A 57,671-nucleotide genomic window follows, 5' to 3' on the forward strand; every position below is an offset into this window, starting at 1 on the left:
GCCGCGCGGCGGGGCTGGCCGGTGGTCGCGGAGCCGTCGAGCGGCGCGTGGGACGCCGCGGCGCGCGGGGGAGCGCTGCTGCTCGGTGCGCCGGTGTGGCTGGCCGCGCACCGGCCCGACCGGGTGCTCGTCGTCGGCCGACCCACGCTGTCCCGGCCGGTGTCGGCGCTGCTGGCCGACCCGGACGTCCGGGTGGAGACGGTCGCCGCCGCGCCGCGCTGGGCCGACGCCGGGCGGTCGACGGCGGCCGTGGGGGTGCTGCCGGCAGGGGAGGCCGCAGCCGCCCCGGCCTGGCGGGCCGCCTGGTCGGCCGCGGCCGCGCGGGTCGGGACCGCCGTGGACGGGCTGCTCGACGCGGCCGAGGGGCTGACCGCGGGCCGGCTGGCCCGCGACCTGGTGGCCGGCCTGCCCGACGGCGCGCTGCTGGTGCTGGGGTCGTCGACCCCGGTCCGCGACGTCGACCGGCTGGCCGTCCCCCGGGCGGGGCTGACCGTGCTGGCCAACCGCGGCGTCGCCGGCATCGACGGCACCGTCTCCACCGCCGTCGGCGCCGCGCTCGCGCACCGGCGGGCCGGGGGCGGCCCGGCGGTGGCGCTCCTGGGCGACCTCACGTTCCTCCACGACCTGCAGGGCCTGCTGGGCGGCGACGGCGAGCCCCGGCCCGACCTCACGCTGGTCGTGCCCGACAACGACGGGGGCGGCATCTTCGCCCAGCTCGAGCCGGGGCAGCCGCAGTACGTGGCCGGCTACCGCCGGGTCTTCGGCACCCCGCACGGGCGGGACCTGGTCGCGGTCGCCGAGGCGCTGGGCTGGCCCGCCGTCCGGGTCGAGCGGCCCGGCGACCTGCGCGCCGCCGTCGCCGCAGGCGGGCCGCGGGTCGTCGTCGTCCGCACCGACCAGCGGGTCGAGGCCGAACTGGCCGGCCGGCTCCGCACCGCGGCGATCGAGGCCCTGGGAGGCCCGGGATGACGACGACGCCGGCCACCGTCGACGAGTACCTGGCCGCACTGCCCGAGCAGGTCCGCGATCGGGTGGCCGCCATCCGCTCGGCGATCCACGAGGCGGTGCCCGGCACCGAGGAGCGGATGAGCTACGCGATGCCGACGTTCGTCCTCGACGGCCGGCCGCTGGTGCACGTCGCCGCCTGGAGCCGGCACATCGCGCTCTACCCGCTGCCCCGGGCGATCGCCGACGCCGACCTCGAGCGGGCGGTCGCGCCGTACCGGGGCGCCAAGGACGCGATGCACCTGCCGCACCGGCAGGACCTGCCGCTGGACCTCGTGGTCCGCGTGGTGTCCGAGCTGGTCCGGTCCCGAACGGGGCCGACCGGTACCGGTTGAGCCGGTGATCCTCGGGGCACCGTCAGGCCACGGTGCACGGGGCCGCCGGCAGTTCCGCGCACCCAGGCCCGGTGGTCGAAACCCTGGCTGCCGGGCCGCCCCGGCCCGTTCGACGCCACACCAGCAGAGGAGTGCGCGATGGTCAGCCCCGAGCCCGAGACCGGTCGCGAGTTCTGGCGAGACATCAAGCCGATCGAGAACGTCTTCCGCAAGGACGCCGCCCCCGAGATCTTCCTGCCCAACACCCTGGACGACGACGAGCGGTACTTCATCCCGCTGTCGGACACCGTGGGATCCCGGCCGCTGTGGATCTCGCTCTCGCAGAACCGGTGGGCCGACGTGCTGTGGGCCAAGGAGGCCGGGCTGGTGAACCGGCACTACCACCCGCACCAGGTCTTCGGCTACACGCTGTCGGGGAAGTGGAGCTACCTGGAGCACGACTGGGTGGCCACCCGGGGCACCTTCGTCTACGAGACGCCCGGCGAGGCGCACACCCTGGTCGCGCACGAGTCGGACGAGCCGATGCGGGTGCACTTCAACGTGACCGGCCCGCTGATCTGGCTGGACGAGGACGGCCAGCCCAACGGCACCTTCGACGCCTACGACTACCTCGAGCTGGCCCGCGACCACTACGAGAAGGTGGGCATCGGCGCCGCCTACGTGGAGACGCTCCTGCGCTAGCCCTCGAGGGCGGCCTGGAAGGCGGCGAACTTCGCCTGCGTCTCGGCGAGCTCGGCAGCGGGGTCGGAGCCGGCGACGATCCCGCAGCCGGCGAACAGCCGGGCCGTGGCGGGTTCGTCGTCGCTCAGCTGGGCGCAGCGCAGGGCGAGGCCGAACTCGCCGTCGCCGCGGGCGTCCAGCCAGCCCACCGGGCCGGCGTAGCGGCCGCGGTCCATGCCCTCCAGCTCGCCGATCAGCCCGGCGGCGGCGGCGGTGGGGGTGCCGCAGACCGCGGCGGTCGGGTGCACGGCGCCGACCAGCTCCAGCAGCCCGGCCCGGCCGCGGGCCCCGCCGGGCCGCTGGACGCCGGTGACGTCGGTGGCCAGGTGCCGCACGTTGGCCAGCGTCAGCAGCTCCGGCTCCGCCGGCGCGGTCAGCGAGCTGCAGTGGGGCTCGAGCGCGCGCACCAGCGAGTCGACGGCGAGCGCGTGCTCGGCGCGGTCCTTGCCCGAGGTCAGCAGCGCCGCGGCCAGCCGGTCGTCGTCGGCGCCGGCGCCGCGCGGCGCCGTCCCGGCCAGCACGCGCGAGGAGAGCTCCCGGCCGGTGCGGCGCAGCAGCAGCTCCGGGGTGGCGCCGAGCAGGCCGTCGACGGCGAACGTCCAGCAGCCGGGGAACCGGGCGGCCAGCCGGGCCAGCAGCGCGCGGGGGTCCAGCGGGGCGTCGGCGGTGACCAGCAGGTCGCGGGCGAGCACGACCTTCTCCAGCTCGCCGGCGGTGATGCGCTGCACCGCGGCGGTCACGGTCGCGCACCACGACGCGGGGTCGAGCGCACCGTCGGCGTAGCGCAGCCGGCCCAGGGGCGCGGGCTCCGGCGCGGCGGTGGGGAGCACGTCGGCCGGGTCGGCGTCGCCGGTGGTGGTCACCCACGCGACGCCGTCGCGCCGTCCGACGACGACCTCGGGGACGACGAACACCGACGTCCCGGCGGCCGGGTCGAAGGCGATGCTGGCGAACACGACCGGCCCCGAGCCGGGGACGCCGAGAGGGTCGTCGACGACCAGGCCGGCGCTGTGCTCCTGCCACCACGCGGCCGCCTCGGCCAGCGCCCGCGGGCCGGACACCTCCAGCCGCGCGGCCTCACCCCAGCCGACCAGCCCCTCGCCGCGGCGGACCCAGGAGAGGGCGCCGCTCGCCGGGAGCAGGTCGAGCAGGCGCGGGGTGTCCTCGAGCGGCGTCGTCGTGACGGCGGGCGTGACCGACCGGGGGGAGGTCACGGCGGCCGCTGTCACGGACCCAGCGTAGGCAGCCCGGTAGCGTCCCCGCCGTGGGAGACCGGGGAGAGGACGCACACACCGCCGGCCTGCGGGCCGGTCTGGACAAGCGCCCCGCCGACGTCGCCGCGATGTTCGACCAGGTCGCCGCGCGCTACGACCTCACCAACACGGTGCTCTCCGCCGGACTCGACGCCTCCTGGCGGCGGGCCACCCGCGAGGCCCTGGGCGCGTGCCCTGGGCAGACGGTGCTCGACGTCGCCGCCGGGACGGCGGTCTCCACGGTGGAGCTGGCCGCCGGCGGGGTGACCGCGATCGCGTGCGACTTCTCGCAGGGGATGCTGCGGGCCGGCGCCGCCCGGGCGGTGCCCAAGGTGGCCGGCGACGCGATGGCCCTGCCGCTGGCCGACGAGAGCGTCGACGGCGTCGTCATCTCCTTCGGCCTGCGCAACGTCGCCGACCCCGACGCCGCGCTGCGCGAGTTCTCCCGGGTGACCCGGCCCGGCGGCACGCTGGTGGTCTGCGAGTTCTCCAGTCCCACCTGGACGCCGTTCCGCACCGTCTACACCGAGTACCTGATGCGCGCGCTGCCGCGGATCGCCCGCGCGGTGAGCAGCAACCCCGACGCCTACGTCTACCTGGCCGAGTCGATCCGGGCCTGGCCCGACCAGCCGGCGCTCGCCGCCCGGCTGGCGGCGGCCGGGTGGGCCGACGTCGGCTGGCGCAACCTCACCGGCGGGATCGTCGCGCTGCACCGCGGCCGCAAGCCCCGCGCCTGACCCCCGGCCCCGCTGCAGGGGCCCTCGGCGAGCTCGCGAGCGGTGGGGTAGCGCGTGTTTCTGGGCGCCGCTCGGAAGCCGACTTGTCACCCGTGTCACAGCCGGGCCTAGAGTAGTGACCGACAGACTTTGTGAAGCAATTCACAAAGTCGGGCGCGGAACTCCGGGGAGGGGTCGAGGTGGACGGCGGCGACCGGCGGGCCGACGTGGTCGTCGTCGGCGCCGGCCCGGCGGGGTCGTCGGCCGCCTGGCACCTCGCCCGGGCCGGCCTCGACGTCGTCGTCCTGGAGAAGTCCCGGTTCCCCCGCGAGAAGGTCTGCGGCGACGGGCTCACCCCGCGGGGGGTCAAGGCGCTCGCCGACCTGGGCGTGGACACCACCGGCTGGGTGCGGCACAAGGGGCTGCGGGTCACCGGCGGCGGCCGGGTGGTCGAGGTCGACTGGCCGCGGCTGGACCACTGGCCCGCGTACAGCCTGGTGCGCAACCGCCGCGACCTCGACGCCGGCCTGGCCGCGCACGCCGAGACCGCCGGCGCCCGGCTGGTGCAGGACGTCACGGTCACCGACCCCCTCCTCGACGACGCCGGCCGGGTCGCCGGCGTGCACGCCACCGAGGGCCCCGACCGGGTGCCGGTCACCTGGCGGGCCCGGCTGGTCGTCTCCGCCGAGGGGCTCTCCGGCCGGCTGGGCAAGGCCCTCGGCCTGGTCCGCCGCGAGGACCGGCCGATGGGCGTCGCCGTCCGTCGGTACGTGTCCTCCCCGCGCGCCGACGACGACTACCTCGACATCTCCTTCGACCTGTCGGCGTCCGGGCCCAGCGCGGACGGCATGCCCGGGTACGGCTGGGCCTTCGGCATGGGCGACGGCACGAGCAACGTCGGTTTCGGCCTGCTCGACACCCGCCGCGGCTCCGGCGCCGAGCCCCGGACGGTGCTCCGCGAGTGGCTGGCCACCCTCCCACCCGAGTGGCAGTACGACGAGGAGCACGCGGTCACGCCGCTGCGGGGCGCGGGCCTGCCCATGGCACTGCACCGGCGCCCGGCGTACACCCGCGGGCTGCTGCTCGCCGGGGACGCCGCGGGCACGGTGAACCCGTTCAACGGCGAGGGCATCAGCTACGCGCTGGAGACCGGCGCCATGGCCGCCGAGGCCGCGGCCGAGGCGCTGGCCCGCCCCGAGGGCCCGGCCCGGGAGGCCGCGCTGCGCCGCTACCCGGCCCGGCTGCGCGAGGAGTACGGCCGGCACCACCGGCTGGGCACGGCGTTCCTCGCCCTGCTCGCCCGGCCGGGCCTGGTCCGCTTCGCCACCGCGCACGGGCTGACGCGGCCGGCGATGGTCACGGCCGCGCTGAAGCTCATGGGGAACCTCTCCGACGGGCGCGACGGCGATCGGTTCGACCGCGTCGTCGCCGTCCTCACCCGGCTGGCACCGGCGGTCTGAGCCATGCGCGCCGTCACGTCCAGCCGCCATGTCGACACGCTGTGTCGAAGGTCACCTGCTGCCCTGTCCGTGATCTCCGCCGCCGTAGGGTGCCGCTGATGCTCTCGACCTACGTCCCGATCGTCGGGCTGTTCGCGCTGGCCGCGGCGTTCGCGCTGTTCTCGGTCACCGTCGCCCCGTTCGTCGGGCCCCGCCGGTACAACCAGGCCAAGCTCGCCGCCTACGAGTGCGGCATCGAGCCGGTCGACCAGCCGCTCACCGGCGGTCGGTTCCCGGTCAAGTACTACCTGGTCGCGATGCTCTTCATCGTCTTCGACATCGAGATCGTCTTCCTCTACCCGTGGGCCGTGGCCAACGACGCGCTCGGCGTCTTCGGCCTGGTCGAGATGGTCGTGTTCATCGGCACCGTCTTCATCGCGTACGCCTACGTCTGGCGTCGCGGCGGGCTCGACTGGGACTGACAGGAGCGCACCCATGGGACTCGAGGAGAAGCTGCCGAGCGGCGTCCTGCTGACCACCGTCGAGAAGCTGGTCAACTGGACCCGCAAGTCCTCGCTGTGGCCGGCGACGTTCGGGCTGGCCTGCTGCGCGATCGAGATGATGGCCACCGGCGCCGGGCGCTACGACCTGGCCCGCTTCGGCATGGAGGTCTTCCGCGCCTCCCCGCGGCAGGCCGACCTGATGATCGTGGCCGGCCGGGTGAGCCAGAAGATGGCGCCGGTGCTGCGGCAGATCTACGACCAGATGCCCGAGCCGCGCTGGGTGCTGGCGATGGGCGTCTGCGCCAGCTCCGGCGGGATGTTCAACAACTACGCGATCGTGCAGGGCGTCGACCACATCGTGCCGGTGGACATGTACCTGCCCGGCTGCCCGCCGCGCCCGGAGATGCTCACCGACGCGATCCTCAAGCTGCACCACAAGATCATGAACGAGCCGCTGGGGCCGAAGCGGGCCCGCGAGCTCGAGCGCGCCCGCGAGGAGGGACGCGCCGAGGACCTGCTCGTCGAGATGCCCTCGACGGTGCGGGTGGACAAGACGGCGCGGGCGGCCTACGAGCGGGCGGCCGCGGAGCGGCGCACCGGCCAGTTCGCGATCGAGCAGCGGGGCGGGAACGCCGTCCTGCTGCCGGAGCCCCATGTGCGGAGCACGTCATGAGCAACGACGGCGGGTTCCCGACCCCGGGACCGGACGGCGGCCAGCAGGGGATCGGCGGTGGCGGACCGGACGGTGGCTTCCGGCGCGGCGCGTTCGGCGTCTCCGGCAGCGGCGACACCTCCGGGTTCGGCGGCCTGGTCCGCGTGGAGCCCGGCGGCGCGGTCGCCCTGCACTCCACCGACCGGCCCTACGGCGGCTACTTCGACGAGGTCACCGACGCCCTGGTCGATGCGGTCGGCGAGGCCACCTACGCCGCCGCGGTGCAGCGGGTGGTCGTCGACCGCGGCGAGATCACCTACTTCGTCGCCCGGGAGCACCTGCTCACGCTGGTCCAGGCCCTGCGCGACGACGAGGCGCTGCGCTTCGAGCTGTGCAGCAGCGTCTCGGGCGTCGACTACCTCGACAGCGGCGGCCCGGCGGCGACGTCGAACCGGCCCCGGCTGCACGTCGTGCTCCACCTGACCTCGATGACCTACCGCCGGCGCATCCGCCTGGAGGTCGCGGTCACCGCCGAGGACCCGCACGTCCCCTCGGTCACCGGCATCTACCCGACGGCGGACTGGCACGAGCGGGAGACCTGGGACATGTTCGGGATCGTCTTCGACGGCCACCCGGCGCTGACCCGGATCCTCATGCCCGACGACTGGGACGGCCACCCCCAGCGCAAGGACTACCCGCTCGGCGGGGTGCCGGTCGAGTACCACGACGCCACCATCCCGCCGCCGGACACCCGCCGGAGTTACAGGTGAGGACGACGGGCGAGCGAGCATCGCAGGGAGCGCCAGCGACCGAGGAGCGGAACGAGTCCGGAGTCGAACGGGAGGCATTGTGAGCACCACCTACGACCCCTACGCCGGCTCGCGGGAGACCACCGAGGGCCGGGTCTACACCGTCACCGGCGGCGACTGGGACCAGACGCTCGGCACCGAGGCGTACGGCGAGGAGCGGCTCGTCGTCAACATGGGGCCGCAGCACCCCTCCACCCACGGCGTGCTCCGCCTGGTGCTCGACCTCGAGGGCGAGACGGTCACCAAGGCGCGGGTGGTCATCGGCTACCTGCACACCGGCATCGAGAAGAACACCGAGTACCGGAACTGGACGCAGGGCACGACGTTCGTGACGCGGATGGACTACCTGTCCCCGCTGTACAACGAGGCCGGCTACTGCATGGCCGTCGAGAAGCTGCTCGGCATCGAGGTGCCGCAGCGGGCGCAGACGATCCGCGTGCTGGTGATGGAGCTCAACCGGATCGCCTCGCACCTGGTCGCCCTGGCCACCTTCGGCATGGAGATGGGCGCGCTGACCGGCATGACCAACGGCTTCCGGGAGCGGGAGCTCGTCCTCGACCTGCTCGAGGAGATCACCGGCCTGCGGATGAACCACGCCTACATCCGCCCCGGCGGCCTGGCGCAGGACCTCCCGGTCGGCTCGGTCGAGCACATCCGGGAGTTCCTCGAGCTCATGCCGGCCCGGGTCACCGACTTCCACAAGCTGCTCACCGGCCAGCCGATCTGGCAGGCCCGCCTCAAGGACGCCGGCTACCTCGACGTCACCGGCTGCATCGCGCTCGGCGTCACCGGTCCGGTGCTGCGCGCCGCGGGCCTGCCGTGGGACCTCCGCAAGGTCGAGCCGTACCTGGGCTACGAGACCTACGACTTCGAGGTGCCGACCGCCGACACCTGCGACGCGTGGGGCCGCTACCTCGTGCGCATGGCCGAGGTGAACGAGTCGCTGAAGATCATCGAGCAGGCGCTGGACCGGCTCGAGCCGGGGCCGGTCATGGTGCAGGACCGGAAGATCGCCTGGCCCGCGCAGCTCTCCCTCGGTCCCGACGGCATGGGCAACTCCCTCGAGCACGTCCAGCACATCATGGGCCAGTCGATGGAGGCCCTGATCCACCACTTCAAGCTGGTCACCGAGGGCTTCCGGGTGCCGGCCGGGCAGGTCTACGTGCCGATCGAGTCCCCCCGCGGCGAGCTCGGCTACCACGTGGTCAGCGACGGCGGCACCAGGCCGTGGCGAGTCCACGTGCGCGACCCCAGCTTCGTCAACCTGCAGGCGACGGCGGCGATGAGCGAGGGCGGCATGATCGCCGACGTCATCGCGGCGATCGCCTCGCTCGACCCGGTGATGGGAGGTGTCGACCGGTGAGCGCGCTCCCCGGATCGGCCGAGGGGACGGCGGTCACCGGGCTGGACTCCAGCCCGGTGGAGCCCGCGGCCGCCGACCTGCCGCCGCTGACCGAGCAGACCCGGCTCGAGGCGCGCGAGATCATCGCCCGCTACCCGCAGCCGCGCTCGGCCCTGCTGCCGATGCTGCACCTGGTGCAGAGCTACCAGGGCTACGTCTCGCCCGAGGGCGTGGCGCTGTGCGCCGAGGAGCTCGGCCTCTCCAAGGCCGAGGTCGGCGCGGTGGCGACCTTCTACACGATGTACAAGCGCCGTCCCACCGGCCGGCACCTGGTCAGCGTCTGCACCAACACGCTGTGCAGCGTCCTGGGCGGGCAGCGGATCTTCGACGCGCTCGCGGCCGACCTCGCCGTCCACCACGACGAGACCGCCGCGGACGGCTCGATCACCCTCGAGCACGCCGAGTGCCTCGCGGCCTGCGACTACGCGCCGGTGGTCACCGTCGACTACGAGTTCTACGACCAGCAGGACGTCGACGGCGCCCGCGCCCTGGTCGCCGCGCTGCGCCGCGGCGAGAAGCCGCACCCCACCCGCGGCGCACCGCTCACCGACTTCCGCGGGATCTCCCGGCAGCTGGCGGGGTTCTCCCAGTACGAGGACCCCTACGACATGGCCGCCGCCATCGACGCCGAGGGGCGCATCGAGCCCACGCTCGCCGGGCTGCGGCTGGCCGTGGAGCGTGGCGAGTCCGCCCCGCCGATGCCCGGTCCCGAGCAGCCACCGGCCGACGCCGGCGAGCCCCGGGAGACGGTGCAGCCCACGGGTCGCACCGGACAGACCCCGGGGGAGGAGGCGGCCGACGCGCGTGTGGCCGCCGCCGACACCCCGGCGGAGAAGGCGGGCGCCGCCGGAGCGCACCCCGACGCCCCGGAGCCGGCCGGACGGCGGCTGCCGGACGGGGAGACCGGCACCGAGACCCCGCCCGCGGCCCAACCCGCGACCGGGACCAAGCCCCGCACCTCGCCCCGCCCGAATCCACGCCGAGCCAAGAGCAAGGAGGCCTGACCCGTGCCTCTCGCACCCGTGCTGACCTCCCGCTGGGGGGCCGAGCGGTCCTGGCGGCTGTCGACGTACGAGTCCCTCGACGGCTACACCGCGCTGCGCACCGCCCTGGGGATGAGCCCCGACGAGCTGGTGGCGCTGGTCAAGGACTCCGGCCTGCGCGGCCGCGGCGGCGCCGGCTTCCCGACCGGCATGAAGTGGAGCTTCATCCCGCAGCCGAAGCCGGGGGAGACGCCGACCGGCCCGGCCGCGATGCCCAAGTACCTGGTGGTCAACGCCGACGAGGGCGAGCCGGGCACCTGCAAGGACCTCCCGCTGATGATGGCCGACCCGCACTCGCTCATCGAGGGCGTGGTCATCGCGGCGTACGCGATCCGGTCGCACCTGGCGGTCATCTACGTCCGGGGCGAGGCGGTGCACGCCCACCGGCGGCTGCAGTCCGCCGTCGAGGAGGCCTACGCCGCCGGCTACCTCGGCCGCGACGTCCTCGGCTCGGGCTACGACCTGGAGCTGATCGTCCACGCCGGCGCCGGTGCCTACATCTGCGGCGAGGAGACCGCGCTGCTGGACTCGCTGGAGGGCTACCGGGGCCAGCCGCGCCTGAAGCCGCCGTTCCCCGCCGTCGCCGGGCTGTACGGCGCCCCGACGGTGATCAACAACGTGGAGACGCTGGCCAGCGTGCCGTTCGTCGTCCGCGGCGGGTCGGACTGGTTCAAGGAGTTCGGGCCGGAGAAGTCGCCCGGGCCGAAGATCTACTCGCTGTCGGGCCGCGTCGTCCGGCCGGGGCAGTACGAGGCCCCCATGGGGACGACGATGCGCGAGCTGCTGGAGATGGCCGGCGGCGTCCGCCCCGGCCACGAGCTGAAGTTCTGGACGCCGGGTGGCTCCTCGACGCCGTACTTCACCGCGGAGCACCTCGACGTCCCGCTCGACTTCGACTCCGTCGCCGCCGCGGGCTCGATGCTCGGCACCACCGCGCTGATGGTGTTCGACGAGACCGACTCGATCGTCGAGGCGACCCTGCGGTTCACCGAGTTCTACGCGCACGAGAGCTGCGGCAAGTGCACCCCGTGCCGGGAGGGCACCTACTGGCTGGTCCAGATCCTCGACCGGCTCGTGCACGGGCGGGGCACGGCGGCCGACCTCGACCTGCTGACCGACACCTGCGACAACATCCTGGGCCGGTCCTTCTGCGCCCTCGGTGACGGCGCGACCAGCTGCATCGCCAGCTCGCTGAAGTACTTCCGCGACGACTACGTCGCGCTGCTGCCGCCCGAGGAGCAGGCGCGGCTCGGCCGCAGCCTGCCGATCGAGCCCGTCACGGTCGGAGCCGCATAGTGACCGAGCTTGCGAGGGCACCCAGGGACCGAGCGACGCTCGTCACCGGTCCGACGAGCGCGCGCGAGGAGGACCAGTGACGACTCCCCAGCCCGCACCGGCCGCGGTGCCGGCGGTGCCCGGCCCGCACACGCCGCCGGACGCCGTCCACTGCGTCATCGACGGCTTCGACGTCGCCGTGCCCAAGGGGACGCTGATCATCCGGGCCGCAGAGCAGGTCGGGATCCAGATCCCCCGGTTCTGCGACCACCCGCTGCTCGAGCCGGTCGGCGCCTGCCGGCAGTGCCTGGTCGAGGTGGAGGGCCAGCGCAAGCCGGTGGCCTCGTGCACCATGCCGGTGACCGACGGGATGGTGGTGAAGACCCAGCTCACCAGCCCGGTCGCGGACAAGGCGCAGCAGGGGACGATGGAGCTGCTGCTCATCAACCACCCGCTGGACTGCCCGGTCTGCGACAAGGGCGGCGAGTGCCCCCTGCAGAACCAGGCGATGAGCAACGGCCGCACCGAGAGCCGGTTCGTCGACGTCAAGCGGACCTATCCCAAGCCACTGCCGATCAGCAGCGAGGTCCTGCTCGACCGCGAGCGCTGCGTGCTGTGCGCCCGCTGCACCCGCTTCTCCCAGCAGGTGGCCGGCGACCCGTTCATCGAGCTGTTCGAGCGCGGTGCCCTGGAGCAGGTCGCCATCTACGAGGACGAGCCGTTCTCCTCCTACTTCTCCGGCAACACCACCCAGATCTGCCCGGTCGGCGCGCTCACCAGCGCCCAGTACCGGTTCCGCTCCCGCCCCTTCGACCTGCGCAGCGAGCCCAGCGTCTGCGAGCACTGCGCGTCCGGCTGCGCCCAGCGCACCGACTACCGCCGCGGCAAGGTCCTGCGCCGGCTGGCCGGTGAGGACCCGGCGGTCAACGAGGAGTGGAACTGCGACAAGGGCCGCTTCGCCTTCCGCTACGCCGCCGCCAACGACCGGCTGACCACGCCCCTGGTGCGGCGGGACGGCGTGCTGGAGTCCGCGTCATGGCCCGAGGCCTGGGCCGCGGCGGCCGAGGGGCTGCGCGCCGCGCGGGCGGCCGGCGGCGTCGGCGTCCTGCCCGGCGGCCGGCTGACGGTCGAGGACGCCTACGCCTACGCGAAGTTCGCACGGGTCGCGCTCGGCACCAACGACGTCGACGCCCGCGCCCGCGCCCACTCGGCCGAGGAGCTGGCCTTCCTCGCCGCGCACGTCGCCGGCACCGGGCCGTTCAACGGCGCGGTCACCTACGCCGACCTCGGGGACGCCCCGGCGGTGCTGCTCGCCGGCTTCGAGCCGGAGGAGGAGTCGCCGATCGTCTTCCTGCGGCTGCGCCGCGCCGTCCGCACCCGCAAGCTGCCGGTCTTCGACCTCGCCCCCTTCGTCACCCGGGCCGCCGAGAAGCTGCAGGCCACGGTGCTCACCACCCTGCCCGGCACCGAGTCCCGCTCGCTGGCCGCGCTCGCCGAGGGCACGTGGGGCGGGCCTGCGGTCGACGCGCTGCGCACGCCCGGCGCGGTCGTGCTGGCCGGGGAGCGGCTGGCCGAGGTGCCCGGTGCCTTCTCCGCGCTGGCCGCACTCGTGCGCGCCACCGGTGTCCGCGTGGCCTGGGTGCCGCGCCGCGCCGGCGAGCGCGGCGCCGTCGAGGCCGGCGCGCTGCCCATGCTGCTGCCGGGCGGCCGCCCGGTCAGCGACGCCGGGGCGCGAGCCCAGGTCGCCGCCGCCTGGGGCGTCGCCGAGCTGCCGGTCACCCCCGGCCGCGACACCACCGGCATCCTCACCGCCGCCCGCGACGGGCTCCTCGGCGGCCTGCTCGTCGGCGGGGTGGACCCGGCCGACCTGCCCGACCCGCGGCTGGCCGAGGCGGCATTGGCCGCCGCGGGGTTCGTGGTCAGCCTGGAGCTGTTCCCGAGCGCCGTCACCGAGCACGCGGACGTCGTCCTCCCGGTGGCCGCGGCCCCGGAGAAGGCCGGGGCCTACCTGGACTGGGAGGGCCGGCTGCGTCCGTTCGACGCCACGCTGCACGGCACCGGCCAGCTGCCCGACGGCCGCGTGCTCCAGGGCCTGGCCGACGAGCTGGACGTCGACCTGCGGCTGCCGGCGCCCGAGGTGGCCCGCGCGGAGCTCGCCGCGCTCGGGGTCGTCGCGGAGCGTCCTGATGTCCACGGTCTGGACGTCGCGCCGGCGGCCGACCCCGCCCTGGCCGACGACGAGGCGGTGCTCGCCTCGTGGCGGCAGCTGCTCGACGTCGGGACGCTGCAGCGCGACGAGCCCGAGCTGGCCGGCACCGCCCGCCTCCCGGTCGCCCGCCTCGGCAAGGACCTCGCCCGCCGCCTGGACCTGGCCGACGGGGACCGGGTCACCGTCTGCGGCGCGATGGGGGAGGTCAGCCTGCCCGTGCTGGTCACCGAGATGCCCGACCAGGTGGTCTGGCTGCCGATGCGCGCTCCCGGCAGCGAGATCAGGACCCAGTTGGGCACCCCGCCCGGCGGCGTCGTCCGCCTCGTCGCCGGAGGTGCCGCATGAGCGTCCTGGCCGCCGCCGACCAGCCCACCCTCGAGGACTTCGGCACCGACGTCTGGTGGATCGTCCTCATCAAGATCGTTGGCGTCTTCGTCGTCCTGGTTCTTCTGACGCTGTTCGCCATCGTGTTCGAGCGCAAGGTCGTCGCCCGCATGCAGCAGCGGATCGGCCCCAACCGGGTCGGCCCGCGCGGCTACCTGCAGAGCCTCGCCGACGGGCTGAAGCTGGCGTTCAAGGAAGACATCGTGCCGGCGCTCGCGGACAAGCCGGTCTACTTCCTGGCCCCGGTGATCGCGACCATCCCGGCGTTCCTCGCGTTCTCGGTCATCCCGCTGGGCCCGACGGTCAGCATCTTCGGCCAGCGCACCCCGCTCCAGCTGACCGACGCCCCCATCGGCGTGCTCGTCGTCCTGGCCTGCTCGGCGATGGGCGTCTACGGCATCGTGCTGGCCGGCTGGGCGTCGGGCTCGACCTACCCGCTGCTGGGCAGCCTGCGCAGCGCCGCGCAGATGGTCAGCTACGAGATCGCGATGGGGCTGTCGATCGTCGCGGTCTTCCTCTACGCCGGCTCGATGTCGACCTCGGAGATCGTCGCGGCGCAGGCCGACGGCAACCGGGTGTCGTTCTTCGGCCTGGAGTTCACCGGACCCAGCTGGTACGCGATCCTGCTGCCGATCTCCTTCGTCATCTACGCCATCGCGGTCGTCGGGGAGACCAACCGGGCCCCGTTCGACCTGCCGGAGGCCGAGAGCGAGCTGGTCGGCGGCTTCCACACCGAGTACTCGTCGCTGAAGTTCGCGCTGTTCTTCCTCGCCGAGTACATCAACATGGTCACCGTCTCGGCGCTGGCCGCGACGCTGTTCCTCGGCGGGTGGCGGGCTCCGTGGCCGCTGTCGATCTGGGACGGCGCCAACGCCGGCTGGTGGCCCCTGCTGTGGTTCTTCCTCAAGGTCGTCGTCGCGCTGTTCGTCTTCATCTGGCTGCGCGGCACCCTGCCCCGGCTCCGCTACGACCAGTTCATGCGGTTCGGCTGGAAGGTGCTCGTCCCGACGGCGCTGGTCTGGATCCTCGCCGTCGCCACGATGCGCACCGTCGCCCGGGAGGCCGACCTGTCCACCGGGCAGGTGGCGTTGTTCGTCGGCGTGCCGATGGCCCTGCTCGTGCTCGCCGGGCTGCTCATCGCTAGCCGGGCCAGCTACCGGGAGACCCGGATCGCGGCGACCAAGGCCGCGGCCGGCTCCATCCACCCGACCGACGCCGAGCCGGAGGTGCTGCCCCCGGCCGGGCCGCGCCGGCGCCCGGCCCAGCCCGCCGGCCCGAGCCGGGCCGAGGGCGGTTTCCCGATCCCGCCCATGGACCTCAAGGTCCCGCCGTCGCCGCGGCTGCGCCGGCGGGAGCCGGTGGCACCCGACGGCGCCGTGGTCGGCACCGGACGGCGGTCCGCCGCCACCAGCCAGGAGGACGGCGATGCCTGAGTGGAACCCGTCGGACGAGAAGGGGCTGGCGCCGACCTCGCGGGGCGAACTGGCCCGCCGGGACCCCGACGCCGGCCCGGTCAAGCGGACGAGCTGGCTGCCCGGCCCGGGCCAGGGCTTCGGCGTCACCTTCGCCCAGATCTTCCGCAAGGTGACCACGGAGGAGTACCCCGAGGTCCCGAAGGTGACCAAGCCGCGCTACCACGGGCGGCACGTGCTCAACCGGCACCCGGACGGGCTGGAGAAGTGCGTCGGGTGCGAGCTGTGCGCGTGGGCCTGCCCGGCCGACGCCATCTACGTCGAGGGTGGCGACAACACCGAGGACGAGCGCTACTCGCCGGGTGAGCGGTACGGCCGCATCTACCAGATCAACTACCTGCGCTGCATCTTCTGCGGGCTGTGCATCGAGGCCTGCCCGACCCGCTCGCTGACCATGAGCAACGACTTCGAGCTGGCCGACGACAACCGGCGGGACCTCATCTACACCAAGGAGCAGCTGATGGCCCCGCTGCTGCCCGGCATGGAGGCCCCGCCGCACCCGATGCGGCTGGGCGACGACGAGAAGGACTACTACGTGCGCGACCGGCAGGCCGCGCCGCCCCGTGACCCCGCGGCCGGGGCGCGGGAGGACCAGCCCGTGGCCGAGGGGGCGGCGGGGCGGGCGGAAGGCGCGGTGCAGGCGTGAACGACGTCGTCATCGGCGCCGGCGAGGCCGTCGTCTTCTGGGTGCTGGGCCCGATCGCCCTGGCCGGCGCGCTGGGCATGGTGCTCTCGCGCAACGCCGTCCACTCGGCGCTGTGGCTGGTCAACACGATGCTGGCGCTGGGCGTCTTCTACGTCGTCCAGGAGGCGCCGTTCCTCGGCGCGGTGCAGATCATCGTCTACACCGGCGCGATCATGATCCTCTTCCTGTTCGTGCTCATGCTGGTCGGCCGTGACTCCTCCGACTCGGTGGTGGAGACCCTCCGCGGGCAGCGGGTGGCCGCCATCGTGCTGGGCATCGGCTTCGCCGGGCTGGTCGGCGCGGGCATCGCCCGGGCCACCCAGGACCTCCCGCTGACCGGCCTGGCGGCGGTGCAGGGCGGGGCGACCAGCAACATCGAGGCGATCGCCGAGCTGATCTTCACCCGTTACCTGCTGGCGTTCGAGGTGACCAGCGCGCTGCTGATCACCGCCGCCGTCGGCGCGATGGTGCTCGCCCACATCGAGCGCGAGCCCGGCACCCGGCGCACCCAGAAGGAGCTCTCCCGCGCCCGGTTCCTCACCGACCGGCCGCAGACCTTCCCCGGCCCCGGCGTGTTCGCCCGGGCCAACTCCGTGGCCGCGCCGGCGCTGCTGCCCGACGGCCGGCTGTCCGAGGACAGCTTCGCCACCGGGATCGATCCCCAGGAGGTCGACCAGATGCCGCGTCCCACCGGCCGGGCCGAGCTCGGCAGCCCCGACGCGGCGCTGGGGTCGCTCGACCCCACGGTCAGCGACACCCCCGGCGGCCGCGACGGAGGGCAGCACAGGTGAGCGGGCTCGCGAGCTCACCCGGGAGCAGAGCAGCCCGGCGAGCGGGGACGACGAGCGCCGGCGAGGAGAAGCCGTGAGCCTCACGCACTACCTGGTGCTGGCGGCGATGCTGTTCACCATCGGCGCGGTCGGCGTGCTCGTGCGGCGCAACGCGATCGTCGTCTTCATGTGCATCGAGCTGATGCTCAACTCGGTGAACCTCACGCTGGTCACCTTCGCCCGGTCCAGCGGGACCGTCGACGGCCAGATCATGGCGTTCTTCGTCATGGTCGTCGCCGCGGCGGAGGTCGTCGTCGGCCTCGCGATCATCATGTCCATCTACCGGACCCGCCGGTCGGCGTCGGTCGACGACGCCAACCTGCTCAAGTACTGACGAGACGGGGACTCCGGGAATGGACACCGTGCCCGCCGACGGGCTGCTCGCTGCCTCCTGGCTGCTGATCGCGCTGCCGCTGGCCGGCGCCGCCGTGCTGCTGCTCGGCGGCCGCCGCACCGACCGCTGGGGCCACCTGCTCGGCACCGGGACGGTGGTCGCCGCGTTCGTGCTCGGCCTGCTCTGCACGTTCGCCGTGGACGGCCGGCAGGTCGACGTCGACCTGTTCACCTTCATCTCCAGCGGGTCGCTGGACGTGCAGGCCGGCCTGCTGGTCGACCCGCTCTCGGTGGCGTTCGTCCTGCTGATCACCGGGGTGGGCGCGCTCATCCACATCTACTCGATCGGCTACATGGCGCACGACCCGCGGCGCCGGCGGTTCTTCGCCTACCTCAACCTCTTCGTCGCCGCGATGCTGCTGCTCGTCCTCGGCGACAACTACGTGGCCCTCTACGTCGGCTGGGAGGGCGTGGGCCTGGCCTCCTACCTGCTCATCGCCTTCTGGCACGAGCGCCCGGAGGCGGCCACCGCCGCGAAGAAGGCGTTCGTCATGAACCGGGTCGGCGACGTCGGGCTGGCGCTGGCGATCTTCCTGATGTTCGCCCAGCTCGGCACCGTCACCTACGAGGGTGTCTTCGGCTCCGTCGGCGCGGTGGCCGGCGGCACGGTCACCGCGATCGGCCTGCTGCTCCTGCTCGGCGCCTGCGGCAAGTCCGGCCAGTTCCCGCTCCAGGCGTGGCTGCCCGACGCGATGGAGGGCCCGACCCCGGTCTCCGCTCTCATCCACGCCGCGACCATGGTCACCGCCGGCGTGTACCTGATCTCCCGGAGCGCGCCGGTCTTCGACGAGACGCCGACCGCGCGGGCCGTGGTCCTCGCCGTCGGTGCGATCACGCTGATGATCGGGGCGATCGCCGGCTGCGCGCAGGACGACATCAAGAAGGTGCTGGCCTACTCCACGGTCAGCCAGATCGGCTACATGTTCCTCGCCGTCGGTCTCGGCCCGGTCGGGTACGTGGCCGGCCTGACCCACCTCTTCACGCACGGCTTCTTCAAGGCCGGGCTCTTCCTCGGCGCCGGCTCGGTCATGCACGCGATGAACGACTCGGTCGACATGCGCCGCTACGGCGGGCTGGCCTCGACGATGCGCATCACGTTCGTGACCTTCGGCCTGGGCTACCTGGCGCTGATCGGCTTCCCGTTCCTGTCCGGCTTCTTCAGCAAGGACGCGATCATCGAGGCCGCGCTCGACCGCGGCGACGGCTGGGGCTACGTGCTCGGCGGGCTGGCCATCCTGGCGGCCGGCCTGACCGCGTTCTACATGACCCGGCTGATGCTCATGACCTTCTTCGGCCGGCCGCGCTGGGAGGACGGCGTCCACCCGCACGAGTCCCCGCCGGTCATGACCGTGCCGATGATCGTGCTCGCCGTGGGCTCGGTGTTCGCCGGCTTCCTGCTGGTCGTCGTCTTCCCGCTCGAGGAGTGGATGGCCCCGGTGTTCGGCGAGCCGGAGGAGGCCGAGCACGTGGTCGCGCCGCTGGTCGTGAGCGTGCTGGTCACCGTGGTGATGGCGCTCGGCGTGCTCGTCGCCTGGCTGTTCGTCGGACGGCGCGAGGTGCCGGTGGCCGCGCCGGCGCGGGTGTCCCCGGTGGTGCGGGCCGCCCGCCGCGCGCTCTACGCCGACACGGTCAACGAGTCGCTGTTCATGCGCCCCGGCCAGTGGCTGACCCGCGCGCTGGTGTTCGTGGACAACCGCGGGGTGGACGGCGCGGTGAACGGGATGGCGGCCGCGCTGGGCGGGTCGTCGTCCCGGCTGGGTCGCACCCAGACCGGCTTCGTCCGCTCGTACGCCCTGTCGATGCTCGGCGGCGCGGTCATCGTGGCCGGGGCGCTGCTGGCGGTGACGGCCGGGTGAGCGGGCTGCTTTCCGATCGAGAGGCGACGTCGTGAGTGACTTCCCGTTCCTGCTCGCCATGATCGCCGTCCCGGCGGTGGGGGCCGCGGTGGTCGCGGCGCTGCCCAAGGGCCGGGACGAGGCGGCCAAGCGGCTCGCCCTCGGCGTCAGCGGGCTGGTCCTCCTGCTCGCCGTCCTCGCGACGATCGCCTTCGACTCCGGCGGCGACCGGTTCCAGCTGACGACGTCGGTCTCCTGGATCCCCGACTTCGGCGTCGACTTCGCCCTCGGCGTCGACGGCATCGCCCTGGTCATGCTGCTGCTGGTCGGCGTGCTGGTGCCGGTCGTCGTGGTCGCCTCCTGGCGGGACACCCCGCCCGGCGGCCGGTCGATGCAGACCTTCTTCGCCTGGCTGCTGCTGCTCGAGGCGATGATGGTCGGCGTCTTCGCGGCGACCGACGTCTTCCTGTTCTACGTCTTCTTCGAGGCGATGCTCGTCCCGATGTACTTCCTGATCGGCAGCTACGGCGGGCCGCGACGGCAGTACGCCGCGGTGAAGTTCTTCCTCTACAGCCTGGTCGGCGGCCTGGTCATGCTGGCGGCGGTGATCGGGCTGTACGTGGTGAGCCGGAGCGAGCTGGGCGAGGGCACCTTCGCATTCGACGCGCTCCGGCAGCTCGAGATCGACCCGGGTGTGCAGAAGCTGCTGTTCCTCGGCTTCTTCATCGCCTTCGCGATCAAGGCGCCGCTGGTGCCCTTCCACACCTGGCTGCCCGACTCCGGTGCCGAGGCGCCGATCGGGGGCGCGGTGCTGCTGGTCGGCGTCCTGGACAAGGTGGGCACCTTCGGGTTCATCCGCTACTGCCTGCCGCTGTTCCCCGACGCATCCCGCGACCTCGCACCGTTCGTGCTGGTGCTCGCCGTGGCCGGCATCCTCTACGCCGCGCTGCTGGCGATGGGGCAGAACGACATGAAGCGGCTGGTCTCCTACACCTCGATCGCGCACTTCGGCTTCATCGCGCTGGGCATCTTCGCCTTCACGACCGAGGCGACCACCGGCGCGGTGCTCTACATGGTCAACCACGGCATCGCGACCGGCCTGCTGTTCCTGGTCGTCGGCATGCTCATCGCCCGGGGCGGCTCCCGGCTGATCGGCGACTACGGCGGCGTCGCCCGCCAGGCGCCGCGGCTGGCCGGCGTCTTCCTCATCGCCGGGCTCGCCTCGCTGGCACTGCCGGGCACCAACAGCTTCGTCAGCGAGTTCCTCGTGCTGGTCGGCTCGTTCCCGTCGCGGCCGGTGTTCACCATCGTGGCGACCGTCGGCATCATCCTGGCCGCGCTCTACGTGCTGCTCATGTACCAGCGCACGATGCACGGCCCGCCGCGCGGCGTGCTCCTGGAGACCGGCGAGGGGACGCCCGCCGGCACCGGCACCGGCACCGGCACGGGCGCCACCGGCACCGGCACCGGCAGTACCGCCGCCGGCAGCACCGCGACCCTGACCGCCCCGACCGCCCCGACCGCCGCGCCTGCCCGGCTGCGGGTGCGCGACCTCGGCCGCCGCGAGATGGCCGTCGCCGCCCCGATGGTCGCGCTGGTCATCGTGCTCGGCTTCTACCCGCAGCCGCTCATCGACCTCATCGAGCCGGCCGTCGCCGCCACCATGAGCGACGTCGGCGCCGACCCCGCCGGCGTCGAGCCGGCCACCACCGACGCCGGGGAGACCGACTGATGCTCAGCGCGGCGGACGCGATCGAGGCCCCGAGCCTGTCGCTGGGCGCCCTCGCCCCGTTCCTCCTCGTCTTCGGCGCGGCCTGCATCGGGGTCCTCGTCGAGGCGTTCCTGCCCCGCGAGCACCGGCACCCGGTCCAGGTGGCCGTGGCGCTCGCCGGCACGCTCGGCGGGCTGGTCACCAGCCTGCTGCTCGCGGGGGAGCGGGAGGTCACCGCCGGCGGCGCGCTCGCCGTCGACGGCGCCGCGGTGTTCCTGCAGGCCACCATCGCCGGGCTCGGCGCGCTGTCGCTGCTGCTGTTCGCCGAGCGCTCGCTGGACCCGGCGCGGTCGGCCTTCGTCGCCGCCGCGGCGGTGCCCGCCGGCAGCCCGCGCGACCGGGAGCTGATGACGGCGTCGCGGGTGCAGACCGAGGTCTACCCGCTGGCCACCTTCGCCATCGGCGGCATGATGCTGTTCGTCGCCTCCAACGACCTGCTCATCATGTTCGTCGCGCTCGAGGTGCTCAGCCTGCCGCTGTACCTGATCAGCGGGCTGGCCCGCCGCCGGAGGCTGCTCTCGCAGGAGGCGGCGGTCAAGTACTTCCTGCTGGGCGCGTTCGCCTCCGCCTTCTTCCTCTACGGCCTGGCGCTGGTCTACGGCGCCACCGGCAGCGTCCGGCTGGCCGACATCCGCTCCGCCTCGGCCGCCGGCGGCACCGACGTCCTGCTGGTCCTCGGGCTGGCGCTGCTGATCGTCGGGCTGATGTTCAAGGCCAGCGTCGCGCCGTTCCACTCCTGGACGCCGGACGTCTACCAGGGCGCCCCGACGCCGGTCACCGCGTTCATGGCCGCCTGCACCAAGGTCGCTGCGTTCGGGGCGATCTTGCGGCTGCTCTACGTCGCCTTCGGCACCAGCGAGTGGACCTGGCGACCGCTGCTCTACGGCATCGCGATCGTCTCGATGGTCGTGGGCGCCGTCCTCGGCCTCACCCAGACCGACCTCAAGCGGATGCTCGCCTACTCCTCGATCGCGCACGCGGGCTTCCTGCTCACCGGCGTCATCGGCCTCGGTGGCGGTGCGGAGGGCGACGGCTCGGGGCTGGGCCCGACGATGTTCTACCTGCTGGCCTACGGCCTGACCACGATCGGCACCTTCGCCGTCCTGACCCTGGTCCGCGACGGCGACGGCGAGGCCACGCACCTGGCCAAGTGGGCCGGCCTGGCGCGTCGGTCCCCGCTCACGGCGGCGGTCATGGGCCTGTTCCTGCTCGCGCTCGCCGGCCTCCCGCTCACCAGCGGCTTCACCGGGAAGTTCGCCGTCTTCCGGGCGGCGATCGACGACGGCGCGTGGCCGCTGGTCGTGATCGCGCTGCTGGCCAGCGCGGTGGCGGCGTTCTTCTACCTGCGGGTGCTCGTGCTCATGTACTTCAGCGAGCCGGCGGCCGACGGCCCGACGGTCGGCGTCCCCGGTCTACCGACCACGATCGTGCTGGCCGTGACCGTCACCGCGACCGTCGTCCTGGGGGTCGTGCCCGGGGCGGTGCTGGACCTGGCCGAGCAGGCGGCTATCTTCGTCGGTTGATGACCGGAGCCAGCGCCGCCCTCGACGGGGACACCCCGGCCGACACCTGGCAGCGGGTCTCGACCCCCGCCTCGACGATCGGGCCGTGGCTGCCCGAGGGAGACCTCGGCGCGCGGCTCGCCGAGGGGCTGGCCCGGGTCGAGGACGCGCTGCTGACCGCCGTGCAGAGCGAGCACGCCTTCATCCAGGAGGCCGCCGGTCACCTCGTCGCCGCCGGCGGCAAGCGGTTCCGCCCGCTGCTGGCGCTGCTCGCCGCCGAGCTCGGCGACCCGCGCGCGCCGGGAGTGACCGAGGCGGCGGTGGTGTGCGAGCTCACCCACCTCGCCACGCTGTACCACGACGACGTCATGGACGAGGCCGCCGTGCGCCGCGGTGCGCCCAGTGCGAACAGCCGGTGGTCCAACAGCATCGCCATCCTCACCGGCGACTTCCTCTTCGCGCGGGCCTCCGACCTGCTCGCCGACCTCGGCCCGGACGCGGTGCGCATCCAGGCACGCACCTTCGAGCGGCTGGTGACCGGGCAGATCCGGGAGACCGTCGGCGCCCGCCCCGGCGACGACCCGGTCGCGCACTACCTCGAGGTGCTGGCCGACAAGACCGGCTCCCTGGTGGCCACCTCGGCCCGGTTCGGCGCCTCGTTCGCCGGGGTGGACCCCGTGCTCGTCACCGCGCTGACCGCCTTCGCCGAGGAGGTCGGGGTCGCCTTCCAGATGTCCGACGACCTGCTCGACATCGTCAGCGAGGGCGGCGCCTCCGGGAAGTCGCCCGGCACCGACCTGCGGGAGGGCGTGGCGACGCTGCCCGCGCTGATCGCCCTCGCCGGCGACGACCCGGCCGAGGCGCGGCTGCGCCAGCTGGTCTCCGGCCCGATCACCGACGACGGCGAGCACGCGGAGGCGCTGGACCTGCTGCGCTCGTCGGCGGCGCTGGCGCGAGCGACCGAGGTGCTGGGGGAGTACGCCGACCGGGCCCGGGTGCGGCTGGCCGCGGTGCCGGCCGGGTCGGTCCGTGAGGCGCTCTCGGCGCTGTGCGACTACGTGGTCACGCGCACCAGTTGACCATCCGGGGCATCCTGTGCGGGTGTCCAGCCGCCTGACCTGCCTGGTTGCCGCTGTCCTGCTGCTCGCCGCCTGCAGCGGGACGGCGGAACCCGCTGGCCCGGGCACGCCGACCGCCGCCTCGTCACTCCCACCGGCCAGCCCGTCCGGCTCACCCACGTCGGCGCCGACGTCGCCGGCGCTCGACGTCGCGGTGGTCGTCGACGGGCTGGACCACCCCTGGGACGTCGCCCAGGCGCCCGACGGCACCCTGCTCGTCGACGAGCGCGGGGGCGGCCTCACCGCGGTGCTGCCGGACGGCGCGGTGCAGGAGGTGGCGGCCGACTTCGACGACCTGTTCGCCGACGGGGAGACCGGCCTCATGGGGCTGGTGCTCGACCCCGCGTTCGACCGGAGCCGGCGCTTCTACACCTGCCAGGGCCAGGAGGACGGCGGCGAGCGGTCGATCGCGGTCGTCGCCTGGACCGTCGACCCGGCCTGGCGCAGCGCGACCCGGGTCGCCGACCCGCTGCTGGGCGGCATCCCGGTCAACGAGCGGTCCGGCCGGCACGGCGGGTGCCGCCTGCGCTTCGACCCGACGGGCGCGCTGCTGGTGGGCACCGGCGACAACGCCGTCGGGACCAACCCGCAGGACCTCGGCACCCTCGCCGGCAAGGTGCTGCGGATCGACGCGGCCACCGGCGCCCCGGCGCCGGACAACCCGTTCGCCGGCCGCGGCGGCGCGGCGGCGTACGTCTGGACGTACGGGCAGCGCAACGTGCAGGGGTTGGCGGTCCGGCCCGGCAGCGGCCAGGTCTACGCCGCTGAGCAGGGCACCGACCGGGACGACGAGGTGACGCTGCTGCGCGCCGGCGGCAACGGAGGCTACGACCCGGACGGCCGCGGCAGCTACGACGAGAGCGTGCCGATGACCGACCCGGCGCTGCCCGACGTCCTGCCGGCCACCTGGGCCTCCGGGGACCCCACGATCGCGACCTGCGGGGCCACCTTCCTCGACGGGGACCAGTGGCAGGGCTACGAGGGGCTGCTGCTGGTCGGCGTCCTCAAGGACCGTGGCGTGCTGGCGCTGCTCATCGCCGACGACGGGCGGCTGCTCGAGCAGTTCCGGTTGCCCGAGCTGGAGGGGTCGTACGGCCGCATCCGCACGGTGCAGCAAGGGGGTGACGGCGCACTCTACGTGACCACCGACAACGGGGGTGGTGAGGATCAGCTACTGCGGGTGACGCCGCGCTCCTGACCCGCTACCGGCGGCCGAGGTTTTCTCCCAGCGGGTTGTGACCGAACTCACAGGTTCGACAGGGTCGCCGGGTCAGGTTCCACGGTCGCATCCCGCGGCCGAGTGACAAGGGGAAAACCATGCACCGCTCACGTCTTCTCGTCGTCGTCCCCGCCGCCACGGCGCTGGTTCTCACCGGCCTGTCGCCCGCCTGGGCCGATGACGGGCATCCCGACCGCCACGGGCACGACGATGCCTGGGCCAAGGTCCTCCGGATCGACGACGAGGCCGAGCTGGACGATCGCGGCCGCGTGCTCGAGGTCAGCTTCGAGTACAAGTGCGAGGAAGACGACAGGAACAGCGTCACGGCCGACGTGACGGCCGTGAACAGGCACGAGGACCTCCGCTACGAGGCGGACGACGCCGATCTCAACTGCGACGGCCGCGCCCACTGGATCACCGTCCGGCTGGCCAAGGAAGAGGACAGGGCCCGGGAGGGCGACAGGGTCGACGTGACGGTGGAGATCAACGAGGACGGCGACGAACTCGACTCGGAGACCCGGCGTGACGTCGAGGTCGTGGACGAGGAGAACGGTGACCGCGACGGTGACCACCACCACGACGACAAGGACCACGACGACCCCCACTGAGCCAACGGCTCTGAGGGACTGACCTCCGACACGAGAAGGGGCGCCCGGACCTGGTGGTCCGGGCGCCCCTTCTCTGGTGTCTGTCAGGCGCTGACGGTCCAGGTGTCGCTGCCGGTGAGGATGGCGTCGAGGTCGGCCGGGGTGGTGGCGGTGGCCTGGTCGAGCTGATCGGCCATCATCCGGTCGTAGGTGGGCTTCTGCACGGCCCGGAAGACGCCCATCGGGGTGTAGCGGAGGTCCTGGGAGGACAGCCGGGACAGCGCGAAGGCGTAGGAGGGGTCGGCGCGGTGGGCGTCGTGGACGACGATGTCGGCCTCGTCGGTCTGGGTGGTCTCGGCGATGGCCAGCCCGCCGAACGGGTCGCGGACCACGCAGGAGGCGCCGTCCGGGCCGAACACCAGCGGCCGGCCGTGCTCGAGCGGGATGGTCCACTGCGGTCCGGTGGCCGGGTCCTTGAGCAGGTCGAAGGCGCCGTCGTTGAAGATGTTGCAGTTCTGGTAGATCTCCACCAGCGCGGTGCCCTGGTGTTCGGCGGCCTGCCGCAGCACGTCGGTCAGCCCCTTGCGGTCGGAGTCCATCGCCCGCCCGACGAAGGTGGCGTCGGCGCCCAGCGCCAGGGAGACCGGGTTGAACGGGTGGTCCAGGGAGCCCATCGGGGTGGACTTGGTGACCTTGCCGACCTCGCTGGTGGGGGAGTACTGGCCCTTGGTGAGCCCGTAGATCCGGTTGTTGAACAGCAGGATGGTCAGGTTCACGTTGCGGCGCAGGGTGTGGATGAGGTGGTTGCCGCCGATGGACAGCGCGTCGCCGTCGCCGGTGACCACCCACACCGACAGGTCCGGGCGGGAGGCGGCCAGGCCGGTGGCGATCGCCGGGGCGCGGCCGTGGATGGAGTGCATCCCGTAGGTGTTCATGTAGTACGGGAACCGGGAGGAGCAGCCGATCCCGGAGACGATGACCATGTCCTCGCGGGCGATGCCGAGGGAGGGCAGGAAGCTCTGCACGGCGTTGAGGATCACGTAGTCCCCGCAGCCGGGGCACCAGCGCACCTCCTGGTCGGTCTTCATGTCCTTGGCCTTGAGCGCCGTCTGCTTGTCGCCCTGGGTGGCGACCGACGCGGAGATGGCGTCGGCGATCGGGCCTCCGGGTGCGTCGGGCATGCCGAGGTCGTGCACGTGGTCGGTGGTGGTCATTCCGCCCCTCCGATGGGGTCGGCGGCGAGGGGGGCGCCGCTGGTGGAGTCGATGACGTCCTGCAGCACCGCGGCCAGTTCGGCGGCGCGGAAGGGCAGCCCGCGGACCTGGGTGTGGGACTGGACGTCGATCAGGTACTTGGCGCGCAGCAGCAGCGCGAGCTGACCGAGGTTCATCTCCGGGCAGACCACCCGCTCGTAGCGGGCCAGCAGCTCGCCCAGATCGGCGGGCAGCGGGTTGAGGTGCCGCAGGTGCAACTGCGCGACCGACCGCCCCGAGCGGCGGATCCGCCGGCAGGCCGCGCCGATCGGCCCGTAGGTGGAGCCCCAGCCGATCACCGCCACGGTCGCGTCGCCGTCGGGGTCGTCGACCTCGGTGGGCGGCAGCGTGGCCGCGATCCCGTCGACCTTGGCCTGGCGCAGCCGGGTCATCAGGTCGTGGTTGACCGGGTCGTAGGAGATGTTGCCGGTCTTGTCGGCCTTCTCCAGGCCGCCGATGCGGTGCTGCATGCCGGCGGTGCCGGGGATCGCCCACGGCCGGGCCAGCGTGTCCTCGTCGCGCAGGTAGGGCAGGAACTCGCCGTCGGCGCCGTTGGGCTCGGTGGCGAAGCCGACCGCCGGCGTCAGGTCGGGCAGGTCGTCGACGTCGGGGATCGGCCAGGGCTCGGCGCCGTTGGCCAGATAGCCGTCGGACAGCAGGATCACCGGCGTCCGGTAGGCCAGCGCGATCCGGGCGGCCTCCAGCGCGGCGTCGAAGCAGTCCCCCGGCGAGCGCGGGGCGATCACCGGCAGCGGCGCCTCGCCGTTGCGGCCGAACATGGCCTGCAGCAGATCCGACTGCTCGGTCTTGGTCGGCAGCCCGGTCGACGGGCCGCCGCGCTGCACGTCGATGACCAGCAGCGGCAGCTCGGTCATCACCGCCAGCCCGATCGCCTCGCTCTTCAGCGAGATGCCGGGACCGGAGGTGGTGGTCACGCCCAGCGCACCGCCGAAGGACGCGCCGATCGCCGACGCCACCCCGGCGATCTCGTCCTCGGCCTGGAAGGTCCGCACACCGAAGGACTTGTGCTTGGACAGCTCGTGCAGGATGTCGGAGGCGGGGGTGATCGGATAGGCGCCGAGGAACACCGGCAGCCCGGACCGCTGCCCGGCCGCCACGATGCCCAGCGCCAGCGCCTGGTTGCCGGAGATGTTGCGGTACCGGCCCGGCGCCATCGGGGCGGGCTTGATCTCGTAGGAGACGGCGAACGCCTCGGTGGTCTCGCCGTAGTTGTAGCCGGCCCGGAAGGCGGCGATGTTGGCCGCGGCGATCTCGGGCTTGCGGCGGAACTGCCGCTCCAGGAACCGCACCGTGCCCTCGGTGGGCCGGTGGTACATCCAGGACAGCAGGCCGAGGGTGAACATGTTCTTGCTCCGCTCGGCCTCCTTCTTGCCCAGCCCGGAGTCGGCCAGCGCGTCCAGGGTCATCGAGGTCAGCGGCACGGCCACGGTCTGCCAGCCTTCCAGCGACCCGTCCTCGAGCGGGTTGGTGGCGTAGCCGACCTTCGCCAGGTTGCGGGGGGTGAACTCGTCGGAGTCCACGATCAGCAGCCCGCCGCCGGGTAGGTCGGACAGGTTCGCCTTCAGCGCCGCCGGGTTCATCGCCACCAGCACGTCCGGGGCGTCGCCGGGGGTCATGATGTCGTGGTCGGCGAAGTGCAGCTGGAACGACGACACCCCGGGCAGGGTCCCCGTCGGCGCCCGGATCTCGGCCGGGAAGTTCGGCAGCGTGGACAGGTCGTTCCCGAAGGACGCCGTCTCGCTGGTGAACCGGTTCCCGGTCAGCTGCATCCCGTCACCGGAGTCACCGGCCAGCCGGATAACCACCCGGTCCAGCTCGACGACGCTCTTGACGAAGGGCGCGGAGCCCTCGCCGGCGTCGGCGGTGACGGGCGTGTTGGTCGCAGTCATCAGTGGTGTACCTCCACCGGCCGAGATTACGTGGCTCACCCGTCACGGTTCCCGTGACGGGGGTCACAAGTGCAGAACGTCCGGGGTTCCCGGCACCGCCACGGTGCAACCGGACCGGCATCGGCCGCATTCCGTGACCGTGCTCGCAGCCGCCGGGCCGGCCCTCAGGGGAACGGCGCCCCCGGGGCCGCCGTTGACCCGGGCGTGCAGCGCTGGAGCAACGGGCTGAAGACCGCGGTCCTCCTCGGTCTCATGGGGGCGCTGATCCTCGCCGCCGGCGCGCTGATCGGCGGACGGGGCGGACTCTTGATCGCACTCGTCGTCGCCCTCGCGGTCAACGGCTACGCGTACGTCAACAGCGACACGCTCGCCCTGCGGGCGATGCGTGCCTTCCCGGTGACCGAGACGCAGGCCCCGGCGCTCTACGCGATGGTCCGGGAGCTGGCCACCGGGGCCCGGCAGCCGATGCCCCGGCTCTACGTGAGCCCGACCGACCAGCCCAACGCGTTCGCCACCGGCCGCAACCCGCGCAGGGCGGCCGTCTGCGTCACCCAGGGCATCCTGGAACTGCTCGACCGCCGGGAGCTGCGCGGCGTCCTCGCCCACGAGCTGTCGCACGTCTACAACCGCGACATCCTCATCAGCTCGGTCGCCGGCGCGATGGCGACGGTGGTCACCTATCTCGCGCACATGGCGATGTTCGCCTCGCTGTTCGGCGGCCGGTCCGACGAGCGGGGCGGCGGCAACGCCCTCGGCAGCCTGCTGCTGGTCTTCCTGGGCCCGGTCGCGGCGGGGGTGGTGCGGATGGCGGTCAGCCGCAGCCGCGAGTACCAGGCCGACGCCTCGGGGGCCGCGCTCTCGCACGACCCACTCGCGCTGGCCGCGGCGCTGCGCAAGATCGAGCGCGGCGCCACCGCCCGGCCTCTGCCGCAGGAGGACCGGCTGGTGACCCAGAGCCACCTGATGATCGCCAACCCGTTCCGCGGTCAGGGGCTCGCGTCGCTGTTCACCACCCACCCGCCGATGGCTCAGCGGATCGCCCGGCTGGAGCAGATGGCCCGGGAGCCCGACCAGCGCTGAGAGGGCGGGGCCTTCGTCAGCGGTAGTTGTCGAACTGCAGGGCGACGTCGAGGTCCTTGCCGCGCAGCAGCTGCTGGACCGCCTGCAGGTCGTCGCGCTTCTTCCCGCTGACCCGCAGCTGGTCACCCTGGATCTGGGCCTGGACGCCCTTGGGCCCCTCGTCACGGATGATCTTGGCGATCTGCTTGGCCTTGTCCGACTCGATGCCCTGCTTGATCCGCGCGGAGATCTTGTAGGACCGCCCCGAGGACTGTGGCTCGTCGGCGTCCAACGACTTGAGCGAGATGCCACGCTTGATCAGCTTCTCCTTGAAGACGTCGAGCGCGGCGGCGACCCGCTCCTCGGTGTCGGCGCTGAGAGTCACGCCCTCCTCGCCGGCCCAGGCGATCGTGGCGTTGGTGCCGCGGAAGTCGAAGCGCTGGGAGAGCTCCTTGGCCGCCTGGTTGAGGGCGTTGTCGACCTCCTGGCGGTCGACCTTGCTCACCACGTCGAACGATGCGTCGGCCATCGGGTGCTCCTCTCGGTCCGCCGCGCGCCGTCCGGAGCCCCGGTGGGACACCGGCGAGGCCGGGCGACGTCGTCTTGTACGCTTCCCGGGTACCACCACGGCGGGTTGCCCGAGTGGCCAATGGGAGCGGACTGTAAATCCGTCGGCTTAGCCTACGAAGGTTCGAATCCTTCACCCGCCACGGGTACGACCAGGGCCCCCGACCTCCGCTGAGGTCGGGGGCCCTGTGCTGTCTCAGGGGGCCGTGGGGGCCCGGGCGCTCGCGACGGCGGTCCGCTCGAGCGGCTCCCCGCCGAGGAACAGCCAGCCGAAGGCGATCTGCACGCTGCGCGTGCACGTCACCGTGACCTCCGCCCCGTCGGTGTCCGTCGACCACGCGTCGAGCCCGCCGCCGCCGTCGGCGAGCTGGTCGGCGACGGCGGCCTGCGTGCTGGCCCGGGTGAGCGGCAGCGTCGCCCCGACCCCCGTCGCGTAGAGCGCCGCCTCGTCGGTCGCGTTCGCGGCCGCGAGGGCCGCCCCGTCGCACACCGACTGCACCTCCTGCTGCTCGAGGAAGGCGTCCGAGGCCGCGATCGCGCCGAACGCCATGAGCGCCGCGACCAGCCAGCACACGAGGACCAGCGGCAGTGTCGAGCCACGCTCGGCGGCGTCCCCGGTCTGTCGCACGCGGGGCAGCGTAGGGGGCGTCCTCGATCTCTCCACGGCCTGTGGACGCCGCTGTGGACGCGTGTGGACGGTCGGGGGACGCCCCCGGTCCGCCGCGGCCGCCCCTGTGGACCGCCCCCGACACGCCGACGGCACGACACGCGAGACCCCGCCGGCACCAGCCGTCCCACCGCCCCCTCGTGTCATGCGTTCGGGTGACACAGTGCCATTTTCGACCACGGACAGTGACGACATAGCGAGGCGTCACCCCGTCGTGATCTTCCGTGCTTGTCCCGATCGGGTGACGGGCAGCAATCTTCCCGGCGCGGTCCGTACCGAACGACGCTCTGCCCCCGCGCCTGGGTGACTGCCGCGCTCTTGGAGCAGTCCTTCATGCCTGAGGAGGCGTCATGCGCACGAACACGTCCGACCGTGGCACCCGCTGGAACCGTGGCACCCGGTGGAACCGTGGCACCCGGTGGAACCGCGGGACCCGCTGGAACAGCTGACCGGCCTCTGACGAAGGGTGGCCGGCCCGTTTGCCGGCTGCCCCTTTCGGGGTGCACGCTCGAACCGGAGCCGCCTGCAACCCGACTGGCGCTGTTAGCCTCTCGGCCGCACTTCTCCCTCACTTCTTCGCTGGGAACGGGTGACCGTGGCCGAACTCGATCCGAGCGCGCCCGCGCGGTGGTCGGCGTTCCGCCAACCGTCCGTGGTGGCGTTCGGCAGCATCGCTCTGGCGCTGCCGTTCGTCGTCTACCTGCTGGGCACGGCCACCGCGCCGGTGGACCTGTGGGTGGTGCCGGCGTTCTTCGCCGCCTTCCTCGTCGCCGAACGGCTGACGCTGGCCGTCGAGGTGCGCTCGCACACCTTCACCTGCTCCGTCGGTGAGGTCGTGCTGGTCGTCGCCCTCGTCGAGATGGGCGGCACCTGGACGGCGGTCGCGTGGGCGGCCGCGATCTGGGTGATCAGCGTCCGCGACCCGATCGCCATCTCCAAGACCCTCACCAACGTCGCGGCGACCGTCATCCAGGTCGGCGTCGTGGTCCTGGTCCTGGACAACCTGCCGGTCGGTCCGCTCACCGACCCGCTCACCTGGCTCTGCTACATCCTCGCGGTCGCCACGGCCACCGCCGTCGGCACGCTCATCGTCATCGCGGCCATCGCCATCACCCAGGGCAACCCGGGCCGGGTGATGCTGGCCCGGCTGTTCGTCCCCGTGCTGGTCGTCTACCCGCTCTCGGTGGTCATCGGCCTGGTCGCCTCGCTGCTGGTCGACCGGACCGCGTGGGCCTGGCTGCTGCTCCTGCCGGTGCTCGTGGCCCTGGCGCTGCTGTACCAGCGCTTCGCCCGGGTGGCCCGGGAGAGCGAGCGGCTGGAGCGGGTCTACGAGTTCGCCCGGCGGGTGGAGCAGGTCAGCTCCGACGAGGACGGCACCCGGCTGATCGTCGAGGCGGTCAAGGAACTGCTCAACGCCGAGCGCGTGGCGCTGTGGCTGCCGCCCTACCTGGACGAGGGGCCGCGCCTGGTCGTCGCGACCGAGGACGGCCGCAGCTGGTACGACGGCCCGAGCGACCCCGACGACCTCATCCGCCGGCGGGCCACCGACGGCTCGGTGGACGGCCCCGTCCTCGTCTCCCTGGCGCGGGCGACCGACGCCGAGGCCGCCGCCCTCGCCCGCCGCGGCGCCGAGGACCTGCTCGCCGCTCCCGTGGCCACCGCGGCCGGGGAGCCGGGTTACCTGGAGATCTGCGACCGGCGCAGCGACGTCGTCTCCTTCGTCGACGGCGACCGCGCCGCGCTGGACTCGATGCTGACCCACGTCAACGCGGCGATCCGGCAGCAGCAGCTGCTCACCCAGATCCGCTACGACGCCGACCACGACCGGCTCACCGGGCTGCCCAACCGGCAGCGCCTCGCGGTGGAGATCGACCAGCTGCTCGCCGCCGACCCGGTGGCCGGCCGCGCCGGGCTGATCCTCGCCGCCCTGGACAACTGCACCGAGGTCACCGACACCCTCGGGCACGCGGCCAGCGACGAGCTGCTGCTGGTCACCGCCGGCCTGCTCCGGGAGCACGCGCCCCCGCAGGCCCTCGTGGCCCGCATGGAGGGTGAGCAGTTCGCCGTCCTGCTGCCCGGGCTGTCCCTCGCCGCCACCGAGCGGGCCGCCCGGCGGCTGCGGGAGGCCACCTCCACGCGGGCGCGGGTGGCCGGCCTGGACCTCGAGGTGACGCTGTCCATCGGCGTGGCCGCGGCCCCGGTCCACGGCACCGACGCCGGCACGCTCATGCAGCGGGCCGACGTCGCGCTGCTGGCCGGGTCCGGCTCCAGCGGCGTGGCGAGCTACCACCCGGTGCTCGACCAGCAGAGCCTGCGCCGGCTGCAGCTGGGCACCGAGCTCGAGCAGGCGATGGCCGAGGGCCAGATCAGCGTCGTCTTCCAGCCGATCATCGACGCGCGGTCCTCCGACATCGTGTCGGTCGAGACGCTGGTCCGCTGGGCGCACCCGCGGTACGGCGCGATCGCGCCGGACGACTTCATCCACCTGGCCGAGCAGATCGGCCGGATCGGGCTGCTCACCGACCACGTGCTCGACCTGGCGCTGGCCCGCTGCCGCAAGTGGCTGGACCAGGACATCGCCCTGTCGGTGGCGGTCAACCTGTCCGCGCGCTGCCTGGCCGAGCCGGACCTCGTCGATCGGGTGCGGCGCGCGCTGCGGCGGCACGGGGTCCCGGGGGAGCTGCTGACGCTGGAGCTCACCGAGGGCAGCGTCGTCGACGACTCGGTGCGCAGCAGCACCGTCCTGGCCGACCTGCACGCCCTGGGCCTGCGGCTGTCGATGGACGACTTCGGCACCGGCTACTCGTCGCTGTCCCAGCTGCGCCAGCTGCCGATCGACGAGGTGAAGATCGACAAGTCCTTCGTGCTGGGGATGTCCACCAGCCAGGGCGAGTCGTTCATCGCCCGGTCGATCATCGAGCTGGCGCACAACCTGGGCCTGCGGGTCGTCGCCGAGGGCGTCGAGGACGAGCTGACCCGCAACCTGCTGGCCGAGATGGGCTGCGACAAGCTGCAGGGCTTCCTGGTCAGCCGGCCGCTGCCCGACGAGCGGCTGGAGAGCTGGATCCTGGCCCGCACCGGCGTCCGCTCGGCGGCTCCGGGTGCGCCGCACCGGCGGCTGTTCGTCCGCACCTGACGGCGCGCCGGAAACCCCGGCGACGGACGGCCGACGGCGTCGGGTACAGTTCTCGACGGCTCCGGCCACCGCCCCTTTAGCTCAGTCGGCAGAGCGTCTCCATGGTAAGGAGAAGGTCTACGGTTCGATTCCGTAAAGGGGCTCCGACCGACCGGTCCTGTCGCGAGACCGGGCCGCACGGTCTCCCGGCGGTGTAGCTCAGCCAGGCAGAGCAAGCGGCTCATAATCGCTGTGTCACCGGTTCAAATCCGGTCACCGCTACTCTCGACGGACCCCGCACCTCGGGGTCCGTCGGCGTGTTGCACCACCGCGCGGGCACCCGTCCGCGCGCACCGGGTCCGGCAGGCCCGTTCCGACAAGGCGAGGAGCCTCCATGGCAGCCACCGACGTCCGTCCGAAGATCACCCTGGCGTGCCAGGAGTGCAAGAACCGCAACTACATCACCCGCAAGAACCGGCGCAACGACCCCGACCGGCTCGAGCTGAAGAAGTACTGCCCCAAGGACCGCCGCCACACCGTCCACCGCGAGACCCGCTGACCCAGCGGTCTCTGCGGCAGGGAGGGCGGGAGCATGGCGCTTGATCCGACACTGGTCGGGCGCAGCTACCCGCCCTCCGCCGTCTACGAGGTCGGCCGCGAGAAGATCGCCGAGTTCGCCGCCGCGATCGGCGAGACCGACCCGGTCCACCGCGACGCCGGGGCCGCCCGCGCCGCCGGCCACCTCGACGTCATCGCCCCGCCGACGTTCGCGATCGTGCTGACCCTCTCCGCGGCCGGCGTCGTCGTGGAGGACCCCGACGTCGCCCTCGACTACAGCCGCGTGGTGCACGGCGAGCAGCGGTTCACCCACCACCGGCCGATCCGCGCCGGCGACCGGCTGGTCGCGACGCCCACCATCGAGGCCGTCCGCAGCGTGGCCGGCAACGACCTGCTCACCACGCGGGTCGACGTCGCCACCGAGGAGGGGGAGCCGGTCTGCTCCGCGTCCTCGATGCTCGTGGCCCGGGGGACGGCATGACCGTGCGCGCCGCCGACGCACCCGTCGGCACCGAGCTGCCCGAGCAGACCTACCGGGTCACCCGCGCCGACCTCGTCCGCTACGCCGGCGCCTCCGGGGACTTCAACCCCATCCACTGGAACGAGCGGGTGGCCACCGGGGTCGGCCTGCCCGGGGTCATCGCCCACGGCATGTTCACGATGGCGCTGGCCGCCCGCGCCGTCACCGCGTGGACCGGCGACCCGGCCGCCCTCGTCGAGTACCAGGTCCGCTTCGGCCGGCCGGTGGTCGTCCCCGACGACGACGCCGGTGCCGAGGTCGTCGTCCGGGGCAAGGTGGGCACCCTCGCCGACGGCGGCCGCGCCCGCGTCGACCTCACCGTGACCAGCGCCGGGGAGAAGGTGCTGTCCCTGGCGCGGGCCACCGTCCAGTTGGCGTGAGCACCCGCCGCCACCTCTCGTTCCCCCTCGCCGCGCTGCTGCTCCTGTCCGGGTGCGGCACGTCGTTCGTCGACACCCTCGCCGCCGAGCAGGAGAGCGCGGCGCCTGCGGACGCCCCGCCTCCCGGGTGCGGCGAGCGGGCCGCGCCCGACCCCGACCGCCCCGTCGTCCGGCTGGACTTCCGCCTGGACGCGGACCTCCGCACGGTCACCGGCACGGAGCGCGTCGTCTTCACGCCCGACCGCCGCACCGACGAGCTGGTGTTCCGGCTGGTGCCCAACTCGCCGTCCGCCGCGGCCGGCGGCAACCGGCTGGCCGTGGACGGCGCGACCGGGGACGACGTCGCCGGCGGCGGCTACGAGGACGCCGGCGCCGAGGGGCCGGGCGGGCTCTACGTCGTCCGGCTGGACCGGGAGCTGGCGGCGGGCGAGTCCACGGAGGTGTCGCTGGAGTTCACGCTGACGCTGGGCCGGGGCGAGTTCGAGCGGGTGGGCGCCGCCGACGGCGTCTCCTGGTGGGCCAGCGGCGCGCCGCTGCTGGCGTGGGAGCCCGGCGCCGGGTGGGCGCGGGACCCGTTCGTCGAGATCATCGGCGAGACCGCCGTCAGCCCGGTCGCCGACACCCGCATCAGCGTCTCCGCACCGGCGGAGCTGACCGTCCTCATGACCGGCGACCAGGAGGAGCCCTCCGCCGAGCGCGACGGCCGGCGCACCTGGACCTCCACCGAGCCGGTCGCCCGGGACGTCAGCGTGGCCGTGGGGGAGTTCGGCACCGCCACGCGGACCACGCCCGGCGGGGTCGAGGTGACCACCGGCGTCCTGCCCGGCGCCGCGGTCGCTGCCGACGCCCTGGCCGACCGGACCGTGGCGGCCATCGGCGACCTCGAGGTCCGCTTCGGCGCCTTCCCGTACCGCACGCTCACCGTGCCGCTGCTGCCCGATCTCGGCGGCGGCATCGAGTACCCGAGCTCGATCCTCCTGGCCGGCGCCAGCGAGCTGGTGCTGGTGCACGAGGCGGCGCACATGTGGTTCTACGGGATGGTGGGCGACTCCCAGTTCCGCGACCCGTGGCTGGACGAGGCCTTCGCCAGCTACGCGGAGTCGGTGGCGTTCCCACCCGATCCGGCCCAGGTCGCGCAGGGGCTGGCCCTCCCCGGCGACGTGGGGGTGGCCATGGACGAGTTCCGCAGCGTCGAGGACTACTTCGCCCGCGTCTACGGCAAGGGCGCGGCGGCGCTGCACCGCGCTCGGGAGGCGGCCGGCGCCGAGGCCTTCGACGCGGCGCTGCGCTGCTACGTGGACACCAACGCCTGGACCATCGCCACCCCGGACGACGTCGCCGCGGCTCTGGCCGACCTGCCCGCCGCCCTCGACGTCCTCCTGGCGGCCGGTGCCGTCCGGCCGGAGGACCTGCCCGACTGAGGCCCCCTGCAGGGTCCCGGCGCGAGCCTGCGAGCGGTGGGGGGCAGGGGGTCCTTGTTCTCAGCCGGCGGACCCCAGCAGGCGCTGCATCCGGGTCACGCCCTCCACCAGGTCGTCGTCACCGAGCGCGTAGGACATCCGCAGGTAGCCCGGGGTGCCGAACGCCTCGCCGGGGACGACGGCCACCTCCGCCTCCTCGAGGATGATCTCGGCCAGCTCCACGCTGTCGCTCGCGGTGCGCCCGGCGATCGGCCGGCCGAGCAGCGACTTGACCGACGGGTAGACGTAGAACGCGCCCTGCGGCTCCGGGCAGGCCACCCCGGGGATCTCGCGCAGCATCGACACGATCGTCCGGCGGCGCCGGTCGAAGGCCTCCTTCATGCGGGCCACCGCCGACAGGTCGCCGGTCAGCGCGGCGATCGCCGCCGCCTGCGACACGTTGGCGACGTTGGACGTGGCGTGGGACTGCAGGTTGGTCGCCGCCTTGACGATGTCGGTGGGTCCGACGATCCAGCCGACCCGCCAGCCGGTCATCGCGTAGGTCTTGGCCACCCCGTTGACGACGACGCAGCGGTCGGCGAGCTCCGGCACCAGCACCGGCATCGACGGCGCGGTCACCCCGTCGTAGGTCAGGTGCTCGTAGATCTCGTCGGTGAGCACCCAGATCCCGTTGTCCAGCGCCCACCGGCCGATCTCCTCCACCACCTCCGGCGGGTACACCGCGCCGGTCGGGTTGGACGGCGAGCAGAACAGCAGCACCTTGGTCCGCGGCGTCCGGGCCGCCTCGAGCTGGGCGACCGAGACGAGGTACCCGCTCTGCTCGTCGGCGACCACCGGAACCGGCACGCCACCGGCCAGCGCGATCGCCTCGGGGTAGGTCGTCCAGTAGGGGGCGGGCAGGAGCACCTCGTCGCCGGGGTCGAGCATCGTGGCGAACGCCTCGTAGACGGCCTGCTTGCCGCCGTTGGTGACCAGCACGTTGGCAGCCGAGACCTGCAGCCCGGAGTCGCGGGCGGTCTTGGCGACGATCGCCTCCTTGAGCGCCGGCAGCCCGCCCGCGGGCGTGTACCGGTGCATCGCCGGCTGCGAGCAGGCGGCGACGGCGGCCGCGACGATGTAGTCCGGCGTCGGGAAGTCCGGTTCCCCCGCGCCGAACCCGATCACCGGCTTGCCCGCGGCCTTGAGGGCCTTGGCCTTGGCGTCGACGGCGAGCGTCGCCGACTCGGCGATCGCGGCGATGCGGCGGGAGATGCGGCGCTCGGCGGGCGGCAGCTCGGCGGACGGGGCGGCGGACTCCGAGGAGGAGACGGCGGTCATGTGCTCATCGTGTCAAAGGGCGGAGCTGCCGGTCGCCCCCGTTCCCGGCTACCCCGTGCCGGCGTCCCGGCGGAGCCGGACGTGGGCCACCGCCCGGGACGGGGCGAACTCCACGCTGGACCAGCCCTCGAGCGCGTCGCCGAGCTCACCGAACAGCCGCTCGCCGTCCCCGAGCAGCACCGGGACGACAGCCACGTGCAGTTCGTCGAGCAGACCGGCCAAGAGGTACTGCCGGATCGTGGACGCGCCGCCACCGAGCCGGACGTGCCGGTCGCCGGCCGCGGCCCGGGCGCGGTCGAGCGCGGCCTCGATCCCGTCGGTCACGCAGTGGGAGGTCGTTCCGCCGGCCATCGGGACGCTGTCGCGGGCGTGGTGGGTGAGGACGAAGACGTCGTGGTGGAAGGGCGGTCCTCGCCCCACCAGCCGGTCACTCCTCGTCGCTCCACGGGCCGCGAACGGGGCCGAACACGTTGCGGCCCATGATCGTGGCGCCGATGTCCTGGTCGCCGAGGGCGCGGAACCGGCGGTCGACCTCCGTGGCGTCGGGGGAGAAGATCCAGTCGTGCAGGCGCTCGCCGCCGATCCCGAGCGGGTCGGCGGGGCTCTGCGCGGGGCCGGCGGCGTAGCCGTCGAGGGACACGGAGAGGTCGTGCACGCGCAGCTCGGTCACGGAGGACAGACCGGGTCGGGTGGTGGAACTCATCCGCGTCTCCGCGTCCTCCTGCCGGGAGCGCGTTGGCTGCCGGGCCCGGCGGTCCCGTACACTCGCTGTCCTGGGGCAGGTGGCCCCGCCACCGGCGTGCCCCGGATCCCCTGCGGGGCCCGGTGTCGCCCGGGGCGGGCATCCGGTCCCGGCCTCCTAGGGGTGTAGCTCAATTGGCAGAGCAGCGGTCTCCAAAACCGCAGGCTGCAGGTTCAAGTCCTGTCACCCCTGCCCGTGCCGCCGGCCGTCCCGCCGGCGACGTGCACGACCCGCAGGACAGCACCGACCCGGACAGACGGCCCGAGAGCAGCGGCCACCACCACCGACTGAGCGAGGCGCAGTGAGCGACGAGAAGCCGGCACGCGAGGACGACCCTCGCGCCGCCTCCGACGCCGACCTCACCGACGAGCAGCTCGACGCCGAGGCGCCGGGCGTCGACGACGCGGCCGAGCTCGAGGCCGCCGAGGCCGCGGTCGCCGCCGAGGCCGAGGCCGACGAGGACAAGGTCGTGGCCGCACCGGCCCGTCGACGCGGTGGCCGGATCACCGCCGGCGACGACGAGGACGACGACGAGCCGGTGGCCTCGCGCACCCGGCGTCCCGCCCGGGAGCGCACCGCGGCCCGCCCGGCCGGCCGGACCACCGACGGCAGCGGCACGCGCTCGCGCGCCGCGGCGGAGAAGGCCCGCGCCGAGGAGGTCCGCCAGCGCCGCAGCCTGCGCCGGTTCCTCCGCGAGGTCGTCGCCGAGCTGCGCAAGGTCATCTGGCCGGGCCGGCGTGAGCTCATCACCTACACGACCGTCGTCATCGTCTTCGTGGCCTTCATGGTCGCACTGGTGGCCGGCCTGGACCTCCTCTTCAGCGCGGGTGTGCTCGCCGTCTTCGGCTGAGCCCGTCCCCGCGCCTGCACGCCACCGACAAGGAAGAGACACCTGTGACCGACCCCCGCGAGCCCTTCGACACCGACAGCGCCGTCGAGGAGATCGATCTCGACGACGACCGCTTCGACGTGCGCGGCAGCGCGGACCTGGAGACGGGCGCCGGTGAGACCGGCGCCGCCGAGGGCTCCACCGACACCGCCGACCAGGACGCGCTCACCGGCGTGGCCGACGCGATCCCCGAGGTCGAGGACGGCGACGTCGACAGCCTGGTCTCCGACCCGCTCACCGAGCCGGCGCCGTCGTCGGACGTGGAGCCGGAGGAGGACGAGGACCCGGTCGAGGCGCTGCGCAAGGCGCTGCGGATCGCCCCCGGCGACTGGTACGTCGTGCACTCCTACGCGGGCTACGAGAACAAGGTGAAGACCAACCTCGAGTCCCGCATCCAGTCGCTGGACATGGAGGACTACATCTACCAGATCGAGGTGCCCACCGAGGAGGTCACCGAGATCAAGAACGGCAAGCGCACGCAGGTCAACCGCAAGGTCTTCCCCGGCTACCTGCTGGTCCGGATGGAGCTCAACGACGAGTCGTGGGGCGCGGTGCGCAACACCCCCGGCGTCACCGGCTTCGTGGGCGCCACCTCCCGGCCCTCGCCGCTGACCCTCGACGAGGTCGCCAAGATCCTCGCCCCGGCGACGACGCCGCAGGCGGCCAAGGCCACCGAGGCGCAGGCCGCCACCGCGGCCGCCCCGACCGCCGTCGTCGACTTCGAGGTCGGCGAGTCGGTCACCGTCATGGACGGGCCGTTCGCCACGCTGCCCGCCACGATCAACGAGATCAACGCCGAGCAGCAGAAGCTCCAGGTGCTCGTCTCGATCTTCGGCCGGGAGACGCCGGTCGAGCTCTCGTTCAGCCAGGTCCAGAAGATCTGAGCAACGGCTCCGCTGGTCCCCGACCCTCGCTCCGCTGGGGCCGGGGCCCTGCACAGGGGCCGCACCGTTCCATCCCGTCACCAAGAAGGAAGTCATGCCCCCCAGGAAGCGGTTGACCGCGGTCATCAAGCTCCAGATCAACGCCGGTGCGGCCACGCCCGCCCCGCCCGTGGGTCCGGCGCTCGGCCAGCACGGCGTCAACATCATGGAGTTCTGCAAGGCGTACAACGCCGCCACGGAGTCGCAGCGCGGCAACGTGATCCCGGTCGAGATCTCGGTCTACGAGGACCGCTCGTTCACCTTCGTCACCAAGACCCCGCCGGCGGCGCGCATGCTGCTCAAGGCCGCCGGTGTCGAGAAGGGTTCCGGCGAGCCGCACAAGACCAAGGTCGCCACCGTCACCCGCGACCAGGTCCGCGAGATCGCCCAGACCAAGATGGCCGACCTCAACGCCAACTCGCTCGACGAGGCCGAGAAGATCATCGCCGGGACCGCCCGGTCGATGGGCATCACCGTTCAGTAACGGCCCTCTCCCGGGTCCCGCCCCGAGCTCCCGAGGGGTGGGGAGGAGAGGGTCCTCCACGTGGGAGGGCCACGCCAGGCCCGTTCACCACACGACTCCCGGCCGCGTGCCGGGGGAGAGGACACACCATGGCGAAGCACGGCAAGAAGTTCCGCGAGGCGGCCGCGAAGGTCGACCGCGAGCAGCTGTACACCCCGCTGCAGGCGGCCACCCTGGCCAAGGAGACGTCGCCGACGTCCTACGACGCCACCGTCGAGGTGGCCATGCGGCTGGGTGTCGACCCCCGCAAGGCCGACCAGATGGTCCGCGGCACGGTCAACCTGCCGCACGGCACCGGCAAGACCGCTCGCGTCATCGTCTTCGCGACCGGTGACAAGGCCGCCGAGGCCGAGGCCGCCGGCGCCGACGTCGTCGGCTCCGACGACCTGATCGAGCGCATCCAGGGCGGCTTCCTGGACTTCGACGCGGCGATCGCCACCCCCGACCAGATGGCCAAGGTCGGCCGGATCGCCCGCATCCTCGGCCCCCGCGGCCTGATGCCGAACCCGAAGACCGGCACCGTGACCCCCGACGTCACCAAGGCCGTCAACGACATCAAGGGCGGGAAGATCAACTTCCGCGTCGACAAGCAGGCCAACCTGCACCTGGTCATCGGCAAGACCTCGTTCGACCAGACCAAGCTGGTGGAGAACTACGCCGCGGCGCTGGACGAGGTGCTGCGGGCCAAGCCGGCCGCGGCCAAGGGCCGGTACCTGAAGAAGGTCACCGTCTCCACGACGATGGGCCCGGGCATCCCGGTCGACCCGAACCGCACCCGCAACCTGACGGTGGACGAGCCCACCTCCTGAACCCAGGAGCGGGCCGCCCGGAGGCCCCGTCGCGCAGGAGCGCGGCGGGGCCTCCGTCGTTCCTCGGTCCTCTCGGCGCCCCGTCCGGCGGTGTGCCCCGACGCGCGGTGCGGAGCCGGATCCCCCCGGGGCACCCGCGCGACGTCGCCCGGGCAGCCGCTGCGCCGTCCAGGGGACAGGGTCCGTCGACCGCGGAACCGGGCGGTCACCGCCGCGCGCGATCCATCGCGTACTCTTGGCGGCGTTCCCCCCAAGACCGTTGGTCGTCGCACGTCCGCGTGCGATCGAAGGTCCCGGATCCCGGGCGACCCGCGCAGGAGGACGGTTCGATCGATGGACGCCGTGCGTCCGTCCCTCGCCCCGTGCGCCCTGCGCCGGGGCGTTCCTCGTCTCCGGGGCCGACTCGATCGCCCGCAGTCGTGCCGCGTCCGGTGGTCGCCCGACAGACGAGAGGAGGCCCATGCCCACGCAGGCGAAGGCCGCGGTGATCGACGAGATCACCGAGCGGTTCCAGTCGTCCAGCGCGGCGGTGCTCACCGAGTACCGCGGGCTGACCGTGGCCCAGCTGACCCAGCTGCGCCGTTCCCTCGGTGAGGGCAGCAGCTACGCCGTCGTCAAGAACACCCTGACGAAGCGCGCCGCGGAGCAGGTCGGCTTCGCCGACCTCGCCCCGCTGCTCAACGGGCCCACCGCGATCGCCTTCATCGAGGGCGACCCGGTGACCGCGGCCAAGGCCATCCGTGACTTCGCGCGCGCCAACCCGCTGCTCGTCGTCAAGGGCGGCGTGGTCGAGGGCCGCACCGTCGGCGCCGGTGAGGTCACCGCCCTCGCCGACGTCGAGCCGCGCGAGGTCCTGCTCGCCAAGCTGGCCGGCGCGATGAAGGGCAACCTCACCAAGGCCGCGGGTCTTTTCCAGGCCCCGCTGTCCCAGGTCGCCCGCCTCGCCGCCGCGCTGCAGGAGAAGAAGGAGTCCGCCGAGGGCTCCGCTGCTCCGGCCGCCGGCGACGACGCTGCTGCTGCTGACACCACCCCGGCCGCCCAGGCCACCGATGACACCGCTGCCGCCGCGGACGCCGCGGCCAGCACCGACTGACCCAAGGAGACACCATGGCCAAGCTGTCCACTGACGAGCTGCTCGACGCCTTCAAGGAGATGACCCTCCTGGAGCTGTCGGACTTCGTGAAGCAGTTCGAGGAGACCTTCGAGGTCACCGCTGCTGCCCCCGTCGCCGTCGCGGCCGCCCCGGCCGCCGGTGGCGGCGCTGCCGCCGAGGAGACCGTCGAGCAGGACGAGTTCGACGTCATCCTCGAGAGCGCCGGCGACAAGAAGATCCAGGTCATCAAGGAGGTGCGCGGCCTGACCTCGCTCGGCCTCAAGGAGGCCAAGGACCTGGTCGACGGCGCGCCGAAGCCGGTCCTGGAGAAGGTCGCCAAGGACGCCGCGGAGAAGGCCAAGGCCGCCCTCGAGGGCGCCGGCGCCACCGTCACGGTCAAGTGACCCCCCACCCGGCGCTCGCCGGGTGAGCACCACCTCGCACGACCCGCAGGGGCCGTCCTCTTCCCGGAGGGCGGCCCCTGCGGCGTGTCCGGCCGCCCCCGCGGCGTGTCCGAGTGCCGCCTCCGGCCGGAAAATCGCGGCGTGGCTGCTGACCGGAGGCCGTCCGACTGGCATCATCAACTCGTCGTCATGGAGAGGGCCCCTCGGACCCCGCCGGTCGGCTGCCCTTTCCGGGATGTGTGTCCGGTCGCACGGACCCCCCCGACGTGGACAGCCCGCCCGAGCAGGGGTAGGGTTCTCTGTTGCGCTGCCCCCTGACTGCCTGCCCGCTACCGACGGGTCACCAGTGGTGCCCGGGACCCGTCCCGGGACACCCGGTGGACCCTCCTGGTGCAGGACGACGCGGACAGCCCCGCCATTAACGACGACGACCCAGGACGAACAAGCACCCACCGCCCGCACGTCGTGAGGTCCTTGGAAGGACGCATCTTGGCAGGCTCTCGCCCCACCAGCATCAACCCCGGCACCACCGAGTCAGGTACCACCCAGAACACCCCGCAGGCCCCCCAGTCCGGCCCCCGCACCGGCGAGGCCGACCAGCAGAAGATCCCCGGCGCGCCGCTGCGGGTCTCGTTCGCCAAGATCTCCGAGCCCCTCGAGGTGCCGGACCTGCTGGCCCTGCAGACCGCCTCCTTCGACTGGCTCATCGGCAGCCCCGAGTGGCGGGCGACGCTCTCGCCCGAGGAGCAGGCCGACGCCGTCGGCGGCCTCGCCGAGATCCTCGAGGAGATCTCGCCGATCGAGGACTTCAGCGGCTCGATGTCGCTGTCCTTCTCCAACCCGCGCTTCGAGGACGTCAAGGCGTCCCTCGAGGAGTGCAAGGACAAGGACATGACCTACGCGGCGCCGCTGTTCGTCACCGCCGAGTTCATGAACAACACCACCGGCGAGATCAAGAGCCAGACGGTGTTCATGGGCGACTTCCCGATCATGACGAGCAAGGGCACGTTCGTCATCAACGGGACCGAGCGCGTCGTCGTCTCGCAGCTGGTCCGCAGCCCGGGCGTCTACTTCGACAAGACCCTGGACAAGACGTCGGACAAGGACGTCTTCAGCGCCAAGGTCATCCCCAGCCGGGGCGCGTGGCTGGAGTTCGACGTCGACAAGCGCGACACCGTCGGCGTCCGGATCGACCGCAAGCGCCGCCAGCCGGTCACCGTCCTGCTCAAGGCCCTGGGCTGGACAGAGGACCGCATCCGCGAGCACTTCCAGTGGTCGCCCACGGTCCTGGCCACCCTCGAGAAGGACCACATCCCCGGTCAGGACGAGGCCCTGCTCGACATCTACCGCAAGCTGCGGCCGGGCGAGCCGCCGACGCGCGAGTCGGCGCAGGCGCTGCTGGAGAACCTGTTCTTCAACTCCAAGCGCTACGACCTGGCCAAGGTGGGCCGGTACAAGGTCAACAAGAAGCTCGGCGTCGCGGTGCCGCAGAGCACGCTGACGCTGACCGAGGACGACATCGTCGCCACGATCGAGTACGTCGTCCGGCTGCACGCCGGCGAGCCGGACCACGGCGTCGACGACATCGACCACTTCGGCAACCGTCGCCTGCGCACCGTCGGCGAGCTGATCCAGAACCAGATCCGGGTCGGCCTCTCCCGCATGGAGCGCGTCGTCCGCGAGCGGATGACGACCCAGGACGTCGAGGCGATCACGCCGCAGACCCTGATCAACATCCGGCCGGTCGTCGCCTCCATCAAGGAGTTCTTCGGCACCAGCCAGCTGTCCCAGTTCATGGACCAGACCAACCCGCTCGCGGGCCTGACCCACAAGCGCCGCCTCTCGGCGCTGGGTCCGGGCGGTCTGTCGCGTGAGCGGGCCGGCATGGAGGTCCGCGACGTCCACCCGAGCCACTACGGCCGGATGTGCCCGATCGAGACGCCGGAAGGCCCGAACATCGGCCTGATCGGATCGCTGTCGGCTTACGGGCGGGTCAACGCGTTCGGCTTCATCGAGACGCCGTACCGCCGCGTCAACAACGGTGTGGTCAGCGAGTCGATCGACTACCTGACCGCCGACGAGGAGGACCGCTTCGTCGTCGCCCAGGCCAACTCGCCGCTGGACGCCGCCGGCCGGTTCGCCGAGGACCGCGTCCTGGTCCGCACCAAGGGCGGTGAGGTCGACTACCTCGTCCCCGAGAACGTCGACTACATGGACGTCTCGCCGCGGCAGATGACCTCGGTCGCGACGGCGATGATCCCGTTCCTCGAGCACGACGACGCCAACCGCGCGCTCATGGGCGCCAACATGCAGCGTCAGGCCGTCCCGTTGCTGCGCAGCGAGGCGCCGCTGGTCGGCACCGGCATGGAGCTGCGTGCCGCCGTCGACGCCGGCGACGTCGTGGTGGCCGAGAAGGCCGGTGTGGTCGAGGACTCCACCGCCGACTACGTCACCGTCATGGCCGACGACGGCACCCGGCAGACCTACCGGCTGCTGAAGTTCCGCCGCTCGAACCAGGGGACGTCGATCAACCAGTCCCCGGTCGTCGAGGAGGGCCAGCGGGTCGAGGTCGGCCAGGTCATCGCCGACGGTCCGTGCACCGACCAGGGCGAGATGGCGCTGGGCAAGAACCTGCTCGTCGCCTTCATGCCGTGGGAGGGCCACAACTACGAGGACGCGATCATCCTGTCGCAGCGCCTCGTGCAGGACGACGTCCTGTCCTCGATCCACATCGAGGAGTTCGAGGTCGACGCCCGCGACACCAAGCTGGGCGCCGAGGAGATCACCCGGGACATCCCGAACGTCTCCGAGGAGGTCCTCGCCGACCTCGACGAGCGCGGCATCATCCGCATCGGTGCCGAGGTCGTCCCCGGCGACATCCTCGTCGGCAAGGTCACGCCCAAGGGCGAGACCGAGCTGACCCCCGAGGAGCGGCTGCTGCGGGCGATCTTCGGTGAGAAGGCCCGCGAGGTCCGCGACACCAGCCTCAAGGTCAAGCACGGTGAGTCCGGCAAGGTCATCGGCGTCCGCGTGTTCTCGCGCGAGGACGGCGACGAGCTGCCCGCCGGCGTCAACGAGCTGATCCGGGTCTACGTCGCCCAGATGCGCAAGATCTCCGACGGTGACAAGCTCGCCGGCCGCCACGGCAACAAGGGCGTCATCGCGAAGATCCTGCCGCAGGAGGACATGCCGTTCCTCGAGGACGGCACCCCGGTGGACATCGTCCTCAACCCGCTCGGCGTGCCGGGCCGGATGAACGTCGGCCAGGTCCTGGAGACCCACCTCGGGTGGGTCGCCAAGCAGGGCTGGCAGGTCGAGGGCACCCCGGACTGGGCGAAGAACCTGCCCGAGGCCGCGAAGTCGGCGGCCCCCGGGACCCGGACCGCGACGCCGGTGTTCGACGGCGCCAAGGAGGAGGAGATCGTCGGCCTGCTGGGCTCGACGACCCCGAACCGCGACGGCAACCGCATGGTCGAGCCGACCGGCAAGGCGCGGCTGTTCGACGGCCGTTCCGGCGAGCCGTTCCCGGAGCCGATCTCGGTGGGCTACGTCTACATCCTGAAGCTGCTGCACCTGGTCGACGACAAGATCCACGCCCGGTCGACCGGCCCCTACTCGATGATCACGCAGCAGCCGCTGGGTGGTAAGGCGCAGTTCGGTGGCCAGCGCTTCGGTGAGATGGAGTGCTGGGCGATGCAGGCCTACGGCGCGGCCTACGCGCTGCAGGAGCTGCTCACCATCAAGTCCGACGACATCCTGGGCCGCGTCAAGGTCTACGAGGCGATCGTCAAGGGCGAGAACATCCCCGAGCCGGGCATCCCGGAGTCGTTCAAGGTGTTGCTCAAGGAGCTGCAGTCGCTCTGCCTGAACGTGGAGGTCCTCTCCGGCGACGGTCAGGCGATCGAGCTGCGCGACACCGACGACGAGGTCTTCCGGGCCGCGGAGGAGCTGGGCATCGACCTGTCCCGCCGCGAGCCCTCCAGCGTCGAGGACGTGTGATGTTCCGCGCCGGGTCTCTCCCCGCGAACTCCGAGGGACCCGGCGCGGCCACAAAGCCAACGACAAAGAAGAAAAGCATCACTAGCCCCGGAAAGGGGTCCACTCAGTGCTCGACGTCAACTTCTTCGACGAGTTGCGCATCGGTCTGGCCACCGGCGACGACATCCGCCAGTGGTCGCACGGTGAGGTGAAGAAGCCCGAGACCATCAACTACCGGACACTGCGTCCGGAGAAGGATGGCCTCTTCTGCGAGAAGATCTTCGGTCCCACCCGGGACTGGGAGTGCTACTGCGGCAAGTACAAGCGGGTCCGGTTCAAGGGCATCATCTGTGAGCGCTGCGGCGTCGAGGTGACCCGGGCCAAGGTCCGCCGCGAGCGGATGGGCCACATCGAGCTGGCCGCTCCGGTCACCCACATCTGGTTCTTCAAGGGCGTGCCCTCGCGCCTGGGCTACCTGCTCGACCTGGCGCCCAAGGACCTCGAGAAGATCATCTACTTCGCCGCCTACCTGATCACCTCGGTCGACGACGAGACCCGCCACCGCGACCTCCCGACCATCGAGGCCGAGATCAGCGCGGAGAAGCACAACCTGGAGTCCCGCCGGGACGCCGACGTGGAGGCCCGCCAGCAGAAGCTGGAGGCCGACCTCGCCGAGCTCGAGGCCGAGGGCGCCAAGTCCGACGTCCGCCGCAAGGTGCGCGAGGGCGGCGAGCGCGAGATGCGCCAGCTGCGCGACCGTTCCCAGCGGGAGATCGACCGCCTCGAGGAGGTGCTCGACACCTTCCGCAAGCTGGAGGTCAAGCAGCTCATCGCCGACGAGGGCCTCTACCGCGAGCTGCGCGACCGCTTCGGTGAGTACTTCGAGGGCGGCATGGGCGCCGCGGCGCTGCAGAAGCTGCTCGCCGACTTCGACCTCGACGCCGAGGCCACCTCGCTGCGCGAGACGATCCGCACCGGCAAGGGCCAGCGCAAGCTGCGGGCCCTCAAGCGGCTGAAGGTCGTCGCGGCGTTCCAGCAGACCCGCAACTCGCCCATGGGCATGGTGCTGGACTGCGTCCCGGTCATCCCGCCGGACCTGCGCCCGATGGTGCAGCTCGACGGTGGCCGCTTCGCCACCAGCGACATGAACGACCTGTACCGCCGGGTGATCAACCGGAACAACCGGTTGAAGCGGCTGCTGGACCTCGGCGCGCCCGAGATCATCGTGAACAACGAGAAGCGGATGCTCCAGGAGTCCGTGGACGCGCTGTTCGACAACGGCCGTCGCGGCCGGCCGGTCACCGGCCCGGGCAACCGTCCCCTGAAGTCCCTGAGCGACCTGCTCAAGGGCAAGCAGGGCCGGTTCCGCCAGAACCTGCTCGGCAAGCGCGTCGACTACTCCGGCCGTTCGGTCATCGTCGTCGGCCCGCAGCTCAAGCTGCACCAGTGCGGCCTGCCCAAGCAGATGGCGCTCGAGCTGTTCAAGCCGTTCGTCATGAAGCGGCTGGTCGACCTCAACCACGCGCAGAACATCAAGTCCGCGAAGCGGATGGTGGAGCGCGCCCGTCCCGTCGTCTGGGACGTGCTGGAGGAGGTCATCACCGAGCACCCGGTGCTGCTGAACCGCGCGCCGACGCTGCACCGCCTGGGCATCCAGGCCTTCGAGCCGCAGCTGGTCGAGGGCAAGGCCATCCAGATCCACCCGCTGGTCTGCACCGCGTTCAACGCCGACTTCGACGGTGACCAGATGGCGGTGCACCTGCCGCTGTCGGCCGAGGCGCAGGCCGAGGCGCGGATCCTGATGCTGTCGTCGAACAACATCCTGTCGCCGGCCGACGGCCGCCCGATCACCGCGCCGACCCAGGACATGGTGCTGGGCCTCTACCACCTGACCACTCTGGTGGCCAGCCCGCTGGAGGCCGACGGCGGCCAGCCGCGGTCGTTCTCGTCCACGGCCGAGGCGATCATGGCCTACGACCAGGGCGGTCTCGGGCTGCAGGAGCGGGCCTGGATCCGCCTCGACGAGGTCTTCGGCGTCGACAACGGCACGGTGAACGAGCCGTGGGAGCAGCCGGAGGACTGGACGCCGGGCACCCCCGCCCGCGTGCTGACCAGCCTGGGCCGGGTGCTGTTCAACGAGGCCCTGCCCGAGGACTACCGGTTCGTCAACTACCAGGTGCCGAAGAAGGAGCTCGGGGCGATCGTCAACGACCTCGCCGAGCGCTACCCCAAGGTGCAGGTCGCGGCGACGCTGGACGCGCTCAAGTCCGCCGGGTTCCACTGGGCCACCCGCGCGGGGATCACGATCGCCATCGACGACGTGGTCACCCCGCCGGCCAAGCAGGAGATCCTGGACCGGCACGAGGCCGAGGCCCGGCAGATCGAGAAGCAGTACGAGCGCGGTGTCATCACCGACACCGAGCGTCGTGGAGAGCTCATCGAGATCTGGACCCGCGCGCGGGCCGAGGTCAGCCAGGCGATGGTGGACAACTTCCCGACCACCAACCCGGTCTGGGTCATGGTCAACTCGGGCGCCCGAGGCAACATGATGCAGATCAGCCAGATCGCCGGTATGCGTGGTCTGGTCGCCAACCCGAAGGGCGAGATCATCCCGCGGCCGATCAAGGCCAACTTCCGGGAGGGTCTGTCGGTGCTGGAGTACTTCATCTCCACGCACGGTGCCCGCAAGGGTCTGGCCGACACCGCGCTGCGTACCGCTGACTCGGGCTACCTCACCCGCCGGCTGGTCGACGTCTCCCAGGACGTCATCATCCGCGAGGAGGACTGCGGCACCGACCGCGGCGTGATCATGCCGATCGCGACCGTCGTGAACGGCACGCTGACCCGGGACGCGCACGTCGAGACCAGCGTCTACGCCCGTGCCCTGGCCGCCGACGTGGTGGCCGAGGACGGCACGCTGATCGCGCAGGCCAACCAGGACCTGGGCGACGTGCTCATCGCCGCGCTGGTCGAGGCGGGGGTCGCGGAGGTCAAGGTCCGCTGCGTCCTGACCTGCGAGTCGCTGCTCGGCACCTGCGCCACCTGCTACGGCCGGTCGCTCGCGACCGGCAAGCTGGTGGACGTCGGCGAGGCGGTCGGCATCATCGCCGCCCAGTCCATCGGTGAGCCCGGCACCCAGCTGACGATGCGCACCTTCCACACCGGTGGTGTCGCGGGTGAGGACATCACCCACGGCCTGCCGCGTGTGGTGGAGCTCTTCGAGGCCCGCGTCCCCAAGGGCAAGGCCCCGATCGCCGAGCTGGCCGGCACCGTGCGCATCGAGGACGGCGAGCAGTTCCGCAAGCTCACCATCACCCCGGACGACGGCTCGGACGAGGTCGTCTACGACAAGCTGTCGCGCCGGTCGCGGCTGCGGGTCGAGGACGGCGCGCACGTCGAGGTCGGCGAGCAGCTCACCGAAGGTGCGGTCGACCCGCACGAGGTGCTGCGGATCATGGGCCCGCGCGAGGTGCAGCTGCACCTGGTCCGCGAGGTCCAGGAGGTCTACCGCAGCCAGGGCGTGTCGATCCACGACAAGCACATCGAGGTGATCATCCGCCAGATGCTCAAGCGGGTGACCATCATCGACTCGGGTGCGACGGAGTTCCTGCCCGGTGCGCTGGTCGAGCGGACGCTGTTCGAGACCGAGAACCGTCGGGTGGTCGCCGAGGGCAGCGAGCCGGCCTCGGCCCGCCCGGTGCTCATGGGCATCACCAAGGCCTCGCTCGCGACCGAGTCGTGGCTGTCGGCCGCCTCCTTCCAGGAGACGACCAAGGTGCTCACCGACGCGGCGATCCAGGGCAAGAGCGACAGCCTGCTCGGTCTCAAGGAGAACGTGATCATCGGGAAGCTGATCCCGGCCGGTACCGGCATCAGCCGCTACCGGAACATCACGGTCGAGCCGACCGAGGAGGCCCGCGCCGCCGTCTACACCATGGCCGGCTACGACGACGGGCAGTACTACAGCCCCGACGTCTTCGGTCAGGGCACCGGCGAGGCCGTGCGCCTCGAGGAGTACGACTGGCGGGGCTGAACCCCCGGTAGTGCCTGAGGAGGGCCCCGTGGACCATCAGGTCCGCGGGGCCCTTCCGCGTCCCCGTGGCGGACTTCCGGCGCGGACGGTCCGGCTTCAGGACTCTCGGCGCCGAGAGTCCGGTGACGAAACGGTGTCGGAAGGCGACGGGATCAGGACGCCAGGCGCTTCATCGTCTCCACCGTGCGTAGCCGGCTCGTCCGGTCGTCGGCGAGCGGCTGGAGCATCAGCGTCGTGACGCCGGCCTCGCGGAAGGCGGCGATCCGCTCGGCCACGTAGGACTCCGGACCGATCAGCGACGTCGCCCGCGCCAGCTCCTCCGGGACGGCGGCCGCCGCCTCGTCCTTCTTGCCCGACAGGTAGAGGTCCTGGATCAGCTCGGCCTCGGCCTCGTAGCCGTAGCGCCGCGCGTGGTCGTTGTAGAAGTTCTTGCCCCGCGCCCCCATGCCGCCGATGTACAGCGCCAGCTGGGGCCGGACGGCGTCCACCAGGTGGTCGACGTCATCGCCGATCGCCACCGGCACGCCCACCACGATCGCGAGGTCGCCCAGCTGCGGGTCGCGCCGGGCCTTCCCGGCCGCCAGGGAGTCGCCCCACACCCGCGCGGCCTTCTCGGGCACGAAGAAGATCGGCTCCCACGCGTCGGCGATCTCCGCGGCCAGCTCCACGTTCTTGGGCCCGATCGCCGCGAGCAGCACCGGGATCCGGTCGCGCACCGGGGTGTTGATCAGCTTGAGCGGCTTGCCGAGGCCGGTGCCCTGCTCCGGCGGCAGCGGGATCGTGTACTTCGGGCCGTCGTGCACCAGCCGCTCCCGCCGCCAGACCTGCCGGCAGACCTCCACGACCTCGCGGGTGCGCTGCAGCGGGGCGTCGTAGGGGACGCCGTGCCAGCCCTCGATCACCTGCGGGCCCGAGGCGCCCAGGCCGAGGGTGAACCGGCCGTCGGAGACGTAGTCCAGCCCGGCCGCGGTCATCGCCGTCAGGGCGGGGGTGCGGCTGTAGATGGGGAAGATCCCGCTCATCAGCTGGACGCGCTCGGTAACGGCGGCCAGGTAGCCCAGCTGGCTCACCGCGTCGAAGGTGTAGACCTCCGCGACCATCGCGAGGTCGAGCCCCGCGGACTCGAGGTCGCGGATCTCCGCGGCGGTCTCCCGGAACCCACCGCTGTAGCTGGCCTGGATGCCGATGCGCACGTCCACTCCTCTGGTCGACGGCGCCACCGTCGGCGCCGGGCCCGACCGTATCGGCAGGAGCGGAGCGGCCCGAGGGTGCTCAGAGGGGACGGACGACGCCCACGACCTCGGTGACCACGCGGACGCCGTCGACGTCGCCGGGCACCCGAGTGGCCGCGTGCGCGTCGGCCAGGTCGACCTTCACCACGTACCCGCTCTCCCGGCGGGCCAGCCCGACCCCGACCACGTCCGGATCGGCGGCCAGCCGCGCGCTGAGGGCGCTCTTGGCGGCTCGGGCGGACGCGCGGTCGGTCATGCACCCATGGTGCCCCCGATCAGGCCGGCGCGACAGTAGCCGGACCCTGCCCCCCCACCCCTCGCAGGCTCGGGGCGGGGCCCTGCAGGGGGCCACCGTCCTCCTCCCCACCCCTCGTCGGCTCGGGGCGGGGCCGCTGGACGGCGCCGGCAGCTCAGGAGGCCACCCACTGCAGGCCCAGGACGTCGAGCACGGTGGCCAGCGGGTTGGCGAAGGTGACGCCACCGCCGGCCCGCCCGCCGGTCTCGCTGCCGGCGAAGAGCAGCCCCAGGGGCGTGCGGTCGCTGCTCCGCCAGATCACCGAGCCGCTGTCCCCGCCGGCGCTGAACCCGGCGGTCGCGCCGTCGATCTCCACCTGGTCGTCGAAGGTGTGGACGACGTCGCCGTACTGCACCGCCACCCCGTCGACCTCGACGGCGCTGATCCGGCCCCGCGTGTGCCCGGTCGTGCGGCCCACCTTCTCGACCGGCTCGTCGGGCTCCACGTCGTCGACCGCCAGCACCTCGTCGGACAGCGGACCGCCGGGGAACCGCCCGGGCTCGACCGGCACCTCGGCGTCCAGGACCGCGACGGCGGCGTCCACCAGGTTGGCCCGGCCGTCGGCGAGGAAGGCCTCGAAGGCGGCCAGCGTGGCGACCCGGTCGTCGTCGACGCCACCGTCGGCCGGACCCGGCTGCAGCACCGGGGCCCCGATCGCGGCGTCGCCGCTCGCGGCCAGGACGTGGCTGTTGGACAGCAGGGCCAGGCGGCCACCGACCCGGACGAAGCCACCCAGCGTCCCCGCGGTCACCGCCCCGTGCCCGACGGAGAGCCCCGGGTGCAGCGGCCGGGTGCCCTGCTGCAGCTGCTCGGGGGTGGGGGAGGAGAGGGCCCGGACGACGCCGATGACGCGCACGTCGATCTCCTCCAGGACGGCGTCGTCCAGGCCGGCCAGCAGGACGTCGACGTCGTCCTTGATCGCCAGGCGGATCGCCAGGTGCGCCTGGCCGGGACCGATCGGCGCCAGGCCGAGCGCGGGGCGCACCCAGCCGCCGGGTCCGAGGTCGCTGGCCGTGACGGGACCGGTGGCCTCGGCCAGCCGGGCCGACAGGTGGGCCTTGAGCTCGCGGGCGAGGTCGACGTGCACGGAGTCCTCCGGTGGCGGGATGTGGGCGTCCTGCGACCGACCGTAGGGCCGGGGTACGACAGCCGCGCGGTGTCCGGGTGACCGGGCGCCTCCGGGGTGTCGCGGACGACAGCCGTCCCGGTCGCCGTCCGCCCCGGTACAGTCGCCGCCACCGCCGGGCCGGCCCGCCGGGGTCCTCCCCCCGGGAATACCCCGGCTCCAGGGGCGTTGACCTGGCCGTACGCGCCCGGCGCGTGAGGCTGACCACCGCGTGTCGACATGTGGCGGACCCGGCTTTGACCGGCTTCGGGCACGCGGGTATCGTGGTCAGCCGTGCCCAGGGTGCCCTGGGCCTGCTCCCGTTCGCGGTGCGCCTGCCGACAGGTGGTGGCGCCGAGTCGCGGGGGGCGACCGATCCGGTTTGAAGCGCCGGCCGGTTCCTGGCGAGGGCGACACGCCCGACCGCGGGGACCGGTGGTGATCCACGGCCGGGAACGGGTACGACCCCAGCAGGACCGGCACCCCGGGCACGACCGAGCAGAGCACCGTCCACAAGCACGACCCAGCGCAGGTAGGAGATCCAGGCCACCCATGCCCACGATCAACCAGCTGGTCCGCAAGGGCCGCGAGGACAAGGTCGAGAAGACCAAGACCCCGGCGCTGAAGGGCTCCCCTCAGCGTCGCGGCGTGTGCACCCGCGTGTACACGACGACGCCGAAGAAGCCGAACTCGGCGCTGCGCAAGGTCGCTCGCGTCCGCCTCACGAGTGGCATCGAGGTCACCGCCTACATCCCGGGCGTCGGCCACAACCTGCAGGAGCACTCGATGGTGCTCGTGCGCGGCGGCCGCGTGAAGGACCTCCCCGGCGTGCGCTACAAGATCATCCGTGGCTCGCTGGACACCCAGGGTGTCCGCAACCGCAAGCAGGCTCGCAGCCGGTACGGCGCGAAGAAGGAGAAGAGCTAATGCCGCGCAAGGGCCCCGCGCCGCGTCGCCCGCTGGTAGCCGACCCGGTGTACCAGTCGCCGCTGGTCACCCAGCTGGTCAACAAGGTGCTCGTCGACGGCAAGCGCTCGGTCGCCGAGGCGATCGTCTACGGCGCCCTCGAGGGTGCCCGCGCCAAGACCGACACCGACCCGGTGGTCACGCTCAAGCGGGCGCTGGACAACGTCAAGCCGGCCCTCGAGGTCCGCAGCCGCCGCGTCGGTGGCGCGACCTACCAGGTCCCGGTCGAGGTCCGCGCCTCGCGGAGCACCACCCTGGGCCTGCGCTGGCTGATCCAGTACAGCCGGGCACGGCGTGAGAAGACGATGACCGAGCGCCTCATGAACGAGCTGCTCGACGCGAGCAACGGCCTCGGTGCCGCGGTGAAGCGCCGCGAGGACACCCACAAGATGGCCGAGTCGAACAAGGCATTCGCGCACTACCGCTGGTGAGCGCGCCCCGCCGGTGAGAGCCGGCACCCGCGGCCGGCGGGAAGTCCGGGCCACCCCCGGACACCCGCACGCGGACCCGAACGAGGAGGAGTAGGAGATGGCCAAGAAGGCCGAGCTCGCCAAGACCCGCAACATCGGGATCATGGCGCACATCGACGCCGGCAAGACCACGACGACGGAGCGCATCCTCTTCTACACCGGTATCAACTACAAGATCGGTGAGGTCCACGACGGCGCGGCCACGATGGACTGGATGGAGCAGGAGCAGGAGCGCGGCATCACCATCACGTCCGCCGCGACGAAGTGCTCCTGGAACGGCCACGACATCAACATCATCGACACCCCGGGTCACGTCGACTTCACCGTCGAGGTGGAGCGGTCCCTGCGGGTGCTCGACGGTGCCGTCGCCGTCTACGACGGTGTCGCCGGCGTCGAGCCGCAGACCGAGCAGGTGTGGCGGCAGGCCGAGAAGTACGGCGTCCCGCGCATGTGCTTCGTCAACAAGCTCGACCGCACCGGTGCGAACTTCTTCCGCTGCGTCGACATGATGGTCGAGCGGCTGGGTGCCAACCCGCTGGTGCTGCAGATCCCGATCGGTGCCGAGGCCGACTTCATCGGCGTCGTGGACCTGGTCCAGATGAAGGCCCTCACCTGGCGCGGCGAGACCAAGCTCGGTGAGGACTACGCGGTCGAGGACATCCCGGCCGAGCTCGCCGACAAGGCCGACGAGTACCGCGAGAAGCTGCTCGAGGGCATCGCGGACTTCGACGACTCGATCATGGAGTCCTACCTCGGCGGCGAGGAGATCTCGGTCGCCACCATCAAGGCCGCGATCCGCAAGGCCACCATCGCCGGCCAGGTCAACCCGGTCGTCACCGGTTCCGCGTTCAAGAACAAGGGCGTGCAGCCCATGCTCGACGCGGTCATCGACTACCTGCCCAGCCCGCTGGACATCGAGGCGATCGTCGGCACCGCGCTCGACGGCGAGACCGAGGTCCTGCGGCACGCCGACGAGGACGAGCCGTTCTCGGCGCTGGCCTTCAAGATCCAGACCGACCAGCACCTCGGCAAGCTGACCTACATCCGCGTGTACTCCGGCAAGCTGGACGCCGGGTCCCCGGTGCTGAACAGCACCAAGGACCGCAAGGAGCGGGTCGGCAAGATCTACCAGATGCACGCCAACAAGCGCGAGGAGCGCCAGGGCGTGGGTGCCGGCGAGATCGTCGCCGTCAACGGCATGAAGCAGACGACGACGGGTGACACCCTCAGCGACCCGCAGAAGCCGGTCATCCTGGAGTCGATGAGCTTCCCGGCCCCCGTCATCTCGGTGGCCATCGAGCCGAAGACCAAGAGCGACCAGGAGAAGCTGGGCACGGCCATCCAGAAGCTGGCCGAGGAGGACCCGACCTTCCAGGTCCGCCTCGACGAGGAGACCGGCCAGACGGTCATCTCCGGCATGGGCGAGCTGCACCTGGAGATCCTCGTCGACCGCATGCGCCGCGAGTTCAACGTCGAGGCCAACGTCGGCAAGCCGCAGGTGGCCTATCGCGAGACCATCCGCAAGGCGGTCGAGCGGTACGACTACACGCACAAGAAGCAGACCGGTGGCTCCGGCCAGTTCGCGAAGGTGCAGATCGCGCTCGAGCCGCTGCCGATGGCAGCCGACTCCGCGACCTACGAGTTCGAGAACAAGGTCACCGGTGGTCGCATCCCGCGGGAGTACATCCCCTCGGTGGACGCGGGCATGCAGGACGCCATGCAGTACGGCGTCCTCGCCGGCTACCCGATCGTCGGGGTCAAGGCCACGCTGCTCGACGGCCAGTACCACGAGGTCGACTCCTCGGAGATGGCCTTCAAGATCGCCGGCTCGATGGCCTTCAAGGAGGCCGCCCGCAAGGCCAGCCCGGCCCTGCTCGAGCCGCTCATGGCCGTCGAGGTCGTCACCCCGGAGGAGAACATGGGTGACGTCATCGGCGACCTGAACTCCCGGCGCGGGACCATCCAGGCGATGGAGGAGCGCTCCGGCGCCCGCGTCGTCCGGGCCCTGGTCCCGCTCTCGGAGATGTTCGGCTACGTGGGCGACCTGCGCAGCCGCACCCAGGGGCGGGCGAGCTACACCATGGTGTTCGACTCGTACGCCGAGGTCCCGCAGAACGTGGCCAAGGAGATCATCGCGAAGGTGACGGGCGAATGAGCATCGCAGGGCCGTCCACGGCCCGAGGAGCGGAGTTCGTCCGGAGCCGAGCCATGGACATCGCCAAGGTCACCGGCGAGTAAGCCCGGCGGCGGGCCCGAGCCCGCCGGCAACCCAGCACGCCCACCCC

Annotated in this window: 50 protein-coding genes and 4 tRNA genes; 43 read left to right on the top strand and 11 right to left on the bottom strand. The window is 72.5% G+C overall.

Going from position 1 to position 57,671, the window contains the following annotated elements:
• The 3 genes from MY520_RS13040 to MY520_RS13050 all read left to right on the top strand — a co-directional run.
• Positions 1-969, top strand: a 969-nt coding sequence (locus tag MY520_RS13040; RefSeq protein WP_436692536.1) for a thiamine pyrophosphate-dependent enzyme, incomplete at its 5' end; no start/stop codon positions are given.
• Complete coding sequence (locus MY520_RS13045) at positions 966-1,340, top strand: iron chaperone (RefSeq protein ID WP_436692537.1); 375 nt, start codon at positions 966-968, stop codon at positions 1,338-1,340. The genes MY520_RS13040 and MY520_RS13045, both read left to right, overlap by 4 nt.
• A 138-nt stretch (positions 1,341-1,478) precedes the next feature.
• Positions 1,479-2,021 carry a 2,4'-dihydroxyacetophenone dioxygenase family protein gene (locus MY520_RS13050; RefSeq protein ID WP_436692538.1) on the top strand — a complete coding sequence of 181 codons (543 nt, stop codon included), beginning with the start codon at positions 1,479-1,481 and terminating at the stop codon, positions 2,019-2,021.
• On the opposite strand, the gene MY520_RS13055 is transcribed toward MY520_RS13050, so the two are convergent.
• Entirely contained in the window at positions 2,018-3,289 is a 1,272-nt protein-coding gene (locus tag MY520_RS13055) for an isochorismate synthase (RefSeq protein ID WP_436692539.1), read from the bottom strand. The two genes, MY520_RS13050 and MY520_RS13055, sit on opposite strands and share 4 nt — an antisense overlap.
• Before the next feature lie 35 nt (positions 3,290-3,324).
• Here MY520_RS13055 and MY520_RS13060 point away from each other — a divergent pair, with 35 nt between their 5' ends.
• From MY520_RS13060 to MY520_RS13150, 19 genes are all read left to right on the top strand, one after another.
• Entirely contained in the window at positions 3,325-4,050 is a 726-nt protein-coding gene (locus MY520_RS13060) for a demethylmenaquinone methyltransferase (protein ID WP_436692540.1), read from the top strand.
• Positions 4,051-4,181: 131 nt separating this feature from the next.
• Complete coding sequence (locus MY520_RS13065) at positions 4,182-5,489, top strand: geranylgeranyl reductase family protein (protein ID WP_436692541.1); 1,308 nt, start codon at positions 4,182-4,184, stop codon at positions 5,487-5,489.
• Positions 5,490-5,587: 98 nt separating this feature from the next.
• On the top strand, positions 5,588-5,950 hold the full coding sequence (locus MY520_RS13070) for an NADH-quinone oxidoreductase subunit A (RefSeq protein WP_436692542.1): 363 nt from the start codon (positions 5,588-5,590) through the stop codon (positions 5,948-5,950).
• Positions 5,951-5,963: 13 nt separating this feature from the next.
• Positions 5,964-6,644, top strand: a complete 681-nt coding sequence (locus MY520_RS13075) for a NuoB/complex I 20 kDa subunit family protein (RefSeq protein ID WP_436692543.1) — start codon at positions 5,964-5,966, stop codon at positions 6,642-6,644.
• Positions 6,641-7,393 carry an NADH-quinone oxidoreductase subunit C gene (locus MY520_RS13080; RefSeq protein ID WP_436692544.1) on the top strand — a complete coding sequence of 251 codons (753 nt, stop codon included), beginning with the start codon at positions 6,641-6,643 and terminating at the stop codon, positions 7,391-7,393. The genes MY520_RS13075 and MY520_RS13080 overlap by 4 nt, the downstream gene beginning before the upstream one ends.
• Positions 7,394-7,472: 79 nt before the next feature.
• A complete protein-coding gene (locus MY520_RS13085; RefSeq protein ID WP_436692545.1) occupies positions 7,473-8,795 on the top strand; it encodes an NADH-quinone oxidoreductase subunit D in 1,323 nt (440 codons plus the stop codon).
• On the top strand, positions 8,792-9,838 hold the full coding sequence (gene nuoE / locus MY520_RS13090) for an NADH-quinone oxidoreductase subunit NuoE (protein ID WP_436692546.1): 1,047 nt from the start codon (positions 8,792-8,794) through the stop codon (positions 9,836-9,838). The genes MY520_RS13085 and nuoE overlap by 4 nt, the downstream gene beginning before the upstream one ends.
• Positions 9,839-9,841: 3 nt before the next feature.
• Positions 9,842-11,173, top strand: coding sequence for an NADH-quinone oxidoreductase subunit NuoF (nuoF, locus tag MY520_RS13095; protein ID WP_436692547.1), 1,332 nt, complete (start codon positions 9,842-9,844; stop codon positions 11,171-11,173).
• Between the two features lie 76 nt (positions 11,174-11,249).
• Positions 11,250-13,706: an NADH-quinone oxidoreductase subunit G gene (locus MY520_RS13100; protein ID WP_436692548.1), complete on the top strand. Its 2,457-nt coding sequence runs from the start codon at positions 11,250-11,252 to the stop codon at positions 13,704-13,706.
• Entirely contained in the window at positions 13,703-15,178 is a 1,476-nt protein-coding gene (nuoH, locus tag MY520_RS13105) for an NADH-quinone oxidoreductase subunit NuoH (protein ID WP_436692549.1), read from the top strand. Before MY520_RS13100 ends, nuoH begins: the two co-directional genes overlap by 4 nt.
• Entirely contained in the window at positions 15,171-15,863 is a 693-nt protein-coding gene (nuoI, locus tag MY520_RS13110; protein WP_436692550.1) for an NADH-quinone oxidoreductase subunit NuoI, read from the top strand. Before nuoH ends, nuoI begins: the two co-directional genes overlap by 8 nt.
• On the top strand, positions 15,860-16,693 hold the full coding sequence (locus tag MY520_RS13115) for an NADH-quinone oxidoreductase subunit J (protein ID WP_436692551.1): 834 nt from the start codon (positions 15,860-15,862) through the stop codon (positions 16,691-16,693). Before nuoI ends, MY520_RS13115 begins: the two co-directional genes overlap by 4 nt.
• 73 nt (positions 16,694-16,766) lie before the next feature.
• A complete protein-coding gene (nuoK, locus tag MY520_RS13120; RefSeq protein WP_436692552.1) occupies positions 16,767-17,066 on the top strand; it encodes an NADH-quinone oxidoreductase subunit NuoK in 300 nt (99 codons plus the stop codon).
• A 19-nt stretch (positions 17,067-17,085) separates the two neighbouring features.
• Positions 17,086-18,981 (top strand): NADH-quinone oxidoreductase subunit L, encoded by a 1,896-nt coding sequence (gene nuoL / locus MY520_RS13125; RefSeq protein WP_436692553.1) that lies wholly within the window; start codon positions 17,086-17,088, stop codon positions 18,979-18,981.
• A 31-nt stretch (positions 18,982-19,012) separates the two neighbouring features.
• On the top strand, positions 19,013-20,692 hold the full coding sequence (locus tag MY520_RS13130; RefSeq protein ID WP_436692554.1) for an NADH-quinone oxidoreductase subunit M: 1,680 nt from the start codon (positions 19,013-19,015) through the stop codon (positions 20,690-20,692).
• Positions 20,692-22,254, top strand: a complete 1,563-nt coding sequence (gene nuoN, locus MY520_RS13135; protein WP_436692555.1) for an NADH-quinone oxidoreductase subunit NuoN — start codon at positions 20,692-20,694, stop codon at positions 22,252-22,254. The genes MY520_RS13130 and nuoN overlap by 1 nt, the downstream gene beginning before the upstream one ends.
• Positions 22,254-23,312, top strand: coding sequence for a polyprenyl synthetase family protein (locus MY520_RS13140; RefSeq protein WP_436692556.1), 1,059 nt, complete (start codon positions 22,254-22,256; stop codon positions 23,310-23,312). Before nuoN ends, MY520_RS13140 begins: the two co-directional genes overlap by 1 nt.
• 22 nt (positions 23,313-23,334) lie before the next feature.
• A complete protein-coding gene (locus tag MY520_RS13145; RefSeq protein ID WP_436692557.1) occupies positions 23,335-24,549 on the top strand; it encodes a PQQ-dependent sugar dehydrogenase in 1,215 nt (404 codons plus the stop codon).
• A 290-nt stretch (positions 24,550-24,839) separates the two neighbouring features.
• Entirely contained in the window at positions 24,840-25,178 is a 339-nt protein-coding gene (locus tag MY520_RS13150) for a hypothetical protein (RefSeq protein WP_436692558.1), read from the top strand.
• An 83-nt stretch (positions 25,179-25,261) separates the two neighbouring features.
• On the opposite strand, the gene MY520_RS13155 is transcribed toward MY520_RS13150, so the two are convergent.
• Both MY520_RS13155 and MY520_RS13160 read right to left on the bottom strand, forming a co-directional pair.
• Positions 25,262-26,371, bottom strand: coding sequence for a 2-oxoacid:ferredoxin oxidoreductase subunit beta (locus tag MY520_RS13155; protein WP_436692559.1), 1,110 nt, complete (start codon positions 26,369-26,371; stop codon positions 25,262-25,264).
• Complete coding sequence (locus MY520_RS13160) at positions 26,368-28,320, bottom strand: 2-oxoacid:acceptor oxidoreductase subunit alpha (protein WP_436692560.1); 1,953 nt, start codon at positions 28,318-28,320, stop codon at positions 26,368-26,370. The genes MY520_RS13155 and MY520_RS13160 overlap by 4 nt, the downstream gene beginning before the upstream one ends.
• Before the next feature lie 204 nt (positions 28,321-28,524).
• On the opposite strand from MY520_RS13160, the gene htpX reads away from it, so the two are divergent.
• Complete coding sequence (gene htpX / locus MY520_RS13165) at positions 28,525-29,400, top strand: zinc metalloprotease HtpX (RefSeq protein ID WP_436692561.1); 876 nt, start codon at positions 28,525-28,527, stop codon at positions 29,398-29,400.
• A 16-nt stretch (positions 29,401-29,416) separates the two neighbouring features.
• Here the strand turns inward: htpX and MY520_RS13170 are convergent, their stop codons facing one another.
• A complete protein-coding gene (locus MY520_RS13170) occupies positions 29,417-29,908 on the bottom strand; it encodes a YajQ family cyclic di-GMP-binding protein (RefSeq protein ID WP_436692562.1) in 492 nt (163 codons plus the stop codon).
• A gap of 99 nt (positions 29,909-30,007) precedes the next feature.
• On the opposite strand from MY520_RS13170, the gene MY520_RS13175 reads away from it, so the two are divergent.
• Positions 30,008-30,089, top strand: a tRNA-Tyr gene (locus MY520_RS13175).
• 53 nt (positions 30,090-30,142) lie between these two features.
• Here the strand turns inward: MY520_RS13175 and MY520_RS13180 are convergent.
• A complete protein-coding gene (locus tag MY520_RS13180; RefSeq protein ID WP_436692563.1) occupies positions 30,143-30,574 on the bottom strand; it encodes a pilus assembly protein TadG-related protein in 432 nt (143 codons plus the stop codon).
• Positions 30,575-31,202: 628 nt separating this feature from the next.
• Here MY520_RS13180 and MY520_RS13185 point away from each other — a divergent pair.
• From MY520_RS13185 to MY520_RS13215, 7 genes are all read left to right on the top strand, one after another.
• Complete coding sequence (locus MY520_RS13185; RefSeq protein ID WP_436692564.1) at positions 31,203-33,749, top strand: putative bifunctional diguanylate cyclase/phosphodiesterase; 2,547 nt, start codon at positions 31,203-31,205, stop codon at positions 33,747-33,749.
• A gap of 70 nt (positions 33,750-33,819) precedes the next feature.
• Positions 33,820-33,892: transfer RNA gene (locus MY520_RS13190), tRNA-Thr, on the top strand.
• Positions 33,893-33,936: 44 nt separating this feature from the next.
• Positions 33,937-34,010, top strand: a tRNA-Met gene (locus MY520_RS13195).
• 112 nt (positions 34,011-34,122) lie between these two features.
• Positions 34,123-34,287 carry a 50S ribosomal protein L33 gene (gene rpmG, locus MY520_RS13200; protein ID WP_436692565.1) on the top strand — a complete coding sequence of 55 codons (165 nt, stop codon included), beginning with the start codon at positions 34,123-34,125 and terminating at the stop codon, positions 34,285-34,287.
• 33 nt (positions 34,288-34,320) lie between these two features.
• Complete coding sequence (locus MY520_RS13205) at positions 34,321-34,767, top strand: FAS1-like dehydratase domain-containing protein (protein WP_436692566.1); 447 nt, start codon at positions 34,321-34,323, stop codon at positions 34,765-34,767.
• Positions 34,764-35,186: a MaoC family dehydratase gene (locus MY520_RS13210; protein WP_436692567.1), complete on the top strand. Its 423-nt coding sequence runs from the start codon at positions 34,764-34,766 to the stop codon at positions 35,184-35,186. Before MY520_RS13205 ends, MY520_RS13210 begins: the two co-directional genes overlap by 4 nt.
• On the top strand, positions 35,183-36,607 hold the full coding sequence (locus MY520_RS13215; protein ID WP_436692568.1) for a M1 family aminopeptidase: 1,425 nt from the start codon (positions 35,183-35,185) through the stop codon (positions 36,605-36,607). Before MY520_RS13210 ends, MY520_RS13215 begins: the two co-directional genes overlap by 4 nt.
• Before the next feature lie 60 nt (positions 36,608-36,667).
• Here the strand turns inward: MY520_RS13215 and MY520_RS13220 are convergent, their stop codons facing one another.
• The 3 genes from MY520_RS13220 to MY520_RS13230 are packed head-to-tail and all read right to left on the bottom strand — an operon-like array spanning position 36,668 to position 38,627.
• A complete protein-coding gene (locus MY520_RS13220) occupies positions 36,668-37,924 on the bottom strand; it encodes a pyridoxal phosphate-dependent aminotransferase (protein WP_436692569.1) in 1,257 nt (418 codons plus the stop codon).
• A 48-nt stretch (positions 37,925-37,972) separates the two neighbouring features.
• Complete coding sequence (locus tag MY520_RS13225) at positions 37,973-38,344, bottom strand: dihydrofolate reductase family protein (RefSeq protein WP_436692570.1); 372 nt, start codon at positions 38,342-38,344, stop codon at positions 37,973-37,975.
• A 7-nt stretch (positions 38,345-38,351) separates the two neighbouring features.
• Positions 38,352-38,627, bottom strand: coding sequence for a hypothetical protein (locus MY520_RS13230; RefSeq protein WP_436692571.1), 276 nt, complete (start codon positions 38,625-38,627; stop codon positions 38,352-38,354).
• Positions 38,628-38,785: 158 nt separating this feature from the next.
• Between MY520_RS13230 and MY520_RS13235 the strand changes: the two genes are divergently transcribed.
• The 9 genes from MY520_RS13235 to MY520_RS13275 all read left to right on the top strand — a co-directional run bounded on the left by MY520_RS13235 (position 38,786) and on the right by MY520_RS13275 (position 51,318).
• Positions 38,786-38,858: transfer RNA gene (locus MY520_RS13235), tRNA-Trp, on the top strand.
• A 109-nt stretch (positions 38,859-38,967) separates the two neighbouring features.
• Positions 38,968-39,516, top strand: coding sequence for a preprotein translocase subunit SecE (gene secE / locus MY520_RS13240; protein ID WP_436692572.1), 549 nt, complete (start codon positions 38,968-38,970; stop codon positions 39,514-39,516).
• Between the two features lie 44 nt (positions 39,517-39,560).
• The gene (nusG, locus tag MY520_RS13245) at positions 39,561-40,439 is read left to right on the top strand and encodes a transcription termination/antitermination protein NusG (RefSeq protein ID WP_436692573.1); all 879 of its coding nucleotides are present in this window, start codon (positions 39,561-39,563) and stop codon (positions 40,437-40,439) included.
• A 94-nt stretch (positions 40,440-40,533) separates the two neighbouring features.
• Entirely contained in the window at positions 40,534-40,962 is a 429-nt protein-coding gene (rplK, locus tag MY520_RS13250; RefSeq protein WP_012950499.1) for a 50S ribosomal protein L11, read from the top strand.
• Between the two features lie 128 nt (positions 40,963-41,090).
• Entirely contained in the window at positions 41,091-41,810 is a 720-nt protein-coding gene (gene rplA / locus MY520_RS13255; RefSeq protein WP_436692574.1) for a 50S ribosomal protein L1, read from the top strand.
• Between the two features lie 460 nt (positions 41,811-42,270).
• A complete protein-coding gene (rplJ, locus tag MY520_RS13260) occupies positions 42,271-42,903 on the top strand; it encodes a 50S ribosomal protein L10 (protein WP_436692575.1) in 633 nt (210 codons plus the stop codon).
• A 14-nt stretch (positions 42,904-42,917) separates the two neighbouring features.
• Positions 42,918-43,307: a 50S ribosomal protein L7/L12 gene (rplL, locus tag MY520_RS13265; protein WP_436692576.1), complete on the top strand. Its 390-nt coding sequence runs from the start codon at positions 42,918-42,920 to the stop codon at positions 43,305-43,307.
• A 489-nt stretch (positions 43,308-43,796) separates the two neighbouring features.
• Positions 43,797-47,306, top strand: coding sequence for a DNA-directed RNA polymerase subunit beta (rpoB, locus tag MY520_RS13270; RefSeq protein WP_436692577.1), 3,510 nt, complete (start codon positions 43,797-43,799; stop codon positions 47,304-47,306).
• 106 nt (positions 47,307-47,412) lie between these two features.
• Positions 47,413-51,318: a DNA-directed RNA polymerase subunit beta' gene (locus tag MY520_RS13275; protein WP_436692578.1), complete on the top strand. Its 3,906-nt coding sequence runs from the start codon at positions 47,413-47,415 to the stop codon at positions 51,316-51,318.
• Between the two features lie 152 nt (positions 51,319-51,470).
• On the opposite strand, the gene MY520_RS13280 is transcribed toward MY520_RS13275, so the two are convergent.
• The 3 genes from MY520_RS13280 to MY520_RS13290 form a co-directional block, all read right to left on the bottom strand.
• A complete protein-coding gene (locus MY520_RS13280) occupies positions 51,471-52,511 on the bottom strand; it encodes an LLM class F420-dependent oxidoreductase (protein WP_436692579.1) in 1,041 nt (346 codons plus the stop codon).
• Positions 52,512-52,590: 79 nt separating this feature from the next.
• On the bottom strand, positions 52,591-52,806 hold the full coding sequence (locus tag MY520_RS13285) for a hypothetical protein (protein WP_436692580.1): 216 nt from the start codon (positions 52,804-52,806) through the stop codon (positions 52,591-52,593).
• Positions 52,807-52,960: 154 nt separating this feature from the next.
• A complete protein-coding gene (locus MY520_RS13290; protein WP_436692581.1) occupies positions 52,961-53,932 on the bottom strand; it encodes a hypothetical protein in 972 nt (323 codons plus the stop codon).
• 570 nt (positions 53,933-54,502) lie between these two features.
• On the opposite strand from MY520_RS13290, the gene rpsL reads away from it, so the two are divergent.
• The 3 genes from rpsL (at position 54,503) to fusA (ending at position 57,541) form a co-directional block, all read left to right on the top strand.
• Positions 54,503-54,877, top strand: coding sequence for a 30S ribosomal protein S12 (gene rpsL / locus MY520_RS13295; protein ID WP_012950487.1), 375 nt, complete (start codon positions 54,503-54,505; stop codon positions 54,875-54,877).
• Positions 54,877-55,347, top strand: coding sequence for a 30S ribosomal protein S7 (gene rpsG / locus MY520_RS13300; RefSeq protein WP_073421335.1), 471 nt, complete (start codon positions 54,877-54,879; stop codon positions 55,345-55,347). The genes rpsL and rpsG overlap by 1 nt, the downstream gene beginning before the upstream one ends.
• 97 nt (positions 55,348-55,444) lie before the next feature.
• Positions 55,445-57,541, top strand: coding sequence for an elongation factor G (fusA, locus tag MY520_RS13305; protein WP_436692582.1), 2,097 nt, complete (start codon positions 55,445-55,447; stop codon positions 57,539-57,541).
• The last annotated feature ends 130 nt before the right edge of the window (positions 57,542-57,671 follow it).

The organism is Geodermatophilus sp. CPCC 205506, assembly GCF_051383635.1.
Classification (GTDB): Bacteria; Actinomycetota; Actinomycetes; order Mycobacteriales; family Geodermatophilaceae; genus Geodermatophilus.

Coding starts and splice junctions, on each gene's coding strand:
- rpsL (WP_012950487.1), top strand. CDS start 54,503: ATGCCCACGATCAACCAGCTGGTCCGCAAGGGCCGCGAGGACAAGGTC.
- nuoL (WP_436692553.1), top strand. CDS start 17,086: ATGGACACCGTGCCCGCCGACGGGCTGCTCGCTGCCTCCTGGCTGCTG.
- MY520_RS13155 (WP_436692559.1), bottom strand. CDS start 26,371: ATGACCACCACCGACCACGTGCACGACCTCGGCATGCCCGACGCACCC.
- MY520_RS13160 (WP_436692560.1), bottom strand. CDS start 28,320: ATGACTGCGACCAACACGCCCGTCACCGCCGACGCCGGCGAGGGCTCC.
- rplK (WP_012950499.1), top strand. CDS start 40,534: ATGCCCCCCAGGAAGCGGTTGACCGCGGTCATCAAGCTCCAGATCAAC.
- rplA (WP_436692574.1), top strand. CDS start 41,091: ATGGCGAAGCACGGCAAGAAGTTCCGCGAGGCGGCCGCGAAGGTCGAC.
- rpmG (WP_436692565.1), top strand. CDS start 34,123: ATGGCAGCCACCGACGTCCGTCCGAAGATCACCCTGGCGTGCCAGGAG.
- MY520_RS13210 (WP_436692567.1), top strand. CDS start 34,764: ATGACCGTGCGCGCCGCCGACGCACCCGTCGGCACCGAGCTGCCCGAG.
- MY520_RS13070 (WP_436692542.1), top strand. CDS start 5,588: ATGCTCTCGACCTACGTCCCGATCGTCGGGCTGTTCGCGCTGGCCGCG.
- nuoN (WP_436692555.1), top strand. CDS start 20,692: ATGCTCAGCGCGGCGGACGCGATCGAGGCCCCGAGCCTGTCGCTGGGC.
- rplJ (WP_436692575.1), top strand. CDS start 42,271: ATGCCCACGCAGGCGAAGGCCGCGGTGATCGACGAGATCACCGAGCGG.
- MY520_RS13045 (WP_436692537.1), top strand. CDS start 966: ATGACGACGACGCCGGCCACCGTCGACGAGTACCTGGCCGCACTGCCC.
- MY520_RS13220 (WP_436692569.1), bottom strand. CDS start 37,924: ATGACCGCCGTCTCCTCCTCGGAGTCCGCCGCCCCGTCCGCCGAGCTG.
- fusA (WP_436692582.1), top strand. CDS start 55,445: ATGGCCAAGAAGGCCGAGCTCGCCAAGACCCGCAACATCGGGATCATG.
- rpsG (WP_073421335.1), top strand. CDS start 54,877: ATGCCGCGCAAGGGCCCCGCGCCGCGTCGCCCGCTGGTAGCCGACCCG.
- MY520_RS13050 (WP_436692538.1), top strand. CDS start 1,479: ATGGTCAGCCCCGAGCCCGAGACCGGTCGCGAGTTCTGGCGAGACATC.
- MY520_RS13075 (WP_436692543.1), top strand. CDS start 5,964: ATGGGACTCGAGGAGAAGCTGCCGAGCGGCGTCCTGCTGACCACCGTC.
- MY520_RS13230 (WP_436692571.1), bottom strand. CDS start 38,627: ATGAGTTCCACCACCCGACCCGGTCTGTCCTCCGTGACCGAGCTGCGC.
- MY520_RS13205 (WP_436692566.1), top strand. CDS start 34,321: ATGGCGCTTGATCCGACACTGGTCGGGCGCAGCTACCCGCCCTCCGCC.
- MY520_RS13285 (WP_436692580.1), bottom strand. CDS start 52,806: ATGACCGACCGCGCGTCCGCCCGAGCCGCCAAGAGCGCCCTCAGCGCG.
- nuoI (WP_436692550.1), top strand. CDS start 15,171: ATGCCTGAGTGGAACCCGTCGGACGAGAAGGGGCTGGCGCCGACCTCG.
- MY520_RS13080 (WP_436692544.1), top strand. CDS start 6,641: ATGAGCAACGACGGCGGGTTCCCGACCCCGGGACCGGACGGCGGCCAG.
- MY520_RS13140 (WP_436692556.1), top strand. CDS start 22,254: ATGACCGGAGCCAGCGCCGCCCTCGACGGGGACACCCCGGCCGACACC.
- rplL (WP_436692576.1), top strand. CDS start 42,918: ATGGCCAAGCTGTCCACTGACGAGCTGCTCGACGCCTTCAAGGAGATG.
- MY520_RS13170 (WP_436692562.1), bottom strand. CDS start 29,908: ATGGCCGACGCATCGTTCGACGTGGTGAGCAAGGTCGACCGCCAGGAG.
- nuoH (WP_436692549.1), top strand. CDS start 13,703: ATGAGCGTCCTGGCCGCCGCCGACCAGCCCACCCTCGAGGACTTCGGC.